This is a genomic window from Nonomuraea sp. 3N208 (assembly GCF_052245935.1).
Lineage (GTDB): Bacteria > Actinomycetota > Actinomycetes > Streptosporangiales > Streptosporangiaceae > Nonomuraea.
This window is the reverse complement of sequence record NZ_JBQQBR010000046.1, coordinates 1-55,542: the sequence shown is the minus strand read 5'-3', so window position 1 is coordinate 55,542 and position 55,542 is coordinate 1. Positions and strand designations below refer to the sequence as shown.

53 protein-coding genes, 1 tRNA gene and 1 pseudogene (1 of these 55 only partly in view) are annotated in these 55,542 nt (G+C 70.1%); 28 read left to right on the top strand and 27 right to left on the bottom strand.

The annotated features are described in order from the left end of the window. Positions 1–1,547, top strand: partial view of a 2-isopropylmalate synthase gene (locus tag ACTWPT_RS47920; RefSeq protein WP_443184221.1) — the 3' portion only. 127 nt of this gene lie to the left of the window's left edge; the window shows 1,547 of its 1,674 coding nt (coding positions 128–1,674); its start codon lies beyond the left edge, outside the window; the stop codon is at positions 1,545–1,547. A gap of 264 nt (positions 1,548–1,811) precedes the next feature. On the opposite strand, the gene ACTWPT_RS47915 is transcribed toward ACTWPT_RS47920, so the two are convergent. From ACTWPT_RS47915 to ACTWPT_RS47905, 3 genes are read right to left on the bottom strand one after another with little or no spacing between them, the layout of a single operon-like run. Beyond that, a complete protein-coding gene (locus tag ACTWPT_RS47915; RefSeq protein WP_443184220.1) occupies positions 1,812–2,633 on the bottom strand; it encodes a metallophosphoesterase family protein in 822 nt (273 codons plus the stop codon). A 2-nt stretch (positions 2,634–2,635) separates the two neighbouring features. Continuing rightward, positions 2,636–2,845: a DUF5988 family protein gene (locus ACTWPT_RS47910; protein ID WP_443184219.1), complete on the bottom strand. Its 210-nt coding sequence runs from the start codon at positions 2,843–2,845 to the stop codon at positions 2,636–2,638. Positions 2,846–2,857: 12 nt separating this feature from the next. Continuing rightward, complete coding sequence (locus tag ACTWPT_RS47905; protein ID WP_443184218.1) at positions 2,858–4,270, bottom strand: acyl-CoA carboxylase subunit beta; 1,413 nt, start codon at positions 4,268–4,270, stop codon at positions 2,858–2,860. A gap of 364 nt (positions 4,271–4,634) precedes the next feature. Here ACTWPT_RS47905 and ACTWPT_RS47900 point away from each other — a divergent pair, with 364 nt between their 5' ends. From ACTWPT_RS47900 to ACTWPT_RS47885, 4 genes are all read left to right on the top strand, one after another. Continuing rightward, complete coding sequence (locus ACTWPT_RS47900) at positions 4,635–5,843, top strand: NAD(P)-dependent malic enzyme (protein ID WP_443184217.1); 1,209 nt, start codon at positions 4,635–4,637, stop codon at positions 5,841–5,843. A gap of 221 nt (positions 5,844–6,064) precedes the next feature. Further along, positions 6,065–6,775, top strand: coding sequence for a hypothetical protein (locus tag ACTWPT_RS47895; protein ID WP_443184216.1), 711 nt, complete (start codon positions 6,065–6,067; stop codon positions 6,773–6,775). A gap of 100 nt (positions 6,776–6,875) precedes the next feature. Further along, on the top strand, positions 6,876–7,643 hold the full coding sequence (locus ACTWPT_RS47890) for an IclR family transcriptional regulator (RefSeq protein ID WP_443184215.1): 768 nt from the start codon (positions 6,876–6,878) through the stop codon (positions 7,641–7,643). Next, the gene (locus tag ACTWPT_RS47885; RefSeq protein ID WP_443184214.1) at positions 7,640–8,629 is read left to right on the top strand and encodes a sugar kinase; all 990 of its coding nucleotides are present in this window, start codon (positions 7,640–7,642) and stop codon (positions 8,627–8,629) included. The genes ACTWPT_RS47890 and ACTWPT_RS47885 overlap by 4 nt, the downstream gene beginning before the upstream one ends. Before the next feature lie 81 nt (positions 8,630–8,710). On the opposite strand, the gene ACTWPT_RS47880 is transcribed toward ACTWPT_RS47885, so the two are convergent. Together ACTWPT_RS47880 and ACTWPT_RS47875 are read right to left on the bottom strand one after the other, a co-directional pair. After that, complete coding sequence (locus ACTWPT_RS47880; protein WP_443184213.1) at positions 8,711–8,875, bottom strand: hypothetical protein; 165 nt, start codon at positions 8,873–8,875, stop codon at positions 8,711–8,713. Position 8,876: 1 nt separating this feature from the next. Then, on the bottom strand, positions 8,877–9,587 hold the full coding sequence (locus ACTWPT_RS47875; protein WP_443184212.1) for a FadR/GntR family transcriptional regulator: 711 nt from the start codon (positions 9,585–9,587) through the stop codon (positions 8,877–8,879). A gap of 140 nt (positions 9,588–9,727) precedes the next feature. On the opposite strand from ACTWPT_RS47875, the gene ACTWPT_RS47870 reads away from it, so the two are divergent. The 5 genes from ACTWPT_RS47870 to ACTWPT_RS47850 are packed head-to-tail and all read left to right on the top strand — an operon-like array spanning position 9,728 to position 16,187. Then, positions 9,728–11,335, top strand: coding sequence for an ABC transporter substrate-binding protein (locus tag ACTWPT_RS47870; protein ID WP_443184211.1), 1,608 nt, complete (start codon positions 9,728–9,730; stop codon positions 11,333–11,335). Then, positions 11,332–12,291 carry an ABC transporter permease gene (locus ACTWPT_RS47865; RefSeq protein ID WP_443184210.1) on the top strand — a complete coding sequence of 320 codons (960 nt, stop codon included), beginning with the start codon at positions 11,332–11,334 and terminating at the stop codon, positions 12,289–12,291. Before ACTWPT_RS47870 ends, ACTWPT_RS47865 begins: the two co-directional genes overlap by 4 nt. After that, positions 12,288–14,222 (top strand): dipeptide/oligopeptide/nickel ABC transporter permease/ATP-binding protein, encoded by a 1,935-nt coding sequence (locus tag ACTWPT_RS47860; protein ID WP_443184209.1) that lies wholly within the window; start codon positions 12,288–12,290, stop codon positions 14,220–14,222. The genes ACTWPT_RS47865 and ACTWPT_RS47860 overlap by 4 nt, the downstream gene beginning before the upstream one ends. Beyond that, positions 14,215–15,204: an ABC transporter ATP-binding protein gene (locus tag ACTWPT_RS47855; RefSeq protein WP_443184208.1), complete on the top strand. Its 990-nt coding sequence runs from the start codon at positions 14,215–14,217 to the stop codon at positions 15,202–15,204. Before ACTWPT_RS47860 ends, ACTWPT_RS47855 begins: the two co-directional genes overlap by 8 nt. Beyond that, a complete protein-coding gene (locus ACTWPT_RS47850; RefSeq protein ID WP_443184207.1) occupies positions 15,201–16,187 on the top strand; it encodes a dihydrodipicolinate synthase family protein in 987 nt (328 codons plus the stop codon). Before ACTWPT_RS47855 ends, ACTWPT_RS47850 begins: the two co-directional genes overlap by 4 nt. Before the next feature lie 28 nt (positions 16,188–16,215). Here ACTWPT_RS47850 and ACTWPT_RS47845 read toward each other — a convergent pair whose 3' ends face one another. The 3 genes from ACTWPT_RS47845 to ACTWPT_RS47835 form a co-directional block, all read right to left on the bottom strand. Further along, the gene (locus ACTWPT_RS47845) at positions 16,216–16,491 is read right to left on the bottom strand and encodes a DUF1876 domain-containing protein (RefSeq protein ID WP_443184206.1); all 276 of its coding nucleotides are present in this window, start codon (positions 16,489–16,491) and stop codon (positions 16,216–16,218) included. Between the two features lie 51 nt (positions 16,492–16,542). Then, on the bottom strand, positions 16,543–17,598 hold the full coding sequence (locus ACTWPT_RS47840; RefSeq protein WP_443184205.1) for a hypothetical protein: 1,056 nt from the start codon (positions 17,596–17,598) through the stop codon (positions 16,543–16,545). A 128-nt stretch (positions 17,599–17,726) separates the two neighbouring features. Continuing rightward, on the bottom strand, positions 17,727–18,827 hold the full coding sequence (locus ACTWPT_RS47835) for a winged helix DNA-binding domain-containing protein (protein ID WP_443184204.1): 1,101 nt from the start codon (positions 18,825–18,827) through the stop codon (positions 17,727–17,729). Positions 18,828–18,971: 144 nt separating this feature from the next. On the opposite strand from ACTWPT_RS47835, the gene ACTWPT_RS47830 reads away from it, so the two are divergent. Next, positions 18,972–21,893 (top strand): AAA family ATPase, encoded by a 2,922-nt coding sequence (locus tag ACTWPT_RS47830; RefSeq protein WP_443184203.1) that lies wholly within the window; start codon positions 18,972–18,974, stop codon positions 21,891–21,893. An 89-nt stretch (positions 21,894–21,982) separates the two neighbouring features. Then, a complete protein-coding gene (locus ACTWPT_RS47825; RefSeq protein ID WP_443184202.1) occupies positions 21,983–23,566 on the top strand; it encodes a serine/threonine-protein kinase in 1,584 nt (527 codons plus the stop codon). A 10-nt stretch (positions 23,567–23,576) separates the two neighbouring features. Here the strand turns inward: ACTWPT_RS47825 and ACTWPT_RS47820 are convergent, their stop codons facing one another. Both ACTWPT_RS47820 and ACTWPT_RS47815 read right to left on the bottom strand, forming a co-directional pair. Then, on the bottom strand, positions 23,577–26,960 hold the full coding sequence (locus ACTWPT_RS47820; RefSeq protein ID WP_443184201.1) for a protein kinase domain-containing protein: 3,384 nt from the start codon (positions 26,958–26,960) through the stop codon (positions 23,577–23,579). Between the two features lie 126 nt (positions 26,961–27,086). Then, positions 27,087–27,590, bottom strand: coding sequence for a shikimate kinase (locus ACTWPT_RS47815; protein ID WP_443184200.1), 504 nt, complete (start codon positions 27,588–27,590; stop codon positions 27,087–27,089). A gap of 38 nt (positions 27,591–27,628) precedes the next feature. Between ACTWPT_RS47815 and ACTWPT_RS47810 the strand changes: the two genes are divergently transcribed. After that, positions 27,629–27,910: a hypothetical protein gene (locus ACTWPT_RS47810; protein WP_443184199.1), complete on the top strand. Its 282-nt coding sequence runs from the start codon at positions 27,629–27,631 to the stop codon at positions 27,908–27,910. 13 nt (positions 27,911–27,923) lie between these two features. Beyond that, complete coding sequence (locus ACTWPT_RS47805; RefSeq protein WP_443184198.1) at positions 27,924–28,307, top strand: ChaB family protein; 384 nt, start codon at positions 27,924–27,926, stop codon at positions 28,305–28,307. 23 nt (positions 28,308–28,330) lie between these two features. Here ACTWPT_RS47805 and ACTWPT_RS47800 read toward each other — a convergent pair whose 3' ends face one another. Together ACTWPT_RS47800 and ACTWPT_RS47795 are read right to left on the bottom strand one after the other, a co-directional pair. Beyond that, a complete protein-coding gene (locus ACTWPT_RS47800) occupies positions 28,331–30,157 on the bottom strand; it encodes a transketolase (RefSeq protein ID WP_443184197.1) in 1,827 nt (608 codons plus the stop codon). Positions 30,158–30,403: 246 nt separating this feature from the next. After that, complete coding sequence (locus ACTWPT_RS47795) at positions 30,404–31,357, bottom strand: TIGR03557 family F420-dependent LLM class oxidoreductase (protein WP_443184196.1); 954 nt, start codon at positions 31,355–31,357, stop codon at positions 30,404–30,406. 70 nt (positions 31,358–31,427) lie between these two features. On the opposite strand from ACTWPT_RS47795, the gene ACTWPT_RS47790 reads away from it, so the two are divergent. Further along, a complete protein-coding gene (locus ACTWPT_RS47790; RefSeq protein WP_443184195.1) occupies positions 31,428–31,577 on the top strand; it encodes a GPGG-motif small membrane protein in 150 nt (49 codons plus the stop codon). A 255-nt stretch (positions 31,578–31,832) separates the two neighbouring features. Here ACTWPT_RS47790 and ACTWPT_RS47785 read toward each other — a convergent pair whose 3' ends face one another. From ACTWPT_RS47785 to ACTWPT_RS47775, 3 genes are read right to left on the bottom strand one after another with little or no spacing between them, the layout of a single operon-like run. After that, positions 31,833–32,573 carry a metallophosphoesterase family protein gene (locus ACTWPT_RS47785; protein ID WP_443184194.1) on the bottom strand — a complete coding sequence of 247 codons (741 nt, stop codon included), beginning with the start codon at positions 32,571–32,573 and terminating at the stop codon, positions 31,833–31,835. Beyond that, positions 32,557–32,805, bottom strand: a complete 249-nt coding sequence (locus ACTWPT_RS47780) for a BON domain-containing protein (RefSeq protein WP_138664103.1) — start codon at positions 32,803–32,805, stop codon at positions 32,557–32,559. Before ACTWPT_RS47780 ends, ACTWPT_RS47785 begins: the two co-directional genes overlap by 17 nt. 45 nt (positions 32,806–32,850) lie before the next feature. Continuing rightward, positions 32,851–33,063, bottom strand: a complete 213-nt coding sequence (locus ACTWPT_RS47775) for a hypothetical protein (protein WP_443184193.1) — start codon at positions 33,061–33,063, stop codon at positions 32,851–32,853. 65 nt (positions 33,064–33,128) lie between these two features. Between ACTWPT_RS47775 and ACTWPT_RS47770 the strand changes: the two genes are divergently transcribed. The 3 genes from ACTWPT_RS47770 (at position 33,129) to ACTWPT_RS47760 (ending at position 35,663) form a co-directional block, all read left to right on the top strand. After that, positions 33,129–33,680 (top strand): hypothetical protein, encoded by a 552-nt coding sequence (locus ACTWPT_RS47770; protein ID WP_443184192.1) that lies wholly within the window; start codon positions 33,129–33,131, stop codon positions 33,678–33,680. Between the two features lie 7 nt (positions 33,681–33,687). Beyond that, complete coding sequence (locus ACTWPT_RS47765) at positions 33,688–34,704, top strand: SDR family oxidoreductase (RefSeq protein ID WP_443184191.1); 1,017 nt, start codon at positions 33,688–33,690, stop codon at positions 34,702–34,704. 362 nt (positions 34,705–35,066) lie between these two features. Next, complete coding sequence (locus ACTWPT_RS47760; protein ID WP_443184190.1) at positions 35,067–35,663, top strand: nucleotidyltransferase; 597 nt, start codon at positions 35,067–35,069, stop codon at positions 35,661–35,663. Here ACTWPT_RS47760 and secA2 read toward each other — a convergent pair. The 4 genes from secA2 to ACTWPT_RS47740 all read right to left on the bottom strand — a co-directional run bounded on the left by secA2 (position 35,660) and on the right by ACTWPT_RS47740 (position 41,025). Then, entirely contained in the window at positions 35,660–37,810 is a 2,151-nt protein-coding gene (gene secA2 / locus ACTWPT_RS47755) for an accessory Sec system translocase SecA2 (RefSeq protein WP_443184189.1), read from the bottom strand. The genes ACTWPT_RS47760 and secA2 overlap by 4 nt on opposite strands. A gap of 142 nt (positions 37,811–37,952) precedes the next feature. Then, positions 37,953–38,837: a DMT family transporter gene (locus ACTWPT_RS47750; RefSeq protein ID WP_443184188.1), complete on the bottom strand. Its 885-nt coding sequence runs from the start codon at positions 38,835–38,837 to the stop codon at positions 37,953–37,955. Between the two features lie 194 nt (positions 38,838–39,031). Continuing rightward, positions 39,032–39,850 (bottom strand): SAM-dependent methyltransferase, encoded by an 819-nt coding sequence (locus ACTWPT_RS47745; RefSeq protein WP_443184187.1) that lies wholly within the window; start codon positions 39,848–39,850, stop codon positions 39,032–39,034. Between the two features lie 89 nt (positions 39,851–39,939). Further along, complete coding sequence (locus ACTWPT_RS47740; RefSeq protein ID WP_443184186.1) at positions 39,940–41,025, bottom strand: acyltransferase family protein; 1,086 nt, start codon at positions 41,023–41,025, stop codon at positions 39,940–39,942. A 159-nt stretch (positions 41,026–41,184) separates the two neighbouring features. Between ACTWPT_RS47740 and ACTWPT_RS47735 the strand changes: the two genes are divergently transcribed. From ACTWPT_RS47735 to ACTWPT_RS47725, 3 genes are all read left to right on the top strand, one after another. Continuing rightward, a complete protein-coding gene (locus tag ACTWPT_RS47735; protein WP_443184185.1) occupies positions 41,185–41,529 on the top strand; it encodes a PRC-barrel domain-containing protein in 345 nt (114 codons plus the stop codon). A 116-nt stretch (positions 41,530–41,645) separates the two neighbouring features. Continuing rightward, on the top strand, positions 41,646–42,020 hold the full coding sequence (locus ACTWPT_RS47730; protein WP_443184184.1) for a VOC family protein: 375 nt from the start codon (positions 41,646–41,648) through the stop codon (positions 42,018–42,020). 186 nt (positions 42,021–42,206) lie between these two features. Next, positions 42,207–43,097: a hypothetical protein gene (locus ACTWPT_RS47725; protein WP_443184183.1), complete on the top strand. Its 891-nt coding sequence runs from the start codon at positions 42,207–42,209 to the stop codon at positions 43,095–43,097. A 57-nt stretch (positions 43,098–43,154) separates the two neighbouring features. Here ACTWPT_RS47725 and ACTWPT_RS47720 read toward each other — a convergent pair whose 3' ends face one another. Next, positions 43,155–44,363 (bottom strand): FAD-dependent monooxygenase, encoded by a 1,209-nt coding sequence (locus ACTWPT_RS47720; protein WP_443184182.1) that lies wholly within the window; start codon positions 44,361–44,363, stop codon positions 43,155–43,157. Positions 44,364–44,448: 85 nt separating this feature from the next. Here ACTWPT_RS47720 and ACTWPT_RS47715 point away from each other — a divergent pair, with 85 nt between their 5' ends. Further along, on the top strand, positions 44,449–45,036 hold the full coding sequence (locus ACTWPT_RS47715; RefSeq protein ID WP_443184181.1) for a TetR/AcrR family transcriptional regulator: 588 nt from the start codon (positions 44,449–44,451) through the stop codon (positions 45,034–45,036). Between the two features lie 160 nt (positions 45,037–45,196). On the opposite strand, the gene ACTWPT_RS47710 is transcribed toward ACTWPT_RS47715, so the two are convergent. After that, positions 45,197–45,775, bottom strand: coding sequence for a GNAT family N-acetyltransferase (locus ACTWPT_RS47710; RefSeq protein WP_443184180.1), 579 nt, complete (start codon positions 45,773–45,775; stop codon positions 45,197–45,199). A gap of 106 nt (positions 45,776–45,881) precedes the next feature. Here ACTWPT_RS47710 and ACTWPT_RS47705 point away from each other — a divergent pair, with 106 nt between their 5' ends. The 3 genes from ACTWPT_RS47705 to ACTWPT_RS47695 are packed head-to-tail and all read left to right on the top strand — an operon-like array spanning position 45,882 to position 49,320. Further along, on the top strand, positions 45,882–47,084 hold the full coding sequence (locus tag ACTWPT_RS47705; RefSeq protein ID WP_443184179.1) for an acyl-CoA dehydrogenase family protein: 1,203 nt from the start codon (positions 45,882–45,884) through the stop codon (positions 47,082–47,084). After that, positions 47,081–48,244, top strand: coding sequence for an acyl-CoA dehydrogenase family protein (locus ACTWPT_RS47700; RefSeq protein ID WP_443184243.1), 1,164 nt, complete (start codon positions 47,081–47,083; stop codon positions 48,242–48,244). Before ACTWPT_RS47705 ends, ACTWPT_RS47700 begins: the two co-directional genes overlap by 4 nt. Next, positions 48,241–49,320: an acyl-CoA dehydrogenase family protein gene (locus ACTWPT_RS47695; protein WP_443184178.1), complete on the top strand. Its 1,080-nt coding sequence runs from the start codon at positions 48,241–48,243 to the stop codon at positions 49,318–49,320. Before ACTWPT_RS47700 ends, ACTWPT_RS47695 begins: the two co-directional genes overlap by 4 nt. Here ACTWPT_RS47695 and ACTWPT_RS47690 read toward each other — a convergent pair. Next, on the bottom strand, positions 49,291–49,890 hold the full coding sequence (locus tag ACTWPT_RS47690) for a TetR/AcrR family transcriptional regulator (RefSeq protein ID WP_443184177.1): 600 nt from the start codon (positions 49,888–49,890) through the stop codon (positions 49,291–49,293). The two genes, ACTWPT_RS47695 and ACTWPT_RS47690, sit on opposite strands and share 30 nt — an antisense overlap. A gap of 282 nt (positions 49,891–50,172) precedes the next feature. On the opposite strand from ACTWPT_RS47690, the gene ACTWPT_RS47685 reads away from it, so the two are divergent. Then, positions 50,173–50,811: a nuclease-related domain-containing protein gene (locus ACTWPT_RS47685; protein ID WP_443184176.1), complete on the top strand. Its 639-nt coding sequence runs from the start codon at positions 50,173–50,175 to the stop codon at positions 50,809–50,811. On the opposite strand, the gene ACTWPT_RS47680 is transcribed toward ACTWPT_RS47685, so the two are convergent. After that, positions 50,808–52,175, bottom strand: coding sequence for a vWA domain-containing protein (locus ACTWPT_RS47680; RefSeq protein ID WP_443184175.1), 1,368 nt, complete (start codon positions 52,173–52,175; stop codon positions 50,808–50,810). The two genes, ACTWPT_RS47685 and ACTWPT_RS47680, sit on opposite strands and share 4 nt — an antisense overlap. After that, entirely contained in the window at positions 52,168–53,007 is an 840-nt protein-coding gene (locus ACTWPT_RS47675; RefSeq protein WP_443184174.1) for an AAA family ATPase, read from the bottom strand. The genes ACTWPT_RS47680 and ACTWPT_RS47675 overlap by 8 nt, the downstream gene beginning before the upstream one ends. Before the next feature lie 135 nt (positions 53,008–53,142). On the opposite strand from ACTWPT_RS47675, the gene ACTWPT_RS47670 reads away from it, so the two are divergent. Together ACTWPT_RS47670 and ACTWPT_RS47665 are read left to right on the top strand one after the other, a co-directional pair. Beyond that, positions 53,143–53,216 (top strand) — tRNA-Lys (locus ACTWPT_RS47670). Positions 53,217–53,333: 117 nt separating this feature from the next. Continuing rightward, positions 53,334–53,691: pseudogene (locus ACTWPT_RS47665) on the top strand (transposase); the annotation flags it as partial. A 77-nt stretch (positions 53,692–53,768) separates the two neighbouring features. On the opposite strand, the gene ACTWPT_RS47660 reads toward ACTWPT_RS47665, so the two are convergent. The 3 genes from ACTWPT_RS47660 to ACTWPT_RS47650 form a co-directional block, all read right to left on the bottom strand. Next, entirely contained in the window at positions 53,769–54,326 is a 558-nt protein-coding gene (locus ACTWPT_RS47660; RefSeq protein WP_443184173.1) for a hypothetical protein, read from the bottom strand. Between the two features lie 235 nt (positions 54,327–54,561). Continuing rightward, a complete protein-coding gene (locus ACTWPT_RS47655) occupies positions 54,562–55,152 on the bottom strand; it encodes a hypothetical protein (protein WP_443184172.1) in 591 nt (196 codons plus the stop codon). A gap of 59 nt (positions 55,153–55,211) precedes the next feature. After that, a partial coding sequence (locus ACTWPT_RS47650; protein WP_443184171.1) for an IS66 family transposase occupies positions 55,212–55,542 on the bottom strand: 331 nt, incomplete at its 5' end.

Below are 55,542 nucleotides of genomic sequence, written 5' to 3'. Positions count from 1 at the left end.
ACCAGTCGCTGGCCAACCCGATGTCGCCGGCGCGGAAGCTGCAGATGTTCGAGCTGCTCGTCGGCATGGGCTACAAGGAGATCGAGGTCGGGTTCCCGGTCGCCAGCCAGGACGACTACGACTTCGTCCGCATGCTGGTCGAGGAAGACAGGATTCCCGACGACGTGTGGATATCGGTGCTCGTACCGGCCAGAGACGAGTTGATCGAGCGCTCGGTATGCGCGCTCGCCGGCGCCCCCCGCGCGACCTTCCACCTCTACAACGCGACCGCGCCGCTCTTCCGGCGCGTGGTGTTCGACATGGACCGCGCGCAGTGCAAGGACCTGGCCGTGCACGGCACCCGGATGATGATGAAGTACGCCGAGCGGGACCTGGCGGACTGCGACCTGCGTTACCAGTACTCGCCGGAGCTCTTCAACGAGACGGAGGCGGACTTCGCCCTGGAGGTCTGCGAGGCCGTCATGGACGTGTGGGAGCCCGGGGCGAGCCGCCCGATCATCCTGAACTTCCCCACCACCGTGGAGCGCTCGCTGCCGTCGGTGTTCGCCGACCAGATCGAGTGGCTGGACCGCAACCTGTCCCGCCGAGAGCACGTCTGCCTGTCCATTCACCCTCACAACGACCGGGGCACGGGGGTGGCCGCGGCCGAGATGGCGCTGCTGGCCGGGGCCCAGCGGATCGAGGGATGCCTGTTCGGCAACGGCGAGCGCGCGGGGAACGTGTGCCTGGTGACGCTGGGCATGAACATGTTCACCCACGGGGTGGACCCGCGGATCGACTTCTCCGACATCGACCACATTCGCGACACGGTCGAGCACTGCAACGAGATCCCCGTGCACCCCAGGCACCCCTACGGCGGCGAGCTGGTGTACACCGCCTTCTCCGGCTCGCACCAGGACGCGATCAAGAAGGGCTTCGACCGGCTCGAGCTCGAGGCCGCCGTGTCCGGCGTCAGCGTCGACGAGATGCCGTGGACCATGCCGTACCTGCCCGTGGACCCCAAGGACGTCGGGCGCACGTACGAGGCGATCGTGCGGATCAACAGCCAGTCGGGCAAGGGCGGCATCGCCTACATCATGAGCGCGTGGTACGGCATGGAGCTGCCGCGCGAGCTGCAGAGGGACTTCGCCCCCTTCGTCCAGTCGGACGCCGACCTGCGGGGCAGCGAGCTGTCGCCGGACGAGATCCGCGCGCTGTTCGAGCGCGAGTACGTCGCCCGCGGGGACGCGGCCGGCCTGCCGGGGGCCGGCGGCGAGCGGATCAGCGCCACACTCCACGTGCACGGCCAGCGCGAGCAGGCCGTGCGGTCCATCGGTGCCGCGCTGGCGCCCTGGGGGATCGATGTGCGAGCGGTCCACCGCACCGGGAGCACCGGCCGCATCACCAGCATGGAGACGACGGTCTACGCCGAGTGCAAGGTGGGCGGCACGACGGTCTGGGGCGTCGGCGTCCGCACCGACGTGGTCGACGCGGCCCTCGCCGCGGTCGGCGCGGCCGCCGGGCGGTGCGACAGGATCGAGGAGGTCAAGCTGGCGACCGCCAGCTGACGAACGTCGCCGGTCCGCGGGCGGCCGCCGAAAGGCGGCCGCCGCGGCGTTTTCCGGGAAATCCGGAAATCCGGGAAGTTTTGCACACGAAGAGAGCCATCGCCCGTCTTGTCATGGGCGATGGCTCTTCTTTTTGTGGCTGCTTCGCAAAAGGAGTACGACGTCTAGTCCAATGCCTCACCTCGCCGGCCGGATAAAAATCCGTCAAACCTGTTGCTCATATTGAATCGCCGGGCAGCGCGATTTCCCACCCCTAGCACACCCTTAAGCTTTTTGCCGGCCGATCGGCCGTAAAAGGCCCGGCGCGCCGCGCCGCCGCCGCCATTCGCGGGGGTAGCCGAGCGACACCTCCTCGAAGCGGACGCCGTTGTGCCACGTGGTCCGGGGAATGTGCAGATGCCCGTAGACGACCGTGTGCACGTTGAACCGCACGTGCCAGTCGCCGGTGCGCTCGGTGCCGCACCACAGGGCGAAGTCCGGGTACCGCAGGATGTCGGTGGGCCCGCGGACCAGCGGCCAGTGGTTGACCAGCACGGCCGGGAGGCCGGCGGGCAGGTCGTTCAGCCGCCGCTCGGTCTCTTCCACCCTGGCCGCGCACCATGCCTGCCGCGAGGGGTACGGGTCCGGGTGGAGCAGCATCTCGTCCGTGCAGATCACGCCGCGTTCGTAGGCCTGGGACAGGGCCTCGGCCCGCGAGCGCGCGCCGGGGACGCGGAAGGTGTAGTCGTACAGCGAGAACAGCGGCGCCACGACGAGCGACTCCTCCCACACCGGGTAAGGGTCCTCCGGCGTGACGACGCCGAGCTCGCGGCAGAACCGCACCAAATGGTCGTACCGCTCGGCGCCGCGCAGGCGGAACGGGTCGCTCGGGTGGGTCCACAGCTCGTGGTTGCCAGGGGTCCACACGACCTTGGCGAAGCGCCTGCTGAGCAGGCGCAACGCCCATTCGACGTCGGCCATGAGCTCGGCGACGTCGCCCGCGATCAGCAGCCAGTCAGCGGCGGACCCGGGCTTGAGCGCTTCCACGATCTCCCGGTTCTCCGCGTGACCGATGTGGAGGTCGCTGATGGCGAGCAACGCCGACATGTCTACTCCGCGATGGCCGTTCGCATGATCCACTGGTAGACGGGCAATTCCCGCCCGTCGATCTTCTTCTGCTCGCCGCGGTGCAGGAAGTGCTCATAACCGCCGCCGAACGGCAGCTTGATCTTCTCGCACCCCCTCGCGACGGTTATGATGCGCCGCTCCTGCGGCAGGTGATTCGGGCCCCCCAGGAGCATGACGGTGATGGTTGACATGGTCTCCTCGATTCAGAGTGGGATATTGGTGTGGCAGCCGCGTGACTGCGGTGCCTGTGCCAGCGCCTCTGCCAGCCGGCGACGGGTCTCCGAAGGCGATATGACCTCGTCGACCACACCGAGCGCCATGGCACGCTCGACCCCGCCGGCAGTACGCTGATGTTCTTGCAGCAGCCGCGCGTGCAGGTCCGCCCGCTCGGACTCGGGCACCGCGGCCAGCCGCTTGCGGTGCAGGATGCCCACGGCCGCCTCGGCTCCCATCACCGCCACCTCCGCGTCGGGCCACGCGTACACCGCGGTGGCGCCCAGCGAGCGGGAGTTCATGGCGATGTAGGCGCCGCCGTACGACTTGCGAGTGATGAGCGTCACCCGGGGGACGACCGACTCGGCGAAGGCGTGCAGCAGCTTGGCGCCCCGCCTGACCACGCCGCCCCATTCCTGCTGGACGCCCGGCAGGTAGCCGGGGACGTCGACCACGACCACGAGCGGAACGCCGAGCGAGTCGCACATCCGCACGAAGCGTGAGGCCTTCTCGGCCGAGAGCGAGTCGAGGCAGCCGCCCTTGCGCAGCGGGTTGTTGGCCAGCAGGCCCACGGCCCGCCCGCCGAGCCGGCCGAGCCCGACCACCATGTTGGGGGCCCAGCGCGGCTGCAGCTCCAGGAAGTCCTCGTCCAGGAGGTTGCGTACGACCGGCCGGACGTCGTAGGCACGGCGTGGCTGGTCCGGCAGCAGCGCGCGCAGATCGCGCGGCTCGCACAGCGCGGCGAAGTCGAAGCGGCCAGGGTGGGTGAAGAACCCCGTCAGCAGGCGCGCCCGGTCGTAGGCCCCCTCCTCGGAATCGACCGTGATGTGCGCGACCCCGGACTTGGGGCCATGCGCCTCCGGACCGCCCAGACCCGCCATGTCGATGTCCTCACCGGTGACGGTGCGGACGACGTCGGGCCCGGTGATGAAGACGCGGGCCGAGTCCGACATGATGATCACATCGGTCAGCGCGGGCCCGTAGGCCGCGGCGCCCGCGGCCGGTCCGAGCACGACCGAGATCTGCGGGATGAGGCCGGAGGCCGCCGTCATGGCGGCGAACATGCGCCCGACTCCGTCCATCGACTCCACGCCGTCGGCCAGCCGCGCGCCGCCGGAGTGCCACAGGCCGATCACCGGGCAGCGCCGGCGGACGGCCAACTGGATGGCCTCCACGATGCGGTTCGCGCCGACCCAGCCCAGCGCACCGCCCATGCGGGTCGCGTCGGTGCAGAAGGCCACGACCGGCGAGCCGTTGATCAGCCCGTGCACGGCGTGCACGCCGCTCTCGTCGTCGCCGGGCATCGCCACGACGGAGCCGTGGTCCAGCAGCCGCGAGAGGCGTACCGATGGCGACCTGGGATCGAGTATTGCTTCGGTGGAAATAGCGGTCAGGACCGTCATCGTTGTCCTTTCACCGGGATCTGTGATTCGAATTTCGCGGCCCACCCCTATAGCGGACAACCCCTACTGCCTCGTACCTCTACCTGGGCCTCGCTCCGGCATAGGGGGATCGTGGGGTGACCGAGAATTCCGCGCCGTGTGACACTCGAGCCTGTGTTCTTCCTCACATCCGTGGGGCCGGCCCCCAGCACGGCGGGCCGAGGACTCTCACGGAATCCGCAGTTCACCCATCCCGGAAAGGTGCGGAATCATGAAAGTCACGCAACTCAAAAAGACGGCGCGCCCGTCGCGGGTCCGGACTGGAAATGAGGTGCTCGACATGCGCACCCCCTCCGGCCGGCTGCTGCGGTTCTAGGAGCGCCGGATGACGACCGAAATCACCACACCGCCCATCAGCCTCGCCACGCTGCTCGCCCAGGACCCGGCTTTCCGCCTGCACGAGGGCGGCAAGCTCACCACACGCCCGTCCGTGCAGGTGCGCGACGTCGACGACCTTTCGCTCGCGTACACGCCTGGGGTGGCCCGCGTGTGCACGGCCATCGCGGAGCGGCCGGAGCTGGCCGACGACTACACCTGGCGGTCCAATGTCGTCGCCGTCGTCACCGACGGCACCGCTGTGCTCGGCCTCGGCAACATCGGGCCGACCGCGGCCATGCCGGTCATGGAGGGCAAGTCGCTGCTGTTCAAGCAGTTCGCCGGCGTGGACTCGGTGCCTCTCTGCCTCGACTGCACGGACGTGGACGAGCTCGTGGAGACGATCGCCAGGATGGCGCCGTCCTTCGGCGGCATCAACCTCGAGGACATCAGCGCGCCGCGCTGCTTCGAGGTCGAGCGCCGGCTCAAGGAACTGCTGGACATCCCCGTCTTCCACGACGACCAGCACGGCACGGCGATCGTGGTGCTGGCCGCGCTGCGCAACGCGGCGAAACTGACCGGGCGACGGCTGTGGGACCTGCGTGCCGTCGTGGCGGGCGCCGGCGCCTCGGGCCTCGCGGTCACCAGCATGCTGATGAACGCCGGCATCGGCGAGGTCGTCGTGTCCGACAGCAAGGGCGTGCTCCACCAGGGCCGTAAGGACCTCAACCCGTACAAGGCGCTGATCGCCGCCACGACCAACCAGTCGGGCTACAACGGCACCACCGAGGACGCGCTGATCGGCGCGGACGTCTTCATCGGCCTGTCGGGATCGACGATCAGCGAGGACGCCATCGCGTCGATGGCGTCGAACTCCATTGTGTTCGCCTTGTCCAACCCCGAGCCGGAGATCCATCCGGAGATCGCCAGGGAGCACGCCGCCATCGTGGCCACCGGGCGCAGTGACTTCCCGAACCAGATCAACAATGTGCTGGCTTTCCCGGGTGTGTTCAGGGGCGCATTGTCGGCACGCGCCTCGGCCGTGACCGAGAACATGAAGGTCGCCGCGGCCCTTGCCCTGTCCGCCGTGGTGGAGGAGGAGCTGTCGGCCGAGCGGATCATACCCGAGCCGTTCGACCCCAGGGTCGTGCCCGCGGTCGCGGCCGCGGTGGCCGACCAGGCCCGACGTGACGGTGTGACCCGCCTGCCCGGCATCTGATGCCGCCCGAGCCGAAACCGCCTGGTGCGCTGCCAGGCGGTTTCGTCACGTCGGCGGCTTGTCCCTAGACGTTCTCCGGCGCCGACCGTGATCTGCTGCTGTCCTGGGCGGATCACGTACAGGGGATCTTCGAGACCAGGCAGCCGCACGGCGACGACGGGATAGTCGCACTCAACCACATCGACGAGCTCACCTACCGGATCCGCTCCAACATGGGCCCCGTGGGGATCAAGGACGTCGTGGCCACCGGCACGGTCATGGTCGGTGGCATCGTGCCGGTCGGCGACGAGTGGATGATCAGCGGGAAGCCCATGGCGTATTCCGCGGAGGACGCGGACGCCGTGCTGGCCGGGGTGCGCGACCTGCAGCTGAAGAGCCCCGATCTGGTCTTCCGCAACCCCGACAAACTCGCCCAGGGCCGGAGGCTGCAGGCAGAGCAGCGCGCGTCTTTCATCGATCTCTTCGGGAGCGACCTGATCGTCGTGCCCGGCGACGAGGTGAAGGAGCGAATGCTCGCCTTCTACCAGCACGCCTATGAGCGGGCGGGCAGCAAGGGCGGGCCATGGACCCGGCCCGACCTGCCCGATTTCCCCTTCACCGCCGATGAGCAGGTCGCCATCATCTTCGACGAGGAAGACGGCCTCGGCTTCTACCGTGACTTCGACCTGGCGCAGGAGGTCTTCGCCGAGCCGGCGCTGGTCATCCGCCAGCAGTACCGGGAGGTTGTGACGGCGTACCTGCGGGGCGAGGACGTCACCCCCGTGCCGCTGCGCCGGCTGGCGGCGCAGGACCCCGGCAAGGCCGGCGAGGTCTTCCGCCGGCTCCTCAAGAAGAAGGACTTCTCCTGGGAGCGGGACGGGGAAGCGCTGTTGCGCAAGCACAAGCCCGACTGGTTCGCCTCCCCGCGCCTGCCCCGCGTCATTCCCATCTGAGCACGGGCAGTGCCCGGTCAGTGCCCGCCATGGTCCCGCCCCAGTTGTAGTCGTTGTTCTGCAATGCAAAATGCTGTGTTGCAGATGTGCTTTCAGAGGTATGTTGGCCCTCGTGCCCGAACGCAACCAGTCCGCCTCGCTCAGACGGGCGCTGGCCGTGCTGGACCACGTGCGCGAGCGCCCCGGGCTGTCGCTCACCCAGCTGGCCGAGGCGGCCGGGCTGCCCAAGAGCACGGTGCTGCGGCTGACGGTGCCGCTCATCGAGGCCCGGCTGCTCGAACGCGACCGCAGGACCGGGGCGTACCGGCTGGGCCACGGCACGCTGCGGCTCGGCCAGGCGTACCTCGCCACCCTCGACCTGCGCGCGGTCGCGGCCGAGGAGTCGCACCGGCTGATGAGCGAGGTACGCGAGACCGTCCACCTGGTCGTGTACGACCCGCCGCACGTCGTCTACATCGACAAGGTGGAGAACGACGCCAACGTCCGCATGGCCTCGCGCATCGGCAGCCGCGGCGCCGCCCACTGCACCGCGGTCGGTAAGGCCATCCTGGCATGGCAGCCGGAGGACGCCCTGGCGGAGCTGACGCTGGAGCCCAGGACCAAGCACACGATCATCGACCACGACCGGTTGCGCGCCGAGCTGGCGCACATCAGACGCCGCGGCTACGCCGTGGACGACCGTGAGAACGAACCCGAGGTGCGCTGCGTGGCGGCGCCGATCTTCAACCACAACGACGCGGTCGCCGCCGCCATCTCCGTCTCCGGGCTCACCTCGCGGATCACCGCCGCGCGGGTACGCGAGCTGGGGCCGCTGGTGGCCGGGACGGCGGCGCGGATCTCGAGAAAGCTGGGTAGCCCCAACCGATGACCGATCTCGTCACTTTCGGAGAAACCATGGCGCTGTTCGCCGCCCGCCGCACCGGGCCGCTGCGCTTCGCCCGCGACTTCGACCTCGGCCTCGGCGGCGCCGAGTCCAACGTCGCGATCGGCGTGGCCAGGCTCGGGCACAGCGTGACGTGGATCGGCAGAGTGGGGGCCGACGAGTTCGGCGACCTGATCCGGGCGACCCTCGCCGGAGAGGGAGTGGACGTGCGCGCCATTCCCGACCCCGGCGCGCCCACCGGGCTGATGATCAAGGGCAGGCGTACGGCGGACCTCATCGACGTGCGCTACTACCGCAAGGACAGCGCCGGCTCCCGGCTGTCGGCCGCCGACCTCGACCTGGAGCTCATCAGATCGGCCCGCGTGCTGCACGTCTCCGCGATCACGCCCGCGCTGTCCGCCTCCGCGCGCGAGGCCGTGGACCAGGCGATCGCCGCGGCGCGGGCGGCGGGGGTGCTGGTCTCGCTCGACGTCAACTACCGCAGGGCGCTGTGGACGCCCGAGGAGGCCGGCGCGTGGCTGCGGGAGACGGTCGGCCAGGTGGACGTGCTGTTCGCGACCGAGGCCGAAGGACGACTGATCACCGATGTCGGCGCGCCGCAAATGGACGTCGGCGCGGCGCCGCAAACGGGCAGGGAAGAGCCGGTGGAGCTGGCCAAGGAGTTGGCGGCGCGCGGGCCGCGGCACGTGCTCGTCAAGTTCGGCGCCAAGGGTGCCATGGAGCTGACCCACGGCGTCGTACACCGGGCGGAGCCTTTCGCGGTGACCGAGGTGGACCCCGTGGGTGCCGGGGACGCGTTCGCGGCCGGGTGGCTGGCGGACTGGCTGGCCGGGGCCGGGCCCGATCAGCGGCTCAGCACGGCGTGCGCGGCGGGGGCGTTCGCGGTGACCTCCCAGGGCGACTGGGAGAGCCTGCCCCGGCGGGCCGACCTGGACCTGCTGCGGCGGCCCGCGGACGGGGTGAGCCGCTGACTACGGCGCAGGGCGCGGCCAGCTCGATGGCGCGGCGCAGGAGTTTCAGGTCTTCTGGGGTCACTGTCGCTCCTTGGGATCTCATGATTCGTGCAGGCGGCGGATCATAGCCTGCTTGGCCTGCGAGAACTCCTCGTCCGTCAGCACGCCCGAGCGGTGCAGCCCGCCCAGCTCGGTCAGGCGGCGCAGGACGGCGTCGTGCGCGTCGTCGGAGGCTGGCGGAGGAGGCGGGGGGAGCTCGGGCACGTCACGCGGGCAGCCGGGCCAGCCGGTTGCGTACGCCGTCGAAGTGGGCGGTCACGGCGGCGGCCGCGGCCGGGCCGTCGCCGGCGAGGACGGCCGCGTAGATGTCGCGATGCCGCTTGGCCACGTCGCCGGGCGGCTCGTCCGGCGTGCCCAGGTGGTCGCGCAGCTGGTAGTACACGTCCCAGAACGCCCCCAGGAGCTGGCTCACGAGCGGGTTGCCGAGCGGCCGGTAGAGCAGGTCGTGGAAGAGGCGGTCGGTCTCGGGGGAGACCAGGCCGGTCTCCGCCTCGGCGTCCATCCGGGCGATCACGTCGGCCACCGGTGCCAGGTCCGCCGCCGGCCCCAGGTCGACGAGGCGCTGGACGAGGCCGCTCTCCAGGATCTCGCGGATCTCGATGAGGTGGGCGAGGTGGTTCTTGCCGTTCTGCATGGTGATGCGGCTGTGGAAGGCCAGCTCGTCCACCAGCCCGGCCAGTGACATGCGGCCCACGAACATGCCGAAGCCGTGGCGGATGTCGACGATGCCGACCGCCTGTAGGGCCTTGAGCGCCTCCCTGATCGAGTTGCGGCTCACATGGAGCTGTTCCATGAGCTCGGACTCGGTCGGCAGCGGGTCCCCGGCCACCAGCCCACGCCGGACGATCAGATCCTTGACGCCCTCCTGGGCCTCGACGGCACGGCTGGGCCGCGCCGGGCGCGGGACAGCTGTCATGAAGGATCCTTTCGTCTTAGGTAACAATCCTGAAATCTTCTGTTGACCTCAAGCCTCGGCGGCATTTAGCGTCCACTTTACGCACAACATAGGACATGGGATGTCCCACGTTCCATGTCCTAGGAATCCAGGAGGCATCCGTGAGCTCTGAGTTCAGCCGCCGTGACTTCCTGCGTTACAGCGGGGCGACGGGTGCGGCGGCGTTCGTCGCGGCGACCCTCTCCGCCTGTTCCGGAGGCCCGGCCTCGACCGGCTCGGTCGGCGCCGGATCCAACAAGGACCTGATCACCGCGGTCATCGGCTACGGCAACGACCAGAGCTGGGACCCGACGCAGACGGCGTCGGCGTTCGCGATGGCCGGGATCAGTCACATCTACGAGGGGCTGCTCGACACCGACCCGATCACGCGGGAGCCGTACCCGGCGCTGGCCACCGCGCTGCCGTCCGACCTGAACGCCACCTCGTGGACGTTCACCTTGCGCGAGGGCGCCAAGTGGCACGACGGGCAACCGGTCACCGCCGACGACGTGGTCTTCACGTTCGAGCGGGTCCTCGACACCGAGGCGAACGTGCTGGTGGGCAACTTCTTCAAGTCCTGGCTGAAGGAAGTGAAGAAGGTCGACGACAAGAACGTCGAGCTGGTCTTCAAGTTCCCGTTCCCGGACGCGGCGCCCAGACTGACGATCGCGAAGATCATGCCGAAGCACGTGTTCGGCCAGCCGGGGGCGTGGGACCAGGCCAAGACCGGCAAGACGGTGGGCTCGGGACCGTACAAGATGGTCCAGCACAACCCCAAGTCCAACACCTCCTTCGAGGCGTTCGACGGCTACAACGGCCCGCGGCCGGCCACGGTCAAGAAGATGAACTGGCTGACGATCGTGGACGCCGCGGCCCGCGTCGCCAAGATCTCCGGGGGCTCGGCCGAGGCGCAGATCGCCGACAACATCCCGTACACCAACGTCGAGCAGCTCAAGCAGCAGGGCCTGACCGTCGAGGGCGGCAAGGGCATGAACCACATGTTCCTGATGTTCAACACGGCCGCGAAGCCGTTCGGCGACGTACGGGTGCGGCAGGCGCTGCACTACGCGATCGACAAGCAGAAGATGATCGACGTGGCGCTCAAGGGCCACGGCACGGCCTCCAGCTCCTTCCTCAACGAGGGCCACCCGGACCACAAGCGGGCCTCGGTCGTCTACGACTACGACCCGGAGAAGGCCAAGGCGCTGCTGAAGGAGGCGGGCGTCAGCAACCTGACGATCAATCTCATGGCCGTCAACGTGAGCTGGATCGCGGACTGCCTGCCGACCATCGCCGCCTCCTGGGAGGCCATCGGGATCAAGACCACGCTGGAGCCGCAGGACACGGCCGCGTTGTTCACCAAGATGGACCAGTTCCAGGACTACCAGGTGGTCGCGGCGGCCTCGAATCCCAACCAGTTCGGCATGGACGCCGACCTGATCCTGCACTACAACTACGTGCCCGGCGGCCTGTGGATGAAGTACAGCCACATCGACGGCAGCGACGACGCCAAGAAGCTGTTCGCGATGATGGACGAGGCCAGCAGGGAAACGGACAAGGCCAAGAGGACCGAGCTGATCCATAAATATCTGGATCTGGTGGCGGAGCTGGCCGTGCTCTACCCGGTCGTCCACAACGAGCTGATGACCGCCTGGGACCCGAAGAAGATCTCCGGCATCCGCGCCCAGCCGTACCCGGGCATCAACCTGCTGCAGGCGAAGAGGACATGACGCTCGTCGCCCGGATGCTGCTGCGGCGGCTGCTCGTCCTGGTCCCGATCCTGCTCGGCGTGGTCGCGTTCGTCTTCATCGTGATGCGTTTCTCCAACAGCAAGCCGGAGTACGCCTACTTCCAGGGCGCGAACCCGACCCCCGAGCAGATCCGCCAGTTCCAGCTGGAGAACGGCCTGCTCGACCCGATGCCGGTCCGCTACGTCCGCTTCGTGGCCGACCTCGCACAGGGCGACATGGGCACCAGCGTGCTCACCAAGAAGCCGGTGCTGGAGTCGGTGACGACCGCGCTGCCGCTGACGCTGCAGCTGACGTTCCTGGGGCTGGCCGTGGCGGTCGTGCTGGCGCTGCTGTTCGGCGTGACCGCGGCGCTGTTCCGCGACCGCTGGCCGGACCAGGTGATCCGGGTGGTGTCGCTGGTCGGGGTGGCGGCGCCGCCGTTCTGGCTGGCGCTGCTGATGATCCAGTACCTGGCCGTCGGCGAGGGCCTGTTCCCGACCGGCGGCTACATCAACCCGGCCGACTCGACCACGGGCTGGCTGCAGTCGATGACGCTGCCCGCCCTGTCGCTGTCGCTGCCGATCGCCGCCCAGCTCACCCGCATCATCCGCACCTCGATGGTGGAGGAGCTGGACCGCGACTACGTACGCACCGCGATCGGCAGCGGCCTGCCGCCGATCGTCGTGATCGGCCGGAACGTGCTGCGCAACGCCCTCATCACCCCGCTGACCGTGCTCGGCCTGCGCATCGGCTACCTGATCGGCGGCACCGTGGTCATCGAGACCATCTACGGCCTGCCCGGCATGGGCCAGCTCATGATCAACGCGGTGCGCGACGGCGACCCGGCCGTCGTCCAAGGCGTCGTGCTCACCATCGCGGTCGGGTTCATGGTCGTCAACCTGGTCGTCGACGTCCTCTACCTGCTGGTCAACCCCCGCCTCAGGAGCGCCGCATGAGACGTGAGCTGACAGAGCGCCTCTCCCGGCCCGGCATGCGCTTCCGCAGGCTGAAGCCCCTGTCGTGGGTCGCGGTCGGCATCGTCGCCGTCGTCGTGCTGGCCGCGCTGCTCGCGCCGTGGATCGCGCCGCACTCGCCGTACGAGCAGGCGGCCGCCGGCGGCGGCCCCTCCGCCGCGCACTGGATGGGGCTCGACAGCGCCAACCGCGACATCCTGTCCAGGCTCCTGTACGGCGCCCGCTGGTCCCTGATCATCGGCCTCGGCGCGACCGGACTCGCCCTGGCCGCCGGGGCGATCGTGGGCGCGGTCGCGGCCACCTCGCGCCGCGCCGTGGACGAGACGATCATGCGGTTCCTCGACGTCATCATGGCCTTCCCGGGCATCGCACTGGCCGCGGTGCTGGTGGCGGTGTTCGGCGGCAGCATCCCGGTGCTGGTCATGGCCATGGCGTTCCTCTACATGCCATCCGTGGCGCGGGTGGTGCGGGCCAACGTGCTCGCCCAGTACGGCGAGGACTACGTGGCCGCCGAGCGCATCATCGGCGCACGCACCCCGCACATCGTCGTCCGGCACGTCGCGATCAACTGCGCGGCGTCGGTGCTCGTGTTCTGCACGGTGATGGTGGCCGACGCGATCGTGTTCGAGGCGTCGCTGTCGTTCATCGGCGCCGGCGTACGCCCCCCGAACCCGTCCTGGGGCAGCGTCATCGCCGACGGCAAGAACATGGTCCTGCTCGGCGGCTGGTGGGCTACGGTCTTCCCCGGTCTGCTCATCCTCCTCACCGTGCTGGCGCTGAACATCCTGTCAGAGGGCATCTCCGACGCCTGGGCCGCGCCCGCCGCCCGCAAGCCCGTCCCCAAAAAGGACGACGCGTTCGAGCAGGCCCATCCGGGCTCCGGCGAGGTCGTCGAGCTGCCCGGCCTGGCCGAGGCCGCGCGAAGGCTGGCCGAACGTGCCCGCCCGCTCCCGCAAGGCCCGCCGATCCTCTCCGTGGAACGACTGCGGATCGGTTTCGCCGACGGCGTGGACATCGTGGACGGCATCGGCTTCGAGGTACGCCCCGGTGAGGTGCTCGGCCTGGTCGGCGAGTCCGGCTGCGGAAAGTCGCTGACCGCGCTCACCATCATGGGCCTGCAACCCCGCGACGCCCGCGTCAGCGGCCACATCCGCTTCGACGGGCGGGAACTGCTGGCGGAGTCGCGCCGCGCCCGGCGCCGCCTGCTCGGCCACGAGATGGCCATGATCTACCAGGACGCGCTGTCCTCGCTGAACCCGGCCATGACCATCAAGGCCCAGCTCAAGCAGCTCACCCGGCGCGGCGGCCGGCGCACCCCCGCCGAGCTGCTGGAGCTGGTCGGCCTCGACGCCCGCCGCACCCTGTCGGCTTACCCGCACGAGCTGTCGGGCGGCCAGCGGCAGCGGGTGCTGATCGCCATGGCCCTGTCGCGCGAGCCGAAGCTGATCGTCGCCGACGAGCCCACCACCGCGCTCGACGTGACCGTCCAGGCACAGGTCATCGAGCTGCTGCTGCGGCTGCGCGAGGAGCTCGGCTTCGCGCTGATCCTCGTCTCGCACGACCTCGCGCTGGTCGCCGACGTCACCGACCGCGTGGTCGTCATGTACGGCGGCCAGATCGTCGAGACCGGCGCCACCGCGACCCTGGTGGGCGCGCCCGCCCACCACTACGCCCGCGGCCTGCTCGGTTCGGTGCTGTCGCTGGAGTCGGGCGCCGAGCGGCTCACGCAGATCCCCGGCGTGGTGCCGTCCCCGGCCGACTTCCCGGCCGGCTGCCGCTTCGCCGACCGGTGCCCGATGGCCACGGACGTGTGCCGTACCAGCGCCCCGGTCCTGGAGGGCGACGCCGACCGGCACGCGGTGGCCTGCCACCACCCAGCCGTAGCCCTCGCGAGGAGTGAGCAGCGTGCTTGAGCTGAAGGACGTGCACGTCGTGCACAAGGCCCGCTCGGGCGGGGTGTTCTCGCGCGACCGCGTCTACGCGCTGACCGCCGCGAACCTCACCATCGGCCCCGGCGAGACCGCCGGCGTCGTCGGCGAGTCGGGCTGCGGCAAGTCCACGCTGGCCAAGGTGCTGGTCGGCCTGCAGCGGCCGACCGCCGGCACGGTGACCTTCCGCGGCCGGGACCTGTGGGCGCTCAAGGAGCCCGAGCGGCGCACGTTGATCGGGTCGAGCGTCGGGATGGTCTTCCAGGACCCGTCCACGGCGCTCAACCGGCGCCTGCCCGTCCGGCAGGTGCTGCGCGACCCGCTCAACGTGCACCGGCGCGGCACCCCGGCCGAGCGCGACGCCCGCGTACGCGAGCTGCTCGACCTGGTCGGCCTGCCCGCGAGCGCCGCCGACGCGCTGCCGGGCCAGCTGTCCGGCGGGCAGCGCCAGCGGGTGGCCGTGGCCAGGGCGCTCGCGCTCGAACCCGAGCTGCTCATCGCCGACGAACCGACCAGCGCGCTCGACGTGTCCGTCCGTGCCCAGATCCTCAACCTGCTGCTCGACCTGAAGGAACGGCTCGGGCTGGCGCTGGTCTTCGTCTCGCACGACATCCAGACCGTACGCAGGATGAGCGACCGCGTGGTCACCATGTACCTCGGCAGGATCGTCGAGCAGACGCCCGCCCACGCCGTGCCGATGCGGGCGCGGCACCCGTACACGAGGGCGCTGTTCTCGGCCACCCCCGGGCTGATCTCGCCCATCAACCCGATCCCGCTCGTCGGCGCTGTGCCCTCGGCCACCAGGCCGCCGAGCGGCTGCCCGTTCCGCACCCGGTGCTGGCGGGCAGACGACGTGTGCGCGGCGGAGATGCCCGCCGCACGGATCGACGACGACCACCTCTTCCACTGCCACCACCCGGTGGCGGCGGGAGCCACAGACGAAGAGCTGATTCAGGAGCGCGTATGACGAGTCCCATTGTCGCCGAGTCCGCGACGTCCCCTACTGTCGCCGAGTCCGCGACGTCCCCTACTGTCGCCGAGTCCGCGACGTTGTCCGGTGTCATCCCTCCGGTTTGCACCCCCATGACTCCCGACTACTCGGTGGACGCCGGGTCACTCACGCGGCTGGTCGACCATCTGCTGGCGGGCGGGGTGGACGCGCTGTTCGTGCTCGGCTCGTCGTCGGAGGTGGCGTACCTGACGGACGCGCAGCGGCGGGTGGTGCTGGACACCGTGGTCGGGCACGTGGCCGGGCAGGTGCCGGTGCTGGCCGGGGTGATCGACATGACGACGCCGCGCGTGCTCGACCACGTGCGCGTCGCGGTCGAGGCGGGGGCATCCGGGCTGGTGGCCACCGCGCCGTTCTACACGCGCACCCATCCGGAGGAGATCCGCACCCACTTCCGTACGATCGCCGCCCACAGCGCCCTGCCGGTCTACGCCTACGACCTGCCGGTCTCCGTGCACACCAAGTTGAGCGCTGCGTTGCTGCTCGAGCTGGCCGCCGAGGGGGCGCTGGCCGGGGTCAAGGACTCCAGCGGCGACGACGGCGGCCTGCGGCAGGTCATCATGGGGCGGGAGGCACCGTTCAGCGTGCTCACCGGGTCGGAAGTGACCGTCGACTCGGCGCTGTGGATGGGCGCCGACGGCGTCGTGCCGGGGCTGGGCAACGTGGACCCGCACGGCTACGTCGACCTCTACCGCCACGCCTCCTGCGGCGACTGGCAGGCGGCCAGGGCGGAGCAGGAGCGCCTGGTCAGGCTGTTCGAGATCGTCCGAGTCGGTGGCACGCGCATGGGCGGCAGCTCGTCGGGCCTCGGGGCGTTCAAGGCCGCGCTCCACCTGCGCGGCGTCATCGACTGCCCGATCACCGCGCTCCCGCAGATCCCGCTCAACGACGACGAGATCGGCCAGGTCGGCAAGCTCCTGGCCGGGGCCGGGCTGCTCTAGTGCAGGCGGCCCCAGCCGGGCCTACAGATCAGGGCCCACCGGCCCGTCCGGCCGCGCCGGCCATCTGGGCGACGTCCTTCGCGCCGTCCTCGATCAGTTTCGAGGCCAGTTCGGACAGCGCCCGACCGGCGGCCAACTCGTCTCCGATCCCGGGTACGGCCCGGTCGATCGGGTTACGGCGGGCATGCGCCACGCTCTCGTGCCGCTTGCCGTCCGGCGTGAACAACACCGCCGTGGCCGTGGTCAGGGCGTCGGCGTCGTCCTCGCTGATCCAGATCTGTACGTTCCACTGCTTATATTCCACGACGACCACCTCCCACTTTCGACCCTCCTACCCAAAGGCGCAGGAGTAAAGTCACCCGCCGAAGCCGCCACCCGGCGCGACCTTGGCCAGCCACGCCGCGGCCTCCTCTGCCGGCAGGATCCGCCGCAGGCTCACTTCGCCCCGCATCATCGGGTACATTCGGCCGGGGCTCCACGACCGCGCGTACGGCGGCGGGTCGAGCACGACGACGCGTACGCCGTCCAGGCGGGGGATGTCGGCCGGGCGGCCCTCGTTCCAGATCCACTTGCCGTTCGCGTCCACCAGGTTGAACTGCCCACGCACCGGCTCGGCGCCCGGCTCCACAGGGCCGTCCGCGGCGGCACGCACCCATGCCGGGTCCGGCCGCACCCCGTCGAGCAGCCCGCCGGCGGCCGGACCGCTCAGCGCGTCGGCCAGCAGCGTGTGCAGCTGGAAGTTGTCGCCGATCCCGCTGATCACGACCTCGTAGCCGCGCCCGCTCTCCCTGTGCAGCACGATCAGCCGCTCGCCGTCGAGCACCCGCAGTAGCCCCGCGAGGAACTCCAGGTCGTCGCGCTCGTCCAGCACCGACCCCAGGGCCGCGATCAGCCGTTCCCTGTCCGGCAACACCGCCCTGACCTGCGGTGACAGCTGCAGGATCGACATGACGGGCATGGCCCACAGATGCGCGAGCGTCCACGCGTCGGTCAGCACGAACGCCTGCTGGCGGGTGAGCGCCGCGCTCGTCAGCCGTTCCGCCGTCGCCAGGGTCCACTCGTAGTCGTCGTCCACAGGCTCCGGCGGCTCCTCGCCCGTCGCCGTTCGCCACGTCGCCGCGAACGTGCCGGCCAGCTCCAGGCAGTCGCTCAGCCCGTTCACCAGCGGCTCGGCCACCGGCGCCGGGTCGGCGCCGCGCTCGGCCAGCGCGCCGCACAACACGCCCAGGCGGGCGCCGATCCCGGACGGGACCCGCTCGAAGAGCCCGCTGAGCCGCGCCAGCACGGCGGACAGCGTCTGCCGGTCGGCGCCGTCGGCCGCGGCGAAGAGCCGCGGCATGACGTCGAAGAAGCGTGCGGAGTCCCGGTCTTCCGCGGCCTGGAGGAGTTCGTCGAGAAGTTGATCGAGCATTGCGGCAGGCTATGACATTCGGGGTGACGCGCGGCGCTCTTTGGGCGTAAAGCCGGTTACGGGCAGTGGTCAGTCCGGTTGCAGCCCGGCCTGATCACCTCTGTACGCCGGCCCGCCGCGCCCCGGCGTCAGGACTTGGAGGGGCCGTCGAGGACTGAGATTTCGTGCTTGTCACCCGGGGCGAGGAACTCCAGCAGCCGCAGCCCCTCCTGCTCGGCCTCGTCCAGCACGGAGATCGGCGCCCACTGGTGGATGGTCAGCGTCGAGACGCCCTTCGCCCGGGCGACCGTCCAGTCGCCGGCTGTGACGCCGTCCACCAGGATCGACCGCGGCATCACGTTGGTGCCCATGAAGCCCTGCAGCGCCGCCATCCCCGTATCCGTGATGACCCTGGACCGGTCGGCGTAGGACAGGAACAGGTTGTCGAAGTCGTACATCAGCCGCACCGGGGCCGGCGCGTCCTCGCCGGGCCGCGGGGCGTCCGGCAGGTCGTACAGGGTGCGGCCGGCCTCGTCCCTGAACCGCACCAGGTCCATCGACTCCACCACCTCGCCCAGCCGCGTCAGCCCCGACCACGTCTGCGCGTCCATCACCGACGCGGGGCCGAACGCCGCGAGGTAGCGCCGCACCAGCTCGGCCGGCGTCATCGGCGGCACCTCGAACCCCAGCCAGGACTCCGCGCTCGTGTGCGCGACCGGCCCGCTCCTGCCCCACATGCCTCGGGGCGGCACCTGCACCAGCGGCACCAGCCACCGCACCCCCTGGCCCAGCGCGTGCGGGTCGATCGTAGGCCACCGCTCCGCCAGCGCCCGCCCGAGCTCGGCGAACGTCATGGGCCGCGCCTCCAGCAAAGCCCGCCCGGTGGCCGCCAGCTCGTCCAGGTCCACCCCCGCCAGGCGTTTCCCGTACGTCGTCCGGGTCCCGCGCTCGGTGACCACCTGCAGCAGCGGCCGCATGGCCAGGCAGTCGCGGGCGCTGACGAGGTGGATGGTGGAGCGCTGCATCGCGATGCGGACGAGCTCGCGCGACAGCAGCAGGTCGGCGGCGTCGGCCGGCTTGAAGCCGGCGATGCGGTTCCACAGGCCTGTGTACCAGGTGTGCGGGGTCTGCGCCTGCAGCCCACCCAGCTGCTCCACGACGTCCACGACGCCCTTGCCGGTGCGGCGTAGCAGGAGCTGGCGGTCTAGCGTGGCCCGGTTGAGCGCCCTGCGGGTGATGAGGGGATCCATGGCTCAAAGGTAGGGGCTATTGCGGGCGGTGCCAGGCCGCAATAGCCCCAACCCCTAATGACCTGAAGAACCGACTCGGGTCACAGGACACTGGACGGTCGCCGGACCAAGGCCCACGATGTATTGGTCCAGGGGGGTGAGTCCATGGCAACCCGCGCTCTACGTACCGGACCCGAGCTCTCGCGCGACGAACGGGACCAGCAGTTCGTCGGCCGCTGCCGGGAACTGGCGGTGCTCCACGCCCAGCTCGGCCGGGTCAGCGAGGGACGGTCGAGCCTGGTGGTGGTGGAGGGGCCGGCGGGCATCGGCAAGACCGCGCTGGCCGGGGAGTTCCTGTCCGCCATCGAGAACGCGATCGTGCTGGACGTGAGCGGGGAGGAAGGGGAGGCCGAGCTGTCGTACGGCGTGCTGGGACAGCTCGGCGCACAGGCCCAGCCACTGCCCGAGGTATTCAGCCGCCTGACAGGTCCCGGCGCCCAGCCCCTGTCCGAAGTGCCGGATTGCGGGCTGCTCGTGCAGCCCGCCCCGCTGGTGGTCGGGGCTGCCCTGCTGGAGCTGCTCGGGCAGCTGCAACGCACCGCCCCCGTGGTCATGGCCATCGATGGCGCGGGGTGGGCGGACCTGCCGTCGCTGCACGCGCTGACGTTCGCGCTGCGGCGGCTGCGTACCGACCGGGTGCTCGCCCTCCTGATCGTCAGGGAGAGCGACGATCCCCGCCTGCCCGACGGGCTGCGGCGGCTGCTGCGCAGCAGCGCCGCGCTCCGGCTGCCGCTCAGCGGGCTGAGCGCACGCGAGCTGCAGGCACTCAGCGCCAGGCTCGGCCCGGTACGGCTGACGCCCCAGGCGGCCGAGCGGCTGCACGTGCACACCAACGGCGTCCCCCTGCACGCCCGCGCGCTGCTCCAGCAGGTACACCCCGAGACCCTGGCCGACGTGGACGCCCCGCTGCCCGCCCCGCGCGCCTACACCACGCTGGTGCTCGACCGGCTCGGGCAGTGCGGGGACGCGGCGCAGCAGCTGCTGACCGCGGCCGCCGTGCTCGGCACGTCCGCGCCGCTGCATCTCGTGGCCCGCATGGCGGAGCAGGCCGAGCCGCTGCCCGCGCTGGAGCAGGCCACGGGGGCGGGGTTGCTCATCGAGTGGCGCACCCGGGCCGGCGTCTCGCTCGGCTTCCCGAACCCCTTGATCAGGGCCGCCATCTACTACGACCTCGGCCCGGCCACGCGGCGCAGGCTACACCTGCTGGCCGCCGATCTCGCCGACGACGTCGTGCACCGGCTGCACCACCGGCTCGCGGCCGCCGACCAGGTGGACGAGGAGCTGGTACGGGAGGTCGCCAGGATCGGCCGGCGGCAGGCGGCGGCCGGGCGGTGGTCCAGCGCGTGCGGGTGCCTGACGCGGGCGGTGCAGCTCACGGGGGAGGGGGCGGCGCGGGACCGGCTCATCGCGGAGGCCGTCGAGGCACTGCTCGCCGCCGGCCGGCCCGGGGACGCGGGCGCGCTTGCCGCCCAGGTGGCGCCCGCGGCCGATCCCGCGGCACGGGACTACGCGCTGGGGTCGGTGGCGCTGGTGGCCGGGCGGCTGGAGGAGGCGGGACGGCAACTGGACAACGCCTGGTCCCATGCGACCCATGACCCACGCCTGGCGTCCGGCATCGCCGCGCGCCAGGCCATGGCGTCCCTGATCCGCGGCGACGGCCCGGCCGCGGTGCGATGGACTCTCCACGCCTCGGACGGCGCGCGCAGGCGAGGCGACGAGCGCTCGTCAGGCACGGGGCCCGTGGACGGCGGACGGCCCTTGAACGATGCGCCGCTGTCGGGTGGCGGGCATCCTTCGGCCGACGTGCCGCTGGTGGCCGGAGGGGAGTTGGTGTGGTTCGCGCGGCTGGTGGGGCTAGGGCTGGCGGGGCGGGCGGAGGAAGGGCTGACGTTGAGCGCGGAGGTGCCAGGGCCCGCGCAGGCGGCCGGCGGCGAGCTGGCGAGCTCCGACGCGCTGCTCGGCAGGGGCATGTTGCGGCTGTGGGCCGACGACCTGGCCGGGGCGCACGACGACCTGCTGGGCGTGCTCACCGTCGGCGCCGACGGATCGGCGCCGTTCCAGCTGCTGGTGGCGACCGCGCTGGCCCAGGCCGAGTACCGGCTCGGCCGCTGGGACGAGGCGGCCGCGCACGCCGAGATCGGCGCGTCCGCCGCCGACGACTTCGGCCAGGTGTGGCTGGCGAGCTACGCCCACGCGGTGGCTGCCCTGGTGCCCGCCGCCCGCGGCGAGTGGGAGCGGGCGCTCGGCCACGTCCGCGCCGCCCGCGCCGCGTGCTGCCCGGACAACATCCTGGCCCAGGTCAGTACGGCCGGCGCCGACGCGCTGACGGCCACCGCCAGGGGCGACCACGAGGCGACCGTCACCGCGCTCATGCCGCTGACCAGGACCGACCTGCCGGACGAGCCCACTATGGTCCTCTGGCGCACGCTCCTCGCCGACGCCCTGGTCAACGCCGGGAGGCTGGAGGAGGCCGAGGCCGTCCTGGTGCCGTGCGAGCTGCTGGCCCTAGGCAGGGAGCGCCGCAGCGTGCTGGCCGCGGCCGCCCGCGCCAGGGCCGGGCTGCTGGCGGCCAGGCACGAGCCGGCCGAGGCGGAGGCCATTTACCAGGTCGGGCTCGGGCACTCCGCCAAGATCGACATGCCGTTCGAGGAGGCCAGGATCCAGCTCGCGTACGGCACGTTCCTGCGCCGCCGCGGGCGCCGGACGGCCGCCGCCGAGCAACTGGAAGCGGCCCAGCTCACATTGTCCAGGCTGGGGGCGCTGCCGTACCTGGAGCAGTGTGACCTGGAGCTGGCGGCGAGCGGGCGGGCGGTGCTGCGCCCGCAGGACACCGCAAGCCTGGGGCTGACGCCGCAGGAGCACACGGTGGCGGTGCTGATCAGCAAGGGGATGACCAACCGGCAGGCGGCGCGCAAGCTGGTGCTGAGCGTCAAGACGGTCGAATACCACCTGAGCCACATCTACACCAAGCTCGGCATCACCTCCAGGACGGCTCTCATCGGCAGGTTGAGCGATCTAGGGGAGTGAGCGTGGGCCGGACCGGCGCTCGCACGACACAAAGATGGACACACCCGTGCGCATGACGCGGATGGCGGCTCGGCCCTACGCTGCTCTGCATGCACAAACGGGTGATCGACGGCCGCTTCGAGCTGATGGAGAGGCTCGGCGGCGGTGGCATGGGCCTGGTGTGGCGCGCCTGGGACGTGGCCCTGCACCGTGAGGTCGCGCTCAAGGAGGTACGCCCGCCTGACCCCTCCATGGACGAGCAGGACCCGACCCGCGCCCGCGAGCTGCGGGCCAGGGTGTTGCGCGAGGCCCGGGCCCTCGCCCGCCTGAACCACCCGCACGTGGCCACCATCCACCACATCGTCGACCCCGGCGAGCAGGGCTACCCATGGCTCGTCATGGAGCTGGTCACCGGTGGCTCGCTCCAGGACCGCCTGCAGCGCGGCCCCATGACCCCGGCCGAGACGGTCCGGCTCGGCCGCGAGATCTTATCGGCCCTGCGTGCCGCGCACGCCGTCGGCATCCAGCACCGCGACGTCAAGCCCGCCAATGTGCTGCTGCGCGAGGACGGCCGATCGGTGCTCACCGACTTCGGGATCGCGGCGGTACGCGAGTCCACGAGCCTGACGGCCACCGGGTCGTTCATCGGCTCGCCCGAGTACATGGCGCCCGAGCGCGTCAACGGCCACGAAGGCGACCCCGCCTCCGATCTGTGGTCGCTCGGCATGTTGCTGTACGTGGCCGTGGAGGGACGTCATCCGCTGCGCCGGAGCACCACGCTGGCGACGCTGGCCGCCGTGCTCAACCAGGACGTGCCGCCCCCGGGGCGGGCCGGGCCCCTCGGCCCCGTGCTGCTGGCACTCCTCAGGCGCAACCCCGCCGCCCGCCCCGACGCCGTGACCCTGGACCGCATGCTGGCCTCGGCCGGCGAGCCCGGCCCTGGCACGTTCCCGCCGGCACCCCCAGGCCCCGCCGCCCACTCGGCGCCGCAGCCGCCTCCGTGGGGTGTGGCGCCGATCTCGCAGGCGAAGACCGTGCGCTCGCACCGTCCGAGCCGCAGCGCCGGCAGGGTGGGAATCGCGCTCTCCCTCGCGGCGCTCTCCCTCGCGGCGCTCGTCGTCGCCGGCGCGCTGGTGTGGCGGTTCCTTCCGACCACCACCGCCACGGTCACCGGCGACAACCCGACGGCACTGAACGTCACCCCAGCGGCGAGCAGCGACCCCGAGACCCCGGCTGAGACCGAGAGCAACGAGCCGGAGAACCTGCTGACCACCGCGGGCATGAAAGCCATGATCGTCAAGGTCAAGGCCGAGATCGGCGGCAGCAAGATCGTCAGCATGACGGTCTACCCGACCTATGCCCTCATCGAGGCGCCGCTCGCGAAGGACAAGGAGCTCTACGACAGGTACGACTACCGCAACGGCGCCATCACCCGCTTCGGCACCGGCGGCACGGTCGACGAGCCTTTGGTGGACCTGGACAAATACCACTGGAACGCTCTTCCCGGGCTCGTCAAGAAGGCGAACAAGGATCTGGGGGTTCCCGAACCCACCTCGCAATACGTGATCGTGGACCCCGACAGCACGTCCGGGACCCCGGTGCTGCGCGTGTACGTGTCCGACGACTACCGCCGCTCCGGATACCTGGTCGCCAACCTCCAGGGCAAGGTGGTCAGGTCGTACCCGCACAGCTAGCCGACGACCGTCAGCACACGTCCTGGTAGCCGCTCTCCGGGATCAGGCGCGACCACTCCGCCCTGCTCAGCGACCCGCCGGCCCGGGTGCACACCTCCTGCGCCGTCAGGGCCGGATCGACCGGGCTCTCGCGTACGCTGCCGTCCAGCGCCACACCGCGCAGCCGCTTGCCGTCCTGGCTGAAGGCCAGCCCGGCGGCCCACGACGCGACCTGGCCGACCTCGCGCATCGTGTGCACGTCCCACAGCGACGTACGGGCGGCGTCGACGGCCAGCAGGTCGCCCTCCGGCGAGAAGCGCAGCTCGTCCACCGCCGACGTGCCGGTCTCGATCGTGCCCAGCCGTGTGCGCCCGCGTACGTCCCAGAGCAGGACCCGGCCGCCGTCCAGCCCGAACGCCAGCGTGCGCCCGTCGGGGGAGTACGCCAGCGCGGTCGGCACCGGCGCGTCGGCCGAGGTGGCGGTACGCAGGTCGAGCGGGGTGACCCTGCCGGTCCGCAGATCCAGCAGGTTGGCGCCGGCGGCCAGCGTCGAGCCGTCCGGGCTGAACGCCAGCGCCAGGTCGCCCGCGCCCTCGTACACCTTGACCCGTCGTCCCGCGCGTACGTCCCACGTCTCCAGGGTCCGGCCGTGTGCCGTGGCCAGCAGGTCGCCCTTGGGGGAGAGCGCCACGGCCTGCACGTCGCCGCCGGCGTCGATGGAGGTGACCAGGTTGCTGCCGGCCACGTTCCACACGGTCACCGGGTCGCCGGCGACGGCCAGCAGGCGGCCGCCCGCGTCGAAGGCGAGGTCGCCGGCCGCGGCGATCCTGCCGAGCTTCCTGTGCTCCACGGTGTCGGTGAGCTCGATCGAGTTCCCGACCTCCTTGGCCGCGTACCTGCCGTTGCCCGAGAACGCGGCGGCCGCGTGGTCGTCGGCGGGCGCGGGCAGGCCGGACACGGTGAGCGAGACGACCGAGCCGGTGCCGCTCAGGTAGCGCAGCGCCTGCCCGTCGGCGGAGAAGGCCAGGCCGGGCTGGGGGTCCTTCAGCGGGTAGGAGCTGGCGAGCCGGCGCTCGGCCACGTTCCACACGCGGACCTCGCCGCCGCTGGGCAGGGCGAGCAGGCGGCCGTCCGGGCTGAAGACGGGGACGTCCGCCGAGGTGCCATGGGGCGCCGCCGCCAGCCTTTGCGTGACGACCCGCTGGGCGCCGGTCGTCTCCAGCCCGTCGGCGCGATCACCTAGGCGCAGCTCGGTGGGCCCGGGCTCATCAGCCCTCGCACTCCCGGTCTCCGCGGCATCCCCGTGGCGTGCCCTGGGGGTGTCGTCGGCTCGCGCGTCCGGGCCGGGAGCGTCGGCCGCCGCCTTCGCCGGGTCCACCAGCGTGACCCCGTCGCGCCCGGCCACGGCCAGCACGTTCCCGTCGGGGCTGAACGCCATGGACGGCGCCGCCGCGTCGGCGCCGCGCAGCGGGCGGACCTCGACGGTCGCCGTCTTGGTCCGGCCCGCGAGCTCCCACAACTCCACCCGCCCGTCCACGCGGGAGACGGCCGCCCTGCTCCCGTCCGCCGACAGGGCCACCTTCCGGTCGGCGACCTCGAACAACACCCGGCCGCCCCGGTAGACCCTGGTCCGATTGCCCCTGCTGATGGCGTACACGCCCGCGGCCGGCGGGCGCCCGGTCACCACGTCGAACGGCCGGCCGTCCACCCCCTCCGCGAAGCGCCCGTCGTCGCTCAGCGCCGCGTTGCCCGGCGGCAGCCCGTACGAGGCCACGTGCCGCCCGGTCCCGACGTCCCAGATCGTGACCGCGTCCACGTCCCATTTGACCAGCTCGTCACCGCGCAGCAGGTACCGGGCCCGCGAGTCCGGCGCCGGATCGGTGAACACGCCGAGCTCCGGCTGGACGAGCGAGGCCTGCAACGCCGCCCGCGCCTCGAACACCGGCGACATCCGCCAGGCGGCCACACTCAGCCGCATCGCGGTACGCGGATCCGAGGTCCGCAGCGCCTCAGCCCGCGCCGCAACGGCCCGCGCGTTGGCCTCGACGAGCCGCCCGCGCAGCTCGTTCTGGCCCTGTACGGAGATCACCGACATCGACACCGCGACCGCCAGCACCGCGCCCAGCGCCGTCAGCACGGGGATCAGCAGCCGCCTGCGCTGCTTGGACAGGGTCACGCTGTCGTTGATGAAGTCGCGTTCGAGCTGGTTGAGCCGCAGGTGGCGGCGCTTGGTCGCGGCCCAGCCGAGCGCCGTGTCCAGCTCTTCGCCGCGGAAGAGGTGGCTCCGGCCGCGCCGGTGCCGCGACCAGTGACCGGCCGCCTCCCTGATGCGCCGGTGCACCGGCATGCTCTCGCGCTCGTCCGTCACCCAGCCGCGCAGCCTGGGCCAGGCCCGGTACAGCGCGGCGCTGGCGGGCGCCACCCGGCCGTCGCCGACGGCCACCAGCTTGCCGACGGGGGTCTCGGCCGGTGGGACGCGCACGCTGCGCCGCACCAGGAGGCCGGCGTCCATGAGCGGCCGGAGCACGTCGCCCTCGTCGTGCGGGCTGTCGCCGTCCAGCAGGCGCAGCAGCAGGCCGGGCACTTCCTCCTGCTGTCCGGGGGTGAGGGCCAGGTAGGCCTCCTCCGCCACCTCGCCGAGCGAGCGCGGCCCCGCGTGGCCCTCCGGCGGACGCAGCCCGGCCGTGCTCTCGATCCGCAGCTCCTTCGCGATGGGACGGTCGGCCGGGTCCTTGGCCAGCGCGCGCCCGACCAGCTCCCGCAGCGGGCCGGGCAGTGTGCTCAGGTCGGGGTCCACCGTCAGCAGCCGGTGCATGACCTCGCCCAGGCTCTCCCCGCGGAACGGGTCGTGTCCGGTGGCCGCGAACAACACCACCGCTCCCCAGGCGAACACGTCGGCCGCCGCCCCCGCCTCCTTGCCGGTCAGCACCTCGGGGGCCAAGCACGTGAAGGCGCCGGAGCTCGCGTCGACCGACCCCGCGGCCGGCAGGCCGAGCTCGATCACTTTGGGACCGCCGTCCGCCAGCAGCACGCTCTCCGGATTGAGCCCGCGATGTGTCAGCCCCGCCTCGTGCAGCGCGCCCAGGGCGGCTGCCAGGGCGGCGGCCAGCGCGACCAGCTCGTCCCCTTCGTACGGGCCGTGCAGCTCGACCGCCCGCCGCAGATCCGGACCGTCGACGTATTCGCTCACCACGTAGGGCATGCCATCGTCGACCCCGACGGCGACCACCTCGGCAAGATGGGGGCAGGTCACGCGCTCGAACCGGGGCCCGCCGGTCTCGCCACGCGGCACCGTGACCGCGTATCTGCGGCCCTCGTCGTCGTAGGCGTCGTAGACCACACCGCGCCCGCCCGCGCCGAGGCGGGCCGCCAGCCAGTAGCCGCCAAGCCTCTCGGGATCGCCGGGCACCATCATCACTGATGCTTAGATGCGTAGCGCGGTTCATTGGTTGTCCGAAATGACGCCACAGGCCCCCCGCGCGCCTCGAAGGACCCAGGCGTCATGATCATTATGCCAGGTTCGAGCGTCCCCACGGTACCGTCACCGGTGCACCGGTTTGCCCAGCGCCTGCAGCACCGCGTCCCGCACCTGCTCAGGACGCAGGACGCCGACGTCGCACACCAGATCGGCGACCGCACGGAAGAACGGCGCGCGGCGCGCCCGCATGGCCGCCGGGTCGAAGTCGGGACGATGGTCGCTGGAGTGCATCCGCTGGGCCAGCACGTCGTCGGAGGCGTCCACCCACACCACGAAAGGATCACGCAACGCCGTCCGCACCCGCGGGTCCTCGACCGTGCTGGCCGCCGCCGCGATCACCTTGGGCTCGCCGGCCAGCTCGTGGAGCACGTGCTCGGCCTCGTACCAGTGCAGCGTGTCGGCCCCCTCGCGGCGGGCGATCTGCGCGGCCGTGCCGCCGTACCGGGACTGCAGGAACGGGTCGCTGTCACTCAGCGTCAGCCCGAGCGCCTGGGCGATCAGCCGGCCGGCGGTCGTCTTGCCCGAGCCCATCAGCCCGATCACCACGACTGGTTTGTTTTTCGACATGTGGATAGAGGTTCCTTCGTGTCAAGGAGGTAAATCTGATGACCATCGCCGGAAGCATCATCCTCATCATGCTCGGCGCGATCCTCACCTGGGCCGTCGAATTCGACCTCGCCGGCCTCGACATCAACGTAGTGGGGGTCATCCTCATGCTCGGCGGACTCGTCGGACTCCTGTTCGGTATTTACCGGATCAGCGTCACTCGTAGGGCGGTCGGCCCGATCGACGAGCCGGTGCACCGCCACGACATCTACGAGGAGCCTGAGGCCCGCAGGACATCCGTGTACGAGGAACGCCGCCACTACGACGAACCACCGCTGTAGGAGGTGAATCGGCATGCCCGCTGTCGAAGAGCTGCCGTCGACCGTCAAGCGTTCGCCGAAGAAGGCGCAGAACACGTGGATCAAGGCGCACGACAATGCCGTGGAGCAGTACGGCGAGGGCCGTCGCGCCCACATGACCGCGTTCGCCGCGTTGAAGCACTCCTTCGAGAAGGTCGGCGACCACTGGGAGCCGAAGTCGAAGAAGGGCCCCTCCGACAAGGGGGCGACGGACCGATCCGGTCGCACGGCCGAAGGTGTGGACGCCAACGCCAGCAAGGAGCACCTGCAAGGCGTGGCCGCCAAGCTCGGCGTGCGCGGCCGATCCAAGATGACCAAGCAGGAGCTGGTCGGCGCAATCAAGAAGGCCAACAGGCAGGCCACCGCCAAGGCGCGGTGACCCCGCCAGTAAAGAACAACCGGTCACAACAACCGCTTGACCGCCGCGGCAATAGCGTGGCGGTCAATGCGTGCGTCGGCCAGTTGCTCCTCCGGCGTCGCGGACCCGGGCAGCTCCGTCACACCCAGCTTGATCACCCGCGGCCCGAGCTCGCTCACGGCGTCCATGACGGCGTCGCCGAGCCCGCCCTCCAGCCGATGATCCTCGACCGTGATCAGGTTGCCCGTGGTGGTGGCCGCCTCGGTCAGCGCCGCCGCGTCGACCGGCTTGACCGAGTACAGATCGATCACCCCCACCGGGACTCCGGCCCCGGCCAGCTCGTCGGCCGCCGCCAGCGCCTCGTGCACGGTCACCCCGGCCGCCACGATCGTGGCCCGGTCGCCGGGGGAGTGCCGCAGCACCCGCGACCCGCCGATGGGGAACCGCTCGCCCGGCTCGTAGATGACAGGCGTGTTCCCGCGCGTGGTCCGCAGGTAGGACACCCCCTCGACGTCCGCCATCTCGGCGACCAGCGCCGCCGCCTGGTTGGCGTCGCACGGATACAGCACGGTGCTGCCGTAGAGGGCACGCAGCATGGCCAGGTCCTCCAGCCCCATCTGGGAAGGACCGTCCTCCCCGATCGCCACGCCCGCGTGCGAGCCGACCAGCCGGATCGAGGCCCGGCTCACCGCTGCCATCCTGATGAAGTCGTGCGCCCTGGTGAAGAACGCCGCGAACGTGGCCGCGTACGGTTTCCACCCCCGCACCTGCAGCCCGACCGCCGCGGCCACCATCTGCTGCTCGGCGATGTACATCTCGAAGAACCGCTCGGGGAACGCCGCGCCGAACGTCTCGGTCTTGGTCGAGTCCGCCACCTCGCCGTCCAGCGCCACCACGTCGCCCCTGGCCGCGCCGACCGCCTTGAGCGCCTCCCCGTACGCCGTCCGCGTGGCGACCGCGTCGCCCACCTTGTACGCGGGCAGCTCCAGCGGCCCGCCCTCGAACCGGTGCGGCCTGGGCGCCGGGCCGGGTACGCGTACCTCCACCCCCACGTTCCGCGGGCCGCCCAGCTCTTCGACGGCCTTGCCGGGATCCTTCAGCGCTTTGCCGTGCGCGCCCTCGCGGTTCTCGACCTCCAGCACGCCTTCGCCCTTGCGGGTCTTGGCCAGGATCACGGTGGGCCGCCGGCGCGTGTTGCAGGCGTCGTTCAGCGCGAAGTCGATCTGCCCGGGATCGTGTCCGTCGATCTCGATCGTGTGCCACCCGAACGCCCCGAACCTGCGCGCGTACGCCCCGGTGTCCCACCCGTGCCTGGTGGGGCCCCGCTGCCCGAGCCTGTTCACGTCGACGATGGCGGTCAGGTTCGCCAGCCCTTCGTCCCCGGCGTGCTCCGCGGCCTCCCAGATCGACCCCTCGGCCAGCTCGCTGTCGCCGCAGAGCACCCACACCCGGTACGGCAGCCGTTCCAGCCGGCCGGCCATGGCCACCCCGACCCCGACCGGCAGCCCCTGACCGAGCGACCCGGTCGCCACGTCCACCCAGGGCAGGCGGGGGGTCGGATGGCCCTCCAGCCGGCTCCCGCGCTTCCTGAACGACAGCAACTCCTCGTCACCGATGATCCCCGCCGCCTTATAGAGGGAGTAGAGCAGGGGAGAGGCATGCCCCTTGGAGAAGATCAGGTGGTCGTTGGCCGGGTTGCCGGGTTCGTCGAAGTCATACCGGAGATGGCAGGCGAACAACACGGCCATCAGGTCGGCCGCGGACATGGATGAGGTCGGATGGCCGGAGCCGGCCGCGGCGGCGGCCCGCACGGAGTCGACGCGTAGCTGCGCGGCCAGGTCGGCCAGGTATCGAAGATCGCGCTCAGGCATCAGTCATGACCTCCTTGAGACGGTTCCTGGCCGCCTACCCCCTCCGGCCCGCTTAACTCGGCCCGTCCGGCTCCCGGAACCGGCGCCGACCCGTAGTCCGCACCTGTCCCGTCGTCGAACGTCAGCCGCCCCGCTCCCGGTGTTCTGTCCAAAGGACGCTCGCCGGCCCTCGGCCCTTCACGCGAGAAGGACCTTCGCCGAAGTGCGGAGGGTGGTGAAGGCGCGCAGTCCGTCGCGGAGACAGGGCTAGCGGACCCGCGGCAGGACCTCGCGCGCGTAGAAGTCGAAGAACGCGTCCTGCTCGTCGCCGATCTGGTTGACGTACACCTCGGTGAACCCGGCGTCCACGTACTGCCTGATCGCCTGGATGTGGACCTCGGGATTCGGGCCGACCGGGCTGCCGTCGACGGCCTCGTCCTCGGTGACCGACTGCGCGAGCTGCTCGAAGTGGCGCGGCAGCGGAAGGAGTTGTGAGGCCTCGCCCTTGATGCCCTGCGTGGGCCACAGGCGGTGCACGGTCTTGCGCGCCGCCCCTTCGTCGGTGGCGTAGCAGGCCTTGAGCCCGCCGAGCGTCGGCTTGCCCGCGCCGCCGGCCTGGCGGAACGACTGGACGGACTCGGCGTTCGGGGCGGTGGAGATGTAGCCGTCGGCGATGCGCCCGGCCAGCTCCGTGGACTTCTCGCCGAGCCCCGACATGAGGATGGGTGCCGGCTCGTCGGGCAGGGTGTAGAGCCGGGCGGTGTCCACCCGGTAATGGTCACCCCGGTGCGTGACCAGCTTGCCGGTGAACAGCTCCCGCATCAGAGCGACGGCCTCCTCCAGCATCTCCAGCCGCTCGGCGAGCGGCGGCCAGCGGGACTCGATCACGTGCTCGTTGAGTGCCTCGCCGGTGCCCACGCCGAGCCGGAAGCGGCCGCCGGTCAGAGCCGCCGTGGTGGCCGTGGCCTGCGCGATGACCACCGGGTGGGTGCGGATGAGCGGGCACGTGACGGCGGTGGTGATGGGCAGGGACGTGGCCTCGGCCAGGGCGCCGATCACGGACCAGACGAACGGGGACTCGCCCTGCTCGTCGAGCCACGGGTGAAAGTGATCGGAGATCCACAGGGCCTCGAAGCCGGCGCGTTCCGCGGCCTTGGCCTGCCGTACCAGCTCTTTGGGGCCGTGCTCCTCGCACGATAGGAAATAGCCGAATATCGTCATATGTTTTTCCCTGCCCCTTGCGTCGGGGGAAAACATGTTAAATAGCTGACCCCCAGGGCAGTTGCAGCCCATGGCTACATTGCTCTGGATCATCGCGGTAATACTCGTCATCGCCGGGATCTACGTGATCCTGGCACGGCGCGACATTCTCTGGGGGATCGTCCTGATCGTCCTCGGTTTCCTGGTCGGGCCCGGCGGGATCAGCATCTTCAATGTCTAGGGGAGCCGGCGACCCGGTTCCCCCGTCCATCTCCGCCGCTGGACCGATCCTCGAGAACGGTCCAGCGGTTCTCTTGGTTTGCCGGACTCCGCCGGACTTTGCCGAAATATCGTAAGCATCGCATCTCAATGCCGCTTTGCCGGGCAGGGATGATGCGTGAGCAAGTACCCGCCGTTCAGCTGCTACGAGTCGGGCGCGGCGTCGGTGAGAGTCCGTGACTACCTGGCCGGGCGTGGCCGATCTGGTGGAGGTCCTCTAGAAGTGCTCTGATTCGCCCATGGAGTAGATGCCGTAGGCCCGGCGCAGCACCGGCAACGCCACATTGCGCACCCTGATGCCGCCCGGGGTCATGCCCTTCTCACTGCCCTTGTGCGCGTGCCCGTGCACGATCAGATCGGCGCCGGCCGTGTCGACCGCCTCGGCCAGCAGGTAGCTGCCGAGGAAGGGGTAGATCTCCGGCGGCTCTCCCTCCAGCGTCTCCTTGATCGGGGAGTAGTGCGACACGACCACGCGGTGGTCGGCCACGATCTCCTTCAGCGCGACCTTCCACGCCTCGGCGATGTAGCGGGTGTGGGCCACGAAGTTCTTGATCTCGCGCTCGCCGAACTCGCTCGCGCACTTTCCGGCGTACCCGCCGCCGAAGCCCTTGCCGCCGACCACGCCCAGCTTGTGCTCACCGCACTGGACCACCGCGCCGTCGTCGTCGAGCACGACGACCCCGGCGTTGCGGAGCTCGCCGGCGATCTCGTACTGCAGATCCGAGTGGTAGTCGTGGTTGCCGAGCACCGCGACGACCGGGATGGGCAGGTCGCGCAGCTCGTCGGCCACCACCTTGCCCTCCTCCAGCGTGCCGTGCCTGGTCAGGTCCCCGGCCAGCAGGAACACGTCGGCCCGGTCCTCGATACCCGCAAGTTTCTTGCGGTATTGGCCGCGTTGGTCCTCTCCCAGGTGGATGTCTCCCACGGCCGCTATGCGCAGGTCAATCAAGGTGCTCATCCTCTCCTGGCTCGCTGAAGTCCACGACCTTGATCTCGTTGTGCACGCGGAGCTCAGGTGCCGCCTCGTGCGCCACCTGGCCGAGCCGTTCGCGCTGCTCGGCTCCGCTCACCTGACCCCGCAGGAACAGCTGGTCGCCTCTTATATCTACGCGAATGCCGAGCTCGTGCGTGCGTCCGTCCTCGGCCAGCGCCTGCTGGACGCGGGCCGCGACGTACTGCGGAGCTTCCATCGCTCGCCTCCTTCTTCTGTCGCCGCATGCCCGGGCGTGAACCGCTCAAACGGTCCGTATGCCGGAGCGAATCAGGTGTATGACCGCCCGTTCCACCCGGCCCGCCGTCGCCAGTTGCCCGAAGTCGGCGTCCGCGCCCAGCTCGGTCAGCGCCGCGGCGATTGTCTTGTCCTGGCCGTACGCCTCCACGACCCGCGGGTCCACGTACGACGCGCGGGCCACGGTGGGGGTGTTGCCCAGGTATTCGGCGACCTCCACTTCCCGCAGGACGTCGCCCTTGGCCTGGTAGGAGCAGGCCTCGCAGGGCCGTTGGCGCAGGTGACGTGCTCCATCCTGAGCGTGGCCAGGCCGCGCCCGTCGAGCTGGTCGTCCACGGCCTTCCTGAAGGCCGGCAGCCGCTCGGCCACCTCCAGCACCCGATCGAACTTGGCCCGATCCTGCTGCTCGCGCCACACGTCGTGGTAGCGGTACTGCCTGCGGCAGGCCGCGTCCGTGCCGACGGGCACGCGGCGCCGCCGCACGATCCCCGGCTCACTTTGGTCACTGGGATGCAGCTCCGGCACGAAGGGCGGCTACCCAGGACGTTAGGCGGCAAACAGGAAGGGCAGGTGAGCGCCATGTCAGATAAGGGAGAGTGGCACGAGGAGCGGGACCGCAAAGGCCACGCCATGGTGCCGGCCACACCGCGTGACGTGGTGCACATCAGGGTGGGCTCCTTCATGCTGGTGTTCCTGTTCGCGTTCGCGGTGCTGGGGGTCATCACCCGGGCGCCCGTGATGACGGGGCTCGCGGTCGCGCTGGCCGTGGCCACCGTGATCGACATCGTGCTGGCCGTACGACGTCAGAAGCAGCGCAGCAACGGAGAGGCGGGCTGATCTCGACATGGCACCACTTCGCGGGCGAGTTGTGGTGGTGACGGGTGCGAGCGGCGGGGTCGGCCGGGCGGTCGCGCGCGAACTCGGGCAGCAGGGCGCTGAGGTGGCACTGGTCGCGCGCGGGACGACCGGGCTGGGAGCCGCCGCCGTGGATGTGGGCGTCGCGGGCGGCAGCGGCCAGGTGTACGAGGCGGACGTGGCTGACTACGACCAGGTGAGGCAGGCGGCCGAGCGTATCGAGGCGGAGCTGGGTCCGATCTCGGTCTGGATCAACATCGCCTTCTCCAGTGTTTTCGCCAAATTCACCGACATCACCCCGGAGGAGTACGAGCGCACCACAGCCGTCACGTACCTGGGGTATGTCTGGGGCACCAAGGTCGCCTTGGACCTCATGCGCCCGCGTAACGCGGGTGCCATCGTGCAGGCGGGCTCGGCGTTGTCGCAGCGCGGCATCCCGCTGCAGTCGGCGTACTGCGGCGCCAAGCACGCGATCAAGGGCTTCACGGAGTCGGTCCGCACGGAGCTGATGGCCGACCGCAGCGACATCCACATCACACTGGTGCAGTTGCCCGCGCTCAACACCCCGCAGTTCGACTGGGTGCTGTCCAAGCTCCGCCGCCACCCGCAGCCGGTGCCGCCCATCTACCAGCCGGAGATCGCGGCCAAAGCCATCGTGTACGCGGCGCAGCATCCCGAGCGCAAGGAGTACTGGGTCGGCACCCCTACGGTCGCCACCATGCTGGCGCAGCGGGTGGCGCCGGCGCTGGTGGACCGGTACGTGGCGCGGACCGGCATCAAATCCCAGCAGACGGACGAGAAGCCGCCGAGCGGCGTGTCCAACCTCTGGGAACCGGCGGACGAGAACACTGACTACGGTGCCCACGGCGCGTTCGACCAGCGCTCCCACGGGCGCAGCCCGCAGCTGTGGCTGTCCCGGCACCGGGGGGCCGTCCTGCTCGTGCTGGCCGGCGGCGCGGCCGCCGCTGCCCTCACCGCCGTGCGCCGCACCACCACCCGACCTTGATCCGCCGGCTGTCTCTTCCACCAGGGGATCTCAGCCACCGACGGCGGGTCCCTTGGATCGATTCCGCGCGGTGTCCAGGACGCCGACTTCATGAACTTGGCGTAGGCGAGCTGCAGCCAGTCCGAGATCGCCACCGCGGTCATCGTCGCCCCCACGAGCCGGGTCGCCTTGGGCGCCAGGGGATCCTTGGCGAGCCGCCGCGACACTTTGTGCGTGCACGCCGCCATGAGCAGCAGGTCCATCACCCCGATGCGGTCGGGCGCCCGCCGCCCGGACAGCGCCGCCGAGAGGGCGGCCACGGCGCTACCCTCAGGCCCGCCCGCGCAACGTCTACTTGGGGGACGTTTGGGTAGCCCGACCACATGAGTAGCCATGGCCACGCGGTCACCGACGCCATCCTCGACACGCTCAAGCGTGCCAGCTCTGGGCTGAAGGATGCCGGTATTAAGTTCGCGCTGGCCGGAGGCTGCGCCGCGTACGCGAGAGGCGCCGCCCCCTCGCTGCACGACGTGGATTTCGTGCTCACCGAGCACGACGTGCCCGCCGCGCTGGAGGCACTACGCGCGATCGGGTTCCAGACCGCCAAGCCGCCCGAGGACTGGCTGGTCAAGGCGTACGACGAGGGCCGGCTGGTGGACCTGATCTACCGGGTGTCCGACATGCCGATCACCGACGAACTGCTCGACCGGGCCGAGCCGCTGAAGGCGTCGGCGGTGATCGTGCCCGTGCTGGAGGCCACCGACCTGGTGATCTCGTGGCTGCTGCCGCTGTCGGAGCACGCCTGCGACTACGGGGCGCTGCTGGCCCAGGTGCGCGCGATGCGCGAGCAGGTCGACTGGCCGCGCGTGGCGGCCGTGACCGCGGACTCGCCGTACGCGGCCACGTTCATCACCCTGCTGGAGCGACTCGGCGTGCTGAACGGGCCGGTCGAGCCGTCCGGCGACCCCAAGTGGCCCTAGCCGCGCCGCGTGGCCGCCGTGACCCTCCGGAGGATGCGGTCCCATTCCGTGCCGAACGGGTTGTCCTGCACCAGATACGTCCACGTCGCCTGCGGCCGCTTCAGCTCCCGCTCCGGCGTCTCGAACGACTCAAGCGACCGCCGCTCCACCTCGGCGAGCAGCGTTTTGTACTCGGCCACGGCCTCCCGTTGGAACTCGTCGATCGGGCTCATCCGGCCCAGCGCCCGCAGGTGGATGCCCTCGCGCAGGTCCGTCAGGAACGCCAGGTGCTCGGTCCAGCAGGTGTCGATGGCGTGCAGCACGATCTGGCGGGCCGTCTCGTCCCTGGTGTCCTCGGGCAGCTCAGCCCAGCGCTCGGGGTCGGCCGCGGCCAGGGCCTTGGCGGCGGCGTCGCCGTGCAGGACCTTGTCGCGCCACTCCAGGATCAGCTCGCGCTGATGCTCAAGCAGCCGGGTGTAGCGCCACGTGTTGCGGTGGATCTCCAGGTTGACGCCCTCGGCGACGCGCTGGGCGTGGCCGACGAGGTAAGCGCCGCGCCGGTGCCGCACGATCCCGTCGGCGTCCGGGGCGGGCGGTCGCTCGTCGGAGACGAACTGGGTGATCAGGTCGTCCTGCGTGCTGACGTAGAACACCGAGCCGCCGGGGTCCCCCTGGCGGCCGGCGCGGCCCCGGAGCTGGTCGTCGAGCCGGCTGCTCGCGTGGCGTCCTGAGCCGATCACGTAGAGCCCGCCCAGCTCGGCCACGCCCTCGCCGAGGCGGATGTCAGTGCCGCGGCCGGCCATCTGGGTGGAGACGGTGATCGCGTCACGCTCGCCGGCCTTGGCGATGATCGCGGCCTCTTCGGCGTCGTTCTTGGCGTTGAGCACGACCGGCTCCAGGCCTCGCCGCTGCAGCAGCTTGGCGAGGTTCTCCGACTCGGCCACGTCGAGTGTGCCGATGAGGATCGGCCGGCCCGTGGCGTGCGCCTCCTGGATCTCCTCGACCAGCGCGGCGTCCTTGTCGGGCACGGTCGGGTAGATGCGGTCCGGCTCGTCCTTCCTGACGCACGGCCGGTTGGGCGGGATCACGGCGACCTTGAGCCCGTAGAACTCGCCCAGCTGCTCGCTGACGGCCACGGCGGTGCCGGTCATGCCGCAGATCTGCGGGTAGCGGCGGATCAGGCCCTGCACGGTGATCGAGTCGAGGATCTCGCCCTTCTCGCTCGGCGGCAGCGCCTCCTTGGCCTCCACAGCCGCCTGCAGGCCGTTGGGCCAGCGCTGCAGCAGCGCCACCCGGCCGCGCGAAGGGTTGATCAGCTGCACCTTGCCGTCGCGCACGATGTAGTCGACGTCGCGGGCCAGCAGCGCGTGGGCGTGCAGGGCCAGGTTGAGCTCGATCAGCGTGCCCGGCTCGTGCTCGTCGTAGAGCTCGACGCCGAGGAGGTTCTCCACGCTGTCGGCGCCCTTGGGGGTGAGGTAGACGTTGCGGGCCTGCTCGTCGATCTCGTAGTGGTAGCCCCGTACGAGCTGCCTGACCAGGGCCGCCATCTCCGGCACCGCGTTGCCCGGGTCGGTGGAGCCGGCCATCACCAGCGGCACCCGGGCCTCGTCGACCAGCACCGAGTCGGCCTCGTCGATCAGCGCGACCTCGGGCGCGGGCACGATGATCTCGCTCGCGTCCGTACGGAGCCGGTCGTGCAACACGTCGAACCCGATCTCGCTGACCGGTCCGTAGGTCACGTCCTTCGCATACGCCGCACGCCGCTCGTCCGGTGTGGAATTCTGTCCGATCCAGCCCACGCTCACCCCGAGCGCCTCGTAGAACGGACCCATCCACTCGGCGTCGCGCCTGGCCAGGTAGTCGTTGACGGAGATCACGTGCACGCGCTTGCCCTGCAGCGCGTACCCCGCCGCGGCCATGGCGCCGGACAACGTCTTGCCCTCGCCGGTCGCCATCTCGGCGACCTTCCCGTCGAGCAACGCGAGCGTGCCGAGCAACTGCACGTCGTACGGCCGCAGCCCAAGGGTCCGGTCGGCGGCCTCCCGCGCGATGGCGCAGAACTCGGCCAGGTCGCCCATGTCCGGTCTAGGCAGCTCGTCCAGCTTCGCCACCCGCTCGGCACGAGCATCAGCCGCCTTGACGGTCTTCTGGTAGCCCGTCAAGGGCACTCCTCCTGGACGGTCCAGGAGGTTTTTGAATATTCCCTTTATCGAGGCCACAGTTCCTCCAACGCGCGCCGCGCGGACACCGTTCCCCGCATGCGCGGGATCAGGGCCGCCGTACCGGACCTTAACCCATCCGGGGGGCCGCTCAGCCTGCTTCTCGTCCTGCTTGCGGCCGCGCCGCGAGCACCGCGACGGCGGCGAGCAACAACACGCACCCCGACCAGGCGAGAAGTGTGAGGTGCTCGCCGAACGCCGCCACGCCGAGCAGGGCCGCGCCCACGGCCTCGCCCAGGGAGATGATCGAGACCGTGGTGGCGCTGAGCGCGGTCAGCGCACGGAAATACAGCCCGTACGCCAGAGCGGTCGGCACCGCGCCCAGGTAGACCAGCAACGCTGCCGTGGCCAGGCTCATCTCCGGCACCACTCCCTCCGCCAGCGCGAACGGCGCCAGGCACGCCGCGCCCACGACGAACCCGCCGATCGCCGTGCCCCGCGGGTCGTCCCTGTGGCGGCGGGAGAACAGCGTGACGCCGGCGTACCCGGCGGCCGAGGCCAGGGCGAAGCCGATGCCGGCGACGGAGGACGTACGGGCCTGCAGCGCGGTTTCCGCGGTGAGCAGGGCTAGCCCGGTCAGGGCGGCGGCCAGCGAGGCGAGCGCGACCCTGCCGAGGCGCTCGCGCAGGAGGAAGCGGCTGCCCAGGGCCGTGAAGACGGGCGTGGCGCCCATGGTGACCACGGTGGCGACGGCCACGCCGGAATGGGCGATCGCGGCGAAGTACGCGGTCTGGTAGACGGCCATCCCGAAGCCGATCGGCAACACGCGCCAGGTCAGCCGGCTAGTAGAGGAGGAGGGGCGGGGAGCGAGTGTGAGCAGGAAGGCGGCGCCGAGCAGGTAGCGCCAGAGTGACACGCCGACGGGGCCGAGCCCGCCGGTCTCGAAGAGGAGCGAACCGGCCGCGCCGCCGGTGCCCCAGGCGGTCGCGGCCACGGACACGTACACGGCGCCCCGCCGGGCGGAGACATGGGTCATGACAGGAGCTCTCCGATGGGAGTGGTGGGAATGGGCCCGGTACGCGGGCAGCAGCCACTCCCGGATCTGTCAGACCCGGAAATTTCAGGAAATGCCGCCCGCTACTGGGCGGGCGGCGGAGAGCAGATCAAACGTCGCGGCACAGCCCTCACCCTAACGCCTCCCCCCTGCGGCCTGAGGGCGACGCCGGCCCTTCAGGCATGCGGCTTGCGGGCCACGCCGCCCAGCAGCAACTCCTCCCAGGGCGCCAGCGGCCCTGGGATCCGCTCGTCGGGATGCCATTCCGGCAGGTGCACCACACCCGGTTCCACCAGCACCAGTCCGTCGAAGAAGCCGGCGACGGCCGCCCGCTCGCGGAAGTGCCCGGTGCCCATGGTCGCCTGGAGCATCACCTCCAGTGCCTTGGCCTTGGGGCTGGGGGAGGCCATAAGGTTCGAGGCGGCAAGGTAGCTGCCCGGCGCCAGCGCGGCCATGTACCGCTTGACCAGCCCGTGTGGATCCTCCTGGTCGGGCAGCAAGTGCAGCAGCCCGACCGCCAAGAGCGCCGTGGGCTGCGTCAGGTCGATGAGCTTGGTGAGGGTCGGGTGCCCGAGCACGGATTCCACGTCGCGGACGTCGGCGGTGATCGCGTCGGCGTTCGGGTTGCCGCTGAGTATCGCGCGGGCGTGCGGCTCCACCATGGGGTCGATGTCCACGTAGACCACCCGGCACCGGGGATCGGCGAACTGGGCGACCTCGTGTGTGTTCTCCACCGTGGGCAGGCCGGCGCCCAGGTCGACGATCTGCCTGATGCCGGACTCGCGGACGAGGAAGTCCACGACCCGGCCGAGGAACGCGCGGTTGCACCAGACCAGGTTCACCACCTCGGGCACCGCGTCCTTCAGCCTGCGGGCCACCGAGCGGTCCGAGGCGAAGTTCTCCATGCCGCCCAGCAGGACGTCGTGGACGCGGGCCACGCTCGGCTGGTCCGGATCGACGCCGGGTGGAGCCCACTCGTGACTGTTCAGACTCACGTGGGCCTCCTTCGGTCCGATGACGCGGATGGTATCCGCACCTGGCGCTCCGACGCCCGGCCTCGCAGGCGGTTGTCAGGAGAGTCAGGTCACCGTGTCGGCTGTCCCGCTACGAGCACCCCGAGCGCCGGCGCGACCGGCCGGCGCGAGAGCAGGCGCTTGAGGGCGGGTGCGAGCGGCCGCTCCACGAACCGGTTCACCAGGTACGCCGCCCCCAGCATGACGAGGATGAGCCCACACAGCAGCACGTGCGCGTCGACCGCGTCCCCCAGCCGGGCGAACACGATGAAGCCGATGTGGGCGTGCAGCAGGTAGAGCGGGTACGTCAGCGCCCCGGCCGGCACCAGCCACGGCCTGCCCAGGCGCTGGGTGACGCGCAGCGCTACGAGCGTCATGACCAGGAAGATGACCACGACGACGGTCGTGATGATCGCGTGCGAGTACGTGACGGAGTAGCGCTCGCCGACCGCGTCGGCGTACCCGATGGCGCGGTAGACGGCGTTGCCCAGGCAGATCGGCACCAGCAGGGCGATCTGCAGGTTCAGCCTGAACCTGTAGAGCATGAACAGCGCCATGCCCGCGATGAAGTAGTGCGCGAACTCCGACTGCACGACCAGGTCCGCGACCCCGGGCAAGAGCCCCGCCTGGACCGCGAAGGCCAGCCCCAGCCAGATCCACAGTCCCGCCATGACACGGGCCCGGGTCATCCCGATCCAGGTGAACACCAGGATGAGCAGGTAGAAACGCATCTCTGTCCAGAGCGTCCAGTAGACGACGTCCACGTTGGCGATGTCGGGCACCGCCTGGAACATCGTGAGGTTCGCCAGCACCTGCGGCAACGTCACCTGGAACACTCCTAGCCCCAGCGTCACGGTGACCGCGGCGGTGACCGCGACGCCGACCCAGTAGGCGGGGTAGAGCCGCACGGCCCGCGACACCAGGAACGCGCGCGGGCTTCTGCCCCACGCGCTCATCAGCACCACGAACCCGCTGATCAGGAAGAACAGGTCCACACCGAGGTAGCCGTACTTGGACCAGGAGCTCTCCTCGGGGAAGGCGACCGGGCTGGCGCCGCCGACCCAGCCGGAGAACGTGTAGTGGAACAACACGACGCACAGTGCCGCCAGAAGTCGGAGCCCGTCGAGCTCGTACAGCCTGTCTGAGTTGGTTCGCATTGGTTCCACCCCTTCCTGTCACGGAGAGGGTGCGCTCGGGTGCTTGCGCCGGGGTTGCCATCGCCTGCCTGCAAGGACTTTGCAAGGGGTTTACCGAGGCGCGGGCGGGTAGCGGGAGCGGGCCCGATGAAGACGGAAGAAGAGAGGAAGAGAGCCCCAATGGAGCTCTGGGACTATCGACCTGACGTCTATGACCGCGGACGGAGCCTCGACCTCGTGGGCTACCACGTGCAGGCGACGGACGGGAAGATCGGGACCGTCGACGAGGCGACGTACGAGGTCGGCGAGAGCTACATCATCGTCGACACCGGCCCTTGGATCTTCGGCAAGAAGGTCATGCTCCCGGCGCAGGTCGTCACGAGCATCGACCCTCAGGAGCGCAACGTGTACGTCGCGCGCACCAAGGCGGAGATCAAGGACGCGCCCGAGTTCGATGCGGGCACGTTCAAGGAGCCCGAGTACCGCGCCCGTATTGGGGACTACTACGGCCGGTTCCCCGGGTAACTCGCGCGTGCCGTTAAAGAAGGGCCGCGCCTCCTGGCGGGGCGCGGCCCTTCGCCACGCATGACGTGCTGCCGTACCTGACAGGAGATGGCAGGTACAGCTGGAAGGCTGAACCCATGACGACGAAGGCGAAGCTCCTGGCGTTCACCCTTGACTGCGCGGAGCCCAAGAAACTGGCCGCGTTCTACCACGAGGTCACCGGCTGGGAAATCCAGTACTCGGAGGACGAGTACGCCGCCGTGGGCGACGGCACCACGAACATCTACTTCGGCCGCGTCCCCGACCGCAAGCCTGCGGCGTGGCCCGGGCCGGACAAGCAGTTCCACTTCGACTTCCGGGTGCCGGACGTGGAGAAGGCAGCCGAGGAGTACATCGCGCTGGGAGCCACCAAGCCGGAGTTCCAGCCAGGGGTCACGGACGAGGGCACTCGCTGGATCGTCCTCCAGGACCCGGAGGGCCATCTGTTCTGTGTCTGCCCCGAGCCGTCCTGACGGGGCCGCGGTAGCTGTAGGTGGCGTGCTGACCTGCGGTGGAGGCGTACGGATGGGCTAGATGTTCCTGTCGGTGGCAAGCGACATTCACTCAATGATCCGCCGAAAGTATGATTCCACCGCTCCGCTCGCCTCCTAAGCTGGAGCAATGCTCTTGGAAGGATCCATGCCCCTGCGTGGGCGACCATGACCTGGGTCGGCCTGATCATCGCCCTGGCGGGAGCGCTTGGATACGCGCTGGGCGCGGCCATGCAGCAGTACGAGGCGGTGGCGGAGGGCGCTTCGCTCAGGCTGGTCCGACGCCCTCGCTGGTGGATCGGCGGCGCCATCGGGTTCACCGGCGCCTGCCTGCACGCCGTGGCCCTGAGCTTCGCGCCGCTGGTCGCCGTCCAGCCCATCAGCGTCGCCACACTGGTGTTCGCGGTGCCGCTGGCGGCGTTCATGTACGGGCGCAAGCCGCACAAAGCGGAGATCTTCGGCTCGATAGCGGTGGCCGTGGGGCTGCTCTGGCTGATGCTGCTGGTGCCGCACCACGACGTGCCGCCTCGGCTCGGTAACGGCGCCGCACTCGGGTTCCTGGCCGTGATCGGGGTGATCGTCCTGGTCACGCAGGTGTTCGCGGGCCGCGTCAACGGCCCTGGGCGGGCGCTGCTGCTCAGCGTGGGAGCGGGGGTGGTCACCGCCAGCGTGTCGACGTTCGTGCGGGTGGTCGGCGGCGGCATGGAGGGCGACTGGGGGCGGTTGGTCCACTGGTTCACGCTCGCCGTGCCCGTGCTGCTGGTCTGCGCAGTGGTGCTGCTGCAGCGCTCGTACGCTGTGGGGTACTTCGGGATCGCGTACGCCGGCGTGCAGGTCGTCGATCCGATCACCTCGGTTCTGGCCGGAGCGCTCCTCCTCGGCGAGCCCCTGCCGACCAGCCCGTCCACCGCGATCCCCGCCCTGCTGGCCAGCGCCCTCACCATCGGCGGCACGATCACCCTTGGCCGCCTGGCCCCCGACCACACCCAGCCGGCCTCGGTCGAGGTCCCCCCGGTCCCGTCCCCGCACCCGGTGACAGCGACCTCAGACGCCAACTGATCGGGCGCATGGCACTTGCTGTCGGATCAGCGGCCGAGCCGAGCCGAGCCGGGACGATCATCGCCCTTCGATCCGATGGCGCTCGCCCGCGTCCGTAGCGCCCACCGGCGGACGCCAGCTCAGCACCTCATCCATGGACCGCAACATCATGTCCGGCACGGTCCGGGCGGCCAGGGACATCCCGAGATCCCGCAGCCAGACCGCGACCGGATTACGGACCTTGGTCATCCTGCAGATGCTCATCGACTGCCGCACCACCTTCGACGTCCGCCCCAGCCGGGCGGCGGTGTAGGCGTCGAGGCGGCCGCCACGCGTAGCCGCAGCCATGCCGTTGCTCTCCTGCCCGTCTCCAACCAGGTGGGCGAGCACGACCGCGTCCTCGATCGCCTGGCAGGCCCCCTGCCCCAGGTTCGGCGTCATCGCGTGCGCGGCATCCCCGACCAGCGCCACCTTCCCACGATGGAAGGCAGGCAGCGGCGTGTCGAACGAGTAGACGTCGTTGCGTATGATCCGCCCGGGATCGGCCGCCCGCAGCAGCGCGGGAATCGGCTCATGCCAGTCCCCGAACCTCCGCAGCAGCTCCTCCCGCTCGTCCTCGAACACGGTGCCCGCAGGCAGCACATCGGTCGCGTACACGTACACCATGTCATCGGCCAGCGGTATGACCCCGAATATCAGCCCTTTGCCCCAGCTCTCCGTGCTCCCGATCTCCAGATCCCCCCGAGGTACGAGACCCCGCCAGGCCGTGACCCCTGAGTACGTCGGACCAGGGTGCTCAGGAAAGAGCGCCTGCCGGACCTTCGAGTGAATGCCGTCGGCGGCCACGATCAGATCCGCCCGAAGATCCCCGTCATCGGTACGCACGATGCCCTCGTCGGCGTCCACCCCCGACACGCTGACCCCCAGCCGCAGCCGATCGGCCTCCAGCGCGTCCGCGAGCACCTCCATCAGCGTGGCCCGCAGCAGGACGACCGCGGAGTCCCCGTAGCGGGCCTCCGCCGCGTCGGGCGTGGTGTGCACCAGCCACCGCCCGTCCCCCCTGCGAATCCCCACCTGCCCCTGGATCCTGGACAGCTTGCGTATGTGATCCCCCAGCGCGAGCGTGTCGAGCGCCTTGAGGGCGTTGGCCGCGATCCCCAGCCCTGACCCCACCGGATCGATCTTGGGCGCCCGCTCTAACACGGTCACGTCCCACCCGTTGCGGCGCAGCGCGATCCCGCTGGTCAGCCCGCCGATCCCGCCGCCGATCACTACAGCCCTGGCCATCTCAGAACCCCCTCCGTACTACGTCTGTAGTCTCACCATACTACGCCTGTAGTTCAGGTGCACTACCGCTGTAGTATCGGATTCCGTGAAACGCTCAGAGACCGTTGCGGACACGGCCATCACGCTGCTGGCGGAGCGAGGCATGCGCGGCCTCACCCACCGAGCCGTCGACGAGGCCGCGGGCCTGCCGCCCGGCTCCACCTCCAACCTGGCCCGCACCCGCGCCGCCCTGCTGGAGCTGACCTTGTCGCGGCTCACGGAGCTGGAGATGCGGGCGTTGGCGCCGGCGTACCAGAGCGAGGCGTTGGAGCTGTCCGACCTGCCCACCGTGACGGCCGAGGCGCTGCACATCCAGCTCCAGGACCGCAGGCGCACGCTGGCCCGATACGAGCTGGCGCTGGAGGCGACTCGGCGGCCCGAGCTGCGCGAGATCTACGACGCGGCGGGCCGCCGTTTCCGCGATCCCGTCGTCGCCCTGCTGGCCGCGCTGGGCTCACGCGATCCGGTACGGCACGCGCGCCAGCTGGTGGCCTTCGGCGAGGGCCTCATGTTCGACGCCATCGCGGGCGCCGGGGGCATGCCCACCTTGGACGAGCTCATCGAGGCCATGCGAGACCTCCTGACCGGCATGCTCGACACCGCCGCCCCCGGGCGACCGGCCTCTAGCTCGTAACCGGCCTCAGGGTTCGGCCGCCGTCTCCTCCAGAGCTGCTCAATTCGTCGCTCCTCAACGCGGGCGGCTCCGGCGAATGCGTGGCCGCCCAGTCCTGCGACGCCGTAGCGGGAGCAGGTGTGCCCCGTGTTGTGTGCTGTCGTCGAGTTGTGTGTGGCCGTCAGGTGCGATTCAACCGAGCGCGGTGTTCTGGCCACTCCTCTTCGAGGATGCCGAAGCAGACCGTGTCGCGCCAGGTGCCGTCGGGCCTCTTGCGGTGCCGCCGCAGGGTGCCCTCGTGGAACCCGCCGATGCGCTTGATGGCGTTCTGGGAGCGGAGGTTGAGGTTGTCGGTCTTGAGCAGGACGCGGTTGTACCCGAGCTCGAAGGCGTGGTCGATGAGCAACAGCTTGCAGGCGGTGTTGACGGCGGTGCGCCAGACCGCGCGGCCGTACCAGGTCCAGCCGATCTCGACGCTCGCCTCGAAGCCGGGCACATCGGCATAGGTCGTCCAGCCGACGGCCCGCCCGGACTCCCTGAGCACCACGGCGAAGGGAATGTGCTTGTCGTCGTGGATCAGCCCCAGCGCGACCTTCCCCAGCTCCTCCTCCGACTGCGGGGTGGGGACGGACAGCCACCGCCACACCTCGTCGTCCCCGCCTCCGGCGGCGAACAGGTCGGGTATGTGGGGGAGTGCGAGCGGCTCGAGCCGGACGACGTCGTTCTCGAGCACCACAGGGACGGGCAACTTCGTGGTCATGCCGGCAACCATAGGGGACACCGAATGTCGGGATTATGGCCACATGGCGGTTTTTGCGGGAAACCACCTGTCGACACTCATACCGGCCGGTCGGTAGGCTCGCGTCATGGACTTCGCCTTTGACAATGTCACCGAGGACCTGCGTGAGCGTCTGCTGCGCTTCATGGACGAGTGCGTCTACCCCGCCGAGCCCGCCTTCGAGGAGCAGGCGGCGACCAGCGGCTGGAGCCCACCGCCGCTGATGGCCGACTTGAAGGACGAGGCCAGGAAGCGCGGCCTGTGGAACCTGTTCCTGCCCGGCGAGCATGGCGCCGGGCTGACGAACCTCCAATACGCGCCCCTCGCCGAGATCATGGGCCGGAGTCCCACCATCGCGCCGACGGCCACCAACTGTGCCGCACCCGACACCGGCAACATGGAAGTGTTGTCGATGTTCGGCAGCGAGTGGCAGCGCAAGGAATGGCTGCAGCCGCTGCTCGACGGCGAGATCCGCTCCGCGTTCGCGATGACCGAGCCCGACGTGGCCTCCTCCGACGCCACGAACATCGCCACCTCCATCGTGCGCGACGGCGACGAGTACGTCATCAACGGCCGCAAATGGTTCATCTCCGGTGCGATGAACCCCCATTGCAAGATCTTCATCGTCATGGGCAAGACGAACCCTGACGCGCCCAAGCACCGCCAGCAGAGCATGATCCTGGTGCCCCGCGACACGCCGGGCCTGCACATCAAACGGGGCATGCACGTGTTCGGCTACACCGATGCCGACCACGGCGGCCACGCCGAGATCGAGTTCCAGGACGTCCGCGTCCCGGCCGAGAACCTGATCGGCGAGGAAGGCGGCGGCTTCGCCATCGCCCAGGCCAGGCTCGGTCCCGGCCGCATCCACCACTGCATGCGCCTGATCGGCATGGCCGAGCGGGCGGTCGAGCTCATGTGCAAGCGGGCGCTCGCCAGGACCACGTTCGGCAAGGCCGTCGCGCAGCAGGGCGTCGTCCAGGAGTGGATCGCCGAGTCCCGCATCAAGATCGAGCAGCTGCGCCTGCTCGTGCTCAAGACCGCCTGGCTCATGGACACGGTGGGCAACCAGGGTGCGCACACCGAGATCCAGGCCATCAAGATCTCCACCCCGATCACCGTGGAGTGGATCCTCGACAAGGCCGTGCAGGTGCACGGCGCGGGCGGCGTCTCGCAGGACTTCCCGCTGGCCGGGCTGTGGGCGGGCGCCCGCTCGCTGCGCCTGGCGGACGGCCCCGACGAGGTGCACAAGCGGTCGCTGGCCTATCGCGAGCTCAAGAGGTGGATGTGAACGAGGCGGAGATCAAGGAGCGGGTCACGGCGTTCCTGGGCGCGCACGACCCGGGCGGGGACCGGCTGGAGTTCCTGCGGGCGAGGTTCGACGCCGGGCTGGCCTGGGTGTGGTTCCCCGAAGGGCTCGGCGGGCTGGGCGCGGCCAGGGAACTGCAGCAGGTCGTGGAGCGGGAGCTGGCCGGCACGCCGCAGATCAACACCGGCGTCCAGGGCATCGGGCTCGGCATGGCGGCGCCGACGATCCTTGCGTTCGGCACGGAGGAGCAGAAGCGCCGCTTCCTGCGCCCGCTGTGGACGGGGGAGGAGATCTGGTGCCAGCTCTTCAGCGAGCCGGGAGCCGGGTCGGACCTGGCCACGCTCGCGACCAGGGCGGTCAGGGACGGTGATGAATGGGTCGTGGACGGCCAGAAGGTGTGGACGTCCGGCGCCCATCACTCGCGCTGGGGGATCCTCGTCACCCGTACCGACCCTGACGTGCCGAAACACCGCGGGATGACGTACTTCGTCTGCGACATGCACGCGCCCGGAGTCGAGGTGCGGCCGCTGCGGCAGATCACCGGCGAGGCCGAGTTCAACGAGGTGTTCCTCACCGGCGTGCGGCTGCCCGACGACCTGCGGCTCGGCGAGGTCGGCGACGGCTGGCGGGTGGCGCAGACCACGCTCATGAACGAACGCGTCGCCATCGGCGGCGCGCCCGTGCGGCGCGGCGGCGGCATGGTCGGCACCGTGCTCGACGCCTGGCACGCGCACCCCGAGCTGCGTACGCACGACCTGCACCAGCGGTTGCTGGCGCTCTGGGTGGAGGCCGAGGTCACGCGCCTGTCGGGGGCGCGGCTGCGCGAGCAGCTCGTCGCCGGCCACCCCGGGCCCGAGGGGTCGGGCATGAAGTTGTCGTTCGCCAAGCTCAACCAGGCGCTGTCCGGGTTCGAGGTCGAGTTCCAGCGCGACCTGGGCTACGACGACTGGACGTTCCGCCGCTCGGAGGACGTCGACTTCTACGGCCGCGGCCCCGGATACCGCTACCTGCGGGCCAAGGGCAACTCGATCGAGGGTGGCACGTCCGAGATCCTGCGCAACATCATCGCCGAGCGGGTGCTCGGCCTGCCCTCGGAGCCCCGCGTCGACAAGGACGTGCCCTGGAAGGACCTGCCGCGATGACACTCCTGTATTCCGAGGTCGAGGAGGAGCTGCGGGCGGCTGTGCGCGGGCTGCTCGCCGACAGGTGCCCGCCCGCCGCGGTGCTGAAGCGGATCGAGTCCGACCCGGGTCATCGCACGCTTGACAACTCCGTAAATTCCATGGGCGACCTGGATCTGTGGAAGACGCTGGCCGGCGAGATCGGGGTGGCCGGGCTGCTGATCCCCGAAGAGCTCGGCGGCGCCGGGGCGTCGGCCAGCGAGGTGGCCGTGGTCCTGGAGGAGCTGGGCCGGGCGGTGGCGCCGGTGCCGTTCTTCACCAGCTCGGTGCTGGCCACCCAGGCGCTGCTGCCGACCGGGGACGCGCTGCTCGGGGAGCTGGCCGAGGGCTGGAGGACGGCCGCGCTCGCGGTGTCGTTCGCGGCCTCGCCGTACCGGCCGCTGCGCGGCTCGTCGGTGCGGGTCGAGGACGGGCAGTTGTCGGGCACGGTCACCGGCGTCGCCGGGGCGGATGTGGCCGACGTGCTGCTGGTGCCGGTGGACGGCGAGTTGTACGCCACCGAGGGGGCGGCCGTGGAGCTCGTGCCGTCACTCGACCTGACCAGGCCGGTGGCCACCGTCACCTTCGAGCGGACGGAGGCCCGCCGCGTCGGGGCCTGCGACCTGGCCGGGGTGCTGCGCTCCGGCGCGGCGCTACTGGCCTCCGAACAGCTCGGGGTGGCCGAGTGGTGCCTCGACTCGACGCTCGGCTATGTCAAGGAACGCCACCAGTTCGCCCGCCCCGTCGGCTCCTTCCAAGCGATCAAGCACCGGCTGGCCGACCTGTGGCTGGACGTGGTGAGGGCCAGGGCCGCCGCCAGGAACGCGGTCGCCGACCCCTCGCCCCTCTCTGTGGCGGTGGCCCAGTTGTGGAACGCGGCCGTGGCCGTGCACGCCGCCGAGGAGGCCCTGCAGTTGCACGGCGGGATCGGGATGACGTGGGAGCATCCCGTCCATCTCTATCTCAAGCGCGCCAAGGCCAGTGAGATCGCGCTGGGCACGCCCGGCGACCACCGTGAGGCGCTGGCCTCACTCGCCGGCGTCCCCGGCCCCGAGTGAGGCGAGCAGCAGGTCGGCGAAGTGCCTGCCCACCTGGGCGCCGGTCAGCGGCCCCTCCGCGTGGAACCACGTGCCCAGGTGGTGCACCGAGCCGAAGAAGTAGTCCACGACCAGCTCGGCGGGCACCTTGTCACTGAAGACGCCCGTGCGCTGCCCTTCGGCCACCAGGTCACGGAACCGCTCGTGGTAGCGGCGGCGCTCGGCACGCACGGTCTTCTGCGTCTCGGGCGCGAGCAGGTGCATCGACCTGAAGAAGATCTTGGAGTCGTCGAGGTTCGCGGTCGTGGTCTCCACAACGTCGGCCGCGGCTCCGTGCAGGCGCTCCTTCAGCGTGCCTGGGCCGTCGGCGATCTGCGTCAACCGGTCCATCTGCATGCGCAGCACCCGGGCGTAGATCTCGTGCAACAGATCGTCTTTGGAGTCGAAATAGTGGTACATGGCGCCTTTGGTGACGCCGGCCGCCGAAACCACCTCCTGCACAGAGGTGCCCTCGAACCCGCGCTCGGCGAACAATCGGGTCGCCTCGGCCAGGAGCCGCTGCCTGACCGGTTCCTCTTTCACATGAGTCACGGACCTAGCATACCGACTGGTCGGTTACTGGCCTTGCTGGTTCGAATAGCGTCACCTTAGGCTTGCCTTGGTTGGGGGAAGGGTATCCCTTGACCGGCGAGGGATCTTCGGCGTGGCAGATCCTGTTCTACCTACTCATTCGGGGAGTTTGCCGTGCCCGGTGGCTCTATCTACGTGCAGCCAAGCGAAAAATACACGGGGAATTCCCCCCAGTGGTGGTACGAGAAGTTCTGGCGTGAGGATGCCCAGAACCGCCGCAGGGCCAGGTATGTCAAGACGGCTGTGGCATTCGTCATAGGCGTGGCGCTGGCGATCAGGTTCGACCTCACGGGTGCCGCGCCGTTCATCGGCCTCTTCCTCGGCGGCTTGGTCGCCGGTGGCGACTGGTTCCTCGACTGGCGTTCGTTCCACGCGACCGCGGTCTGGCGTGGGGCGAAGCGCGGTGAGGTGATCACAGGAAGGCTGCTGCGCAGGTCGCTCGGCAAGCAGGGCTACAACGTGCTCGACGGCCGCGCCATCCGCGACCAGGCCTCGATCGACCACCTGGTGATCGGTCCGGCCGGCGTGTGGATCGTGGACAACGAGTCCTGGAGCCCCGACACCGAGATCGCCTGCTACGCCGGGCGGCTGTTCTTCGGCGAGAAGTACGGCTCCAAGGAGGCCAAGGCGCTGGTGGGAGCCGCCGAGGCGTTCGCCGAGCTGCTCACCCGCGAGACGCGCATCCCGGTGACGATCTCTCCCATGCTCGCGGTCCACTGCGGGGACCTGCCCAAGGGCGGCATCCTGGTGGCCGAGGGGCTCACGCTGCTCAGGCCGCGGCTGGCGGCAAAGGTGATCAAGGCGGCCGAGGGCAAGGTCTACACCGAGGAGCAGATCGAGCTGCTCACCCGCACGGCGGCCAGGGCGCTGCAGAAGGTCTAGGCCAGCGTTCCGATGAACGCGGTGAGCTGGGCGACGTTGCGACACTCGTACATCGGGACGACCGTGCCGTAGTCGCCCGCCACCGAGTCGCCCGTGTCCCACTGCCGCCTCGGCTCGGGGTTGAGCCAGTAGGCGTGCCGGGACCTGGACACCAGGGACTTGAGCACGTCCAAGGCGGGCGGCTGGTAGTTGGACCGGGCGTCACCGAGGATCAGCAGCGAGGTCTTGGGACCGATCGCGTCGCCGTACCGTTCGGCGAAACGCTGCAGCGAGTGGCCGTAGTTGGTGCGGCCGAAGCGCACCATGTCGGCCTCGTTCGCCAGCCTGGTCATCGCCTCCACCACGTCGGCGCCCGGCACGAAGAACCGGGTGATCTCGTCTACCGTGTCCACGAAGCCGAACGTCCGCACTTTCGTGAACTGCTCCCTGAGTGCGTACGTGAGCAGCAGCGTGAAATGCGCGAACGACGAGACCGAGTCGCTGGTGTCGCAGAGGATGACCAGCTCCGGCTTGTGCGGCCGGGGCGGCCTGAAATGGGTGGTCAGCGGCACGCCGCCGCTCTGCAGCGAGGCCCGCATGGTCCTGCGGAAGTCCAGCCGCCCGCGCCGGCCCTTCCTGTGCTTGATCGTCAGCCGTGCCGCCAGGCGCCTGGCCAGCGGGTAGACCTCTCGGCGCAGCCGGGCCAGGTCGGCCTTCGTGATGCGCAGGAAGTCGATCTGGTCGAGCGGGGGGCGCACGGCGGAGCGGGCGATGCGCTCGATCCCGGAGTCCTCGGCGATGCGGCGGCGCACGTCGGTGGCGACGGCCTCCTCGAAGCGCCGGACGCCGGCGTTGACCTGCTGGCGCACGGTCTTCTCCGCCAGGCCGCCGCGTTCCTGGCCGGCCAGGACGTTGCGAAGGATACGGGCCATCAGGGTCTCGGGGGAGAGGGCGCGCATGACGCTGTAGGAGAACCAGCCTTGGCGGCCGGGGCCGGCGGGCTGGCGTCCGAAGCGCTCGACCATGGCCTGGGCGAACTCGCGCAGCTCCTGGTCGGTGCCGCCGGTCAGGAGGCTTGCGAGGTGCTCGCGAAGCTCCTCAACCGCCGCCTTTTCCGGATTTATCGTCTTATCCGGGCGTTCGGCGTACATGCCGGTGGTCGCCGCCGGGAACCACAGGTCGAACAGCACGTCGAACCCCGGCCGGTACGCGGGCTTCTTGACCAGCGTCGCCGCGTAAGCGGCGCGCAGCGACTCCCGGTCGGCCAGCTCGATCACCCGCAGCGCGTGCGCCGCGTCCAGCCCCTCGGCCACCGACACCGGCACCCCGGCCGCGCGCAACGCGTGCACGAAGCCCACGTGCCGGTCGACGAGAGAGTCAGGCATCCGGCAACCCCAGCTCCTTGACCGCCCGCTCATGGTCGGAGGCGTGCTTCAGCACCACGCCCAGGGTCCCCGCCACCGTCGCCTCGTCCAGCTCGTCCCGGCCGAGCGCCAGCAGCGTGTTGGCCCAGTCCACGGTCTCGGCCACCGACGGCGCCTTCTTCAGCTCCAGCGCCCGCAGCGTCGCGACCGTCCTGGCCAACTGCTCGGCCAGGTCGGCCCGGATGGTCGGCACCTGGCTGAGCACGATGTCCCGCTCCCGCTCGGGGGTCGGGTACTCGATGTGCAGGTAGAGGCAGCGCCGCTTGAGCGCCTCGGACAGCTCGCGCGTGGCGTTGGAGGTCAGCACCACGTACGGCCGGCGCGTCGCGGCGATGGTCCCCAGCTCGGGGATCGTCACCTGGAAGTCGGACAGCAGCTCCAGCAGCAGCCCCTCGACCTCCACGTCGGCCTTGTCGGTCTCGTCGATGAGCAGCACCGTGGGATCGGCCGACCTGATCGCCTTGAGCAGCGGCCGCTCAAGCAGGAACTCCTCGCTGAAGATGTCGTCGTCGGCGCTGGTGGCCTGGATCCTGAGCAGCTGCTTCTTGTAGTTCCACTCGTACAGCGCCCGGGCCTCGTCGAGCCCCTCGTAACACTGCAACCTGATCAGCTGGGCGCCCGTGGCCAGCGCCACCGCCTTGGCCAGCTGCGTCTTGCCGACCCCCGCGGGACCCTCGACCAGCAGCGGCTTGCCCAGGGCCGCGGCCAGGAACACCGAGGTAGAGATGGCGTCGTCGGCGAGGTAGTCCACGGCGGCGAGCCGCTCCGTCACGTCGGCGGGCGAGTCGAACATTGATGATCCTGTCTGCCGGAGCTCGGGGCCGAACTTTATTCTAGCCGGGCGGAGCCCCTGGCGCCTGACCGGCGGCAGGAGCCCGCCTGATACCGATTCGACCGGGATGGGGATCACCGGTATATTCCTCTGCAGGCGCCGCTAGCTCAGTTGGTTAGAGCAGCTGACTCTTAATCAGCGGGTCCGGGGTTCGAGTCCCTGGCGGCGCACCCGTTCGAAACCCCAGCTCACTGCGGTGAGCTGGGGTTTTTCGGTTTTCGGAAGCCCTCGACCTCGCCATGGGCATGTGGTCGGCCAAGACCCCGCTGGAGACCGCGACCGCCGGCGAATCGGCCTGCTTGTTCGAGGCCGCCTGGGATCGCCTCACCCCGTTCTTCGCCTTCACCGGCCCGGTGCGCCGGCTGCTCTACACCGCCAACGGCATCGAGTCTGAACCACCAGCTACGCAAGGTCGCCAAGGCCCGCAGGCACTTCCCCGGCGACGACGCCGTGGTCAACTGCTCTGGCCGGCCATCATCAACATCGAGGACAAACGCGCCCGCGAACGCGCCGCGCACAAGAGACCACCGGCAAGATCAAAACCTCGCCCAGCGCCGCACGCCTCACCGAGGGACAACGCACCACCGGCTGGCGCGCGAAGCGCTCATCGAACTTGACATCGCCTATCCAGGACGGATCAGGTGAAGAAAACCCTTCATCACCCCGAAATGGACTTTACACACCTGAAGTGACAAGCTCGCCACCTCCAGAAGAAGCAGTTTCTACGCGTCGTCGGGGAAGTGGCAGATGGCTTTCCCCGGCAGAAACGCGTGCAGCTCTTCGAGGTAGCCGTTCAACCTGTCCATCTGCCGGCGTGCCGCTGCGGTCTTATAGGCGGTAAGAGGATCCAAGCGTCGATCCTCTATCGCCTGACGCTCTGTTTCGTTGACGAAGCGGCCGAGCTCGCTGGAGTAGAAGTCTTCACGGTTGACCACTGGGATCGCGTCACGGGGATGCGTGATCCATCTGTCGCTATGTTCATAGTAATATTCGTGTTCTTGCCGGATGCACGTGGCGGAGTCGACTCCGGTCCACGAGAGCGGGTTGGTATAGAGCGAACTGCAGTCGCAGTTGTTGCCGACGAACTCGTGATCCCAGATGGGGTCCCCATCAGTGAAGCCGCCGACAATGGCGTCGGCGAAGCACGGGTACACGTCCTCGCCGAACCAGCGGACGCCCTCACCGGCCGTTCCTACGGCAGCCGCCAACTCTATGACTGCTTTCCGGAGCACGCCAAGGTCGTTAACCGCCTCTTTGGCGGCGTCTCCCCCCCCAGGCATCGGCGAGCTCCTGACCCCTTGTGGTGACAGTGGAGACGGTCTCTACCAAAGTGTCCGCAATGGAAATGAGCGCTCTTCCGTACGTTCCCGCAATCTCTCCCCGTATGGATTCGATGCGGGCATGGTATTCGTTGCCCCGCTGCTCATAGTCGTAGTGGTCGAACCGCATCTCAAGGAGAGCGTCATCCGGTCTGGTACCATTCTTATACCAGGCTGTCAGCTTGGTCATGTCATATCACTCGTCATCGTTCTGGATTGCCCCGAGATCGCTCAGGGTGGATGCCTCTTCCGCCAGTTCGTATTCCTCGACACTCTGAGCCAGTCTGGCAATATAGGAGGCGTAGGACTTGAAAAACTGCTCGAGTGACAGCACCATGAAATCGTGAAAGTAATTGACGGCGCCGAGTTTGGCGAAATCGTGGGAATCGTTGGGCGGGCCTCCCTCGAAGTTTCCCAGGTCGATTCCCGGATGGAATTCGCCGAACCTGGGCATATCGAGGAGTCTGGCGGGCTCGGCTCCCTGCTCCAGGTTCGCGAGAGAGCCGTCATCGGATCTGGGCCAGACCCGCAGCGCGGTATATGCCTCCAGGTCGGCCAGCAATGCGCGTGCGACGTCTCTTACCGCGGAACGATCGATCTCCAGGCTGTCCAGCGCCTCCGGCCAACTGGTCGGCCCACCGTCAAGTGCCCAGGCGCGCCACTCCGGCATTTCCGTGTCGGAGGTTGCGTCGAGATTCTGCCCGTCTACTCGGTAACCGGGAGACCATGAACGTCCAGGCCCCCATACTTGCGGCAGTGGAGTCGCTTCAAATGAAGGCTCGGTCATTTGCTACTCCAGCAGGGTAAGCATTCATCAGCTCTGTGACGCTTTGTGATGCTTGCTGGTCAGTCGGTCAGGACGATCGGGGGCATCCAGAGGTGGCCGGTGAAGGCTCGGCGGATCGTGTCCAGGGCGTTCAGGCCGTGCTTGCGGGCCGAGTCGAGGTAGGAGCGGACCGCCAGCCATGCGGCGGCGCCGGTCTCCGATTGATGACAGCCGGAGATCTTCACCTGGGTCTTGACCGGTCGAAGCGCGTGCTCACCGGTGTTGTTGGTGAAGGGCACCACACCGGGGTTGTCGGCGAAGCGCAGCACGTCGGCACTGCGGTCGCGCAGGCGCTCCAGCAGGTTGCGGGCCGGGCTCTGTTTGCGGCCCGGGGCACGTGGATGCAGCGAC

Bases quoted from the DNA above. Each gene is read 5' to 3' on its own strand.
- ACTWPT_RS47835 (WP_443184204.1), bottom strand. From the start codon at position 18,827: ATGGATCCCCTCATCACCCGCAGGGCGCTCAACCGGGCCACGCTAGAC.
- ACTWPT_RS47780 (WP_138664103.1), bottom strand. From the start codon at position 32,805: ATGGAAGCTCCGCAGTACGTCGCGGCCCGCGTCCAGCAGGCGCTGGCC.
- ACTWPT_RS47660 (WP_443184173.1), bottom strand. From the start codon at position 54,326: ATGCCTGGGGGGGGAGACGCCGCCAAAGAGGCGGTTAACGACCTTGGC.
- ACTWPT_RS47675 (WP_443184174.1), bottom strand. From the start codon at position 53,007: ATGTTCGACTCGCCCGCCGACGTGACGGAGCGGCTCGCCGCCGTGGAC.
- ACTWPT_RS47735 (WP_443184185.1), top strand. From the start codon at position 41,185: ATGGAGCTCTGGGACTATCGACCTGACGTCTATGACCGCGGACGGAGC.
- ACTWPT_RS47825 (WP_443184202.1), top strand. From the start codon at position 21,983: ATGCACAAACGGGTGATCGACGGCCGCTTCGAGCTGATGGAGAGGCTC.
- ACTWPT_RS47725 (WP_443184183.1), top strand. From the start codon at position 42,207: ATGACCTGGGTCGGCCTGATCATCGCCCTGGCGGGAGCGCTTGGATAC.
- ACTWPT_RS47800 (WP_443184197.1), bottom strand. From the start codon at position 30,157: ATGCCTGAGCGCGATCTTCGATACCTGGCCGACCTGGCCGCGCAGCTA.
- ACTWPT_RS47760 (WP_443184190.1), top strand. From the start codon at position 35,067: ATGAGTAGCCATGGCCACGCGGTCACCGACGCCATCCTCGACACGCTC.
- ACTWPT_RS47830 (WP_443184203.1), top strand. From the start codon at position 18,972: ATGGCAACCCGCGCTCTACGTACCGGACCCGAGCTCTCGCGCGACGAA.
- ACTWPT_RS47765 (WP_443184191.1), top strand. From the start codon at position 33,688: ATGGCACCACTTCGCGGGCGAGTTGTGGTGGTGACGGGTGCGAGCGGC.
- ACTWPT_RS47695 (WP_443184178.1), top strand. From the start codon at position 48,241: ATGACACTCCTGTATTCCGAGGTCGAGGAGGAGCTGCGGGCGGCTGTG.
- ACTWPT_RS47860 (WP_443184209.1), top strand. From the start codon at position 12,288: ATGAGACGTGAGCTGACAGAGCGCCTCTCCCGGCCCGGCATGCGCTTC.
- ACTWPT_RS47865 (WP_443184210.1), top strand. From the start codon at position 11,332: ATGACGCTCGTCGCCCGGATGCTGCTGCGGCGGCTGCTCGTCCTGGTC.
- ACTWPT_RS47720 (WP_443184182.1), bottom strand. From the start codon at position 44,363: ATGGCCAGGGCTGTAGTGATCGGCGGCGGGATCGGCGGGCTGACCAGC.
- ACTWPT_RS47785 (WP_443184194.1), bottom strand. From the start codon at position 32,573: ATGAGCACCTTGATTGACCTGCGCATAGCGGCCGTGGGAGACATCCAC.
- ACTWPT_RS47655 (WP_443184172.1), bottom strand. From the start codon at position 55,152: ATGACCGAGCCTTCATTTGAAGCGACTCCACTGCCGCAAGTATGGGGG.
- ACTWPT_RS47915 (WP_443184220.1), bottom strand. From the start codon at position 2,633: ATGTCGGCGTTGCTCGCCATCAGCGACCTCCACATCGGTCACGCGGAG.
- ACTWPT_RS47705 (WP_443184179.1), top strand. From the start codon at position 45,882: ATGGACTTCGCCTTTGACAATGTCACCGAGGACCTGCGTGAGCGTCTG.
- ACTWPT_RS47850 (WP_443184207.1), top strand. From the start codon at position 15,201: ATGACGAGTCCCATTGTCGCCGAGTCCGCGACGTCCCCTACTGTCGCC.
- ACTWPT_RS47820 (WP_443184201.1), bottom strand. From the start codon at position 26,960: ATGATGGTGCCCGGCGATCCCGAGAGGCTTGGCGGCTACTGGCTGGCG.
- ACTWPT_RS47875 (WP_443184212.1), bottom strand. From the start codon at position 9,587: ATGACAGCTGTCCCGCGCCCGGCGCGGCCCAGCCGTGCCGTCGAGGCC.
- ACTWPT_RS47810 (WP_443184199.1), top strand. From the start codon at position 27,629: ATGACCATCGCCGGAAGCATCATCCTCATCATGCTCGGCGCGATCCTC.
- ACTWPT_RS47815 (WP_443184200.1), bottom strand. From the start codon at position 27,590: ATGTCGAAAAACAAACCAGTCGTGGTGATCGGGCTGATGGGCTCGGGC.
- ACTWPT_RS47795 (WP_443184196.1), bottom strand. From the start codon at position 31,357: ATGACGATATTCGGCTATTTCCTATCGTGCGAGGAGCACGGCCCCAAA.
- ACTWPT_RS47680 (WP_443184175.1), bottom strand. From the start codon at position 52,175: ATGCCTGACTCTCTCGTCGACCGGCACGTGGGCTTCGTGCACGCGTTG.
- ACTWPT_RS47750 (WP_443184188.1), bottom strand. From the start codon at position 38,837: ATGACCCATGTCTCCGCCCGGCGGGGCGCCGTGTACGTGTCCGTGGCC.
- ACTWPT_RS47805 (WP_443184198.1), top strand. From the start codon at position 27,924: ATGCCCGCTGTCGAAGAGCTGCCGTCGACCGTCAAGCGTTCGCCGAAG.
- ACTWPT_RS47900 (WP_443184217.1), top strand. From the start codon at position 4,635: ATGACGACCGAAATCACCACACCGCCCATCAGCCTCGCCACGCTGCTC.
- ACTWPT_RS47840 (WP_443184205.1), bottom strand. From the start codon at position 17,598: ATGCTCGATCAACTTCTCGACGAACTCCTCCAGGCCGCGGAAGACCGG.
- ACTWPT_RS47910 (WP_443184219.1), bottom strand. From the start codon at position 2,845: ATGTCAACCATCACCGTCATGCTCCTGGGGGGCCCGAATCACCTGCCG.
- ACTWPT_RS47885 (WP_443184214.1), top strand. From the start codon at position 7,640: ATGACCGATCTCGTCACTTTCGGAGAAACCATGGCGCTGTTCGCCGCC.
- ACTWPT_RS47890 (WP_443184215.1), top strand. From the start codon at position 6,876: ATGTTGGCCCTCGTGCCCGAACGCAACCAGTCCGCCTCGCTCAGACGG.
- ACTWPT_RS47710 (WP_443184180.1), bottom strand. From the start codon at position 45,775: ATGACCACGAAGTTGCCCGTCCCTGTGGTGCTCGAGAACGACGTCGTC.
- ACTWPT_RS47905 (WP_443184218.1), bottom strand. From the start codon at position 4,270: ATGACGGTCCTGACCGCTATTTCCACCGAAGCAATACTCGATCCCAGG.
- ACTWPT_RS47790 (WP_443184195.1), top strand. From the start codon at position 31,428: ATGGCTACATTGCTCTGGATCATCGCGGTAATACTCGTCATCGCCGGG.
- ACTWPT_RS47740 (WP_443184186.1), bottom strand. From the start codon at position 41,025: ATGCGAACCAACTCAGACAGGCTGTACGAGCTCGACGGGCTCCGACTT.
- ACTWPT_RS47730 (WP_443184184.1), top strand. From the start codon at position 41,646: ATGACGACGAAGGCGAAGCTCCTGGCGTTCACCCTTGACTGCGCGGAG.